General features: G+C 47.0%; 55 protein-coding genes and 1 riboswitch (1 of these 56 running past the window's edge). Of the genes, 38 read left to right on the top strand and 17 right to left on the bottom strand.

The features are described 5' to 3' along the window. The 4 genes in view from N2245_RS02265 to ispF are tightly spaced (at most 38 nt apart) and all read left to right on the top strand, a layout consistent with a single transcriptional unit that may run on beyond the window. On the top strand, window positions 1-804 hold the 3' portion of the coding sequence (locus N2245_RS02265; protein ID WP_494535105.1) for a PHP domain-containing protein. Its footprint begins 24 nt before the window's first position; 804 of the gene's 828 nt are visible here — the last part of the coding sequence; its start codon lies off the left edge, out of view; its stop codon occupies window positions 802-804. A 38-nt stretch (window positions 805-842) separates the two neighbouring features. After that, window positions 843-1,916, top strand: a complete 1,074-nt coding sequence (locus N2245_RS02260; RefSeq protein WP_494535104.1) for a PIN/TRAM domain-containing protein — start codon at window positions 843-845, stop codon at window positions 1,914-1,916. Further along, the gene (ispD, locus tag N2245_RS02255) at window positions 1,913-2,614 is read left to right on the top strand and encodes a 2-C-methyl-D-erythritol 4-phosphate cytidylyltransferase (protein ID WP_494535103.1); all 702 of its coding nucleotides are present in this window, start codon (window positions 1,913-1,915) and stop codon (window positions 2,612-2,614) included. Before N2245_RS02260 ends, ispD begins: the two co-directional genes overlap by 4 nt. 17 nt (window positions 2,615-2,631) lie before the next feature. Further along, entirely contained in the window at window positions 2,632-3,111 is a 480-nt protein-coding gene (gene ispF / locus N2245_RS02250) for a 2-C-methyl-D-erythritol 2,4-cyclodiphosphate synthase (protein WP_494535102.1), read from the top strand. A gap of 65 nt (window positions 3,112-3,176) precedes the next feature. Here ispF and rny read toward each other — a convergent pair whose 3' ends face one another. Continuing rightward, window positions 3,177-4,706 (bottom strand): ribonuclease Y, encoded by a 1,530-nt coding sequence (rny, locus tag N2245_RS02245; RefSeq protein WP_494535101.1) that lies wholly within the window; start codon window positions 4,704-4,706, stop codon window positions 3,177-3,179. 208 nt (window positions 4,707-4,914) lie between these two features. Here rny and N2245_RS02240 point away from each other — a divergent pair, with 208 nt between their 5' ends. Continuing rightward, the gene (locus tag N2245_RS02240) at window positions 4,915-6,534 is read left to right on the top strand and encodes a DHA2 family efflux MFS transporter permease subunit (protein WP_494535100.1); all 1,620 of its coding nucleotides are present in this window, start codon (window positions 4,915-4,917) and stop codon (window positions 6,532-6,534) included. Between the two features lies 1 nt (window position 6,535). On the opposite strand, the gene N2245_RS02235 is transcribed toward N2245_RS02240, so the two are convergent. From N2245_RS02235 to N2245_RS02190, 10 genes are all read right to left on the bottom strand, one after another. Further along, window positions 6,536-7,063, bottom strand: a complete 528-nt coding sequence (locus tag N2245_RS02235; RefSeq protein ID WP_494535224.1) for a MarR family winged helix-turn-helix transcriptional regulator — start codon at window positions 7,061-7,063, stop codon at window positions 6,536-6,538. Window positions 7,064-7,096: 33 nt separating this feature from the next. Then, the gene (locus tag N2245_RS02230) at window positions 7,097-7,918 is read right to left on the bottom strand and encodes an LOG family protein (protein WP_494535099.1); all 822 of its coding nucleotides are present in this window, start codon (window positions 7,916-7,918) and stop codon (window positions 7,097-7,099) included. A 127-nt stretch (window positions 7,919-8,045) separates the two neighbouring features. Then, a complete protein-coding gene (locus N2245_RS02225) occupies window positions 8,046-9,245 on the bottom strand; it encodes an MFS transporter (protein ID WP_494535098.1) in 1,200 nt (399 codons plus the stop codon). Window positions 9,246-9,262: 17 nt separating this feature from the next. Further along, window positions 9,263-9,634, bottom strand: a complete 372-nt coding sequence (gene crcB, locus N2245_RS02220; protein ID WP_494535097.1) for a fluoride efflux transporter CrcB — start codon at window positions 9,632-9,634, stop codon at window positions 9,263-9,265. Window positions 9,635-9,686: 52 nt separating this feature from the next. Continuing rightward, window positions 9,687-9,747: riboswitch (Fluoride riboswitch) on the bottom strand. Between the two features lie 73 nt (window positions 9,748-9,820). Next, window positions 9,821-10,675 (bottom strand): LLM class flavin-dependent oxidoreductase, encoded by an 855-nt coding sequence (locus N2245_RS02215; protein WP_494535096.1) that lies wholly within the window; start codon window positions 10,673-10,675, stop codon window positions 9,821-9,823. A 51-nt stretch (window positions 10,676-10,726) separates the two neighbouring features. After that, window positions 10,727-11,878: a cysteine desulfurase family protein gene (locus N2245_RS02210; protein ID WP_494535095.1), complete on the bottom strand. Its 1,152-nt coding sequence runs from the start codon at window positions 11,876-11,878 to the stop codon at window positions 10,727-10,729. Beyond that, window positions 11,871-13,415, bottom strand: coding sequence for an L-aspartate oxidase (nadB, locus tag N2245_RS02205; protein ID WP_494535094.1), 1,545 nt, complete (start codon window positions 13,413-13,415; stop codon window positions 11,871-11,873). The genes N2245_RS02210 and nadB overlap by 8 nt, the downstream gene beginning before the upstream one ends. A gap of 14 nt (window positions 13,416-13,429) precedes the next feature. Next, the gene (nadC, locus tag N2245_RS02200; RefSeq protein ID WP_494535093.1) at window positions 13,430-14,293 is read right to left on the bottom strand and encodes a carboxylating nicotinate-nucleotide diphosphorylase; all 864 of its coding nucleotides are present in this window, start codon (window positions 14,291-14,293) and stop codon (window positions 13,430-13,432) included. Continuing rightward, the gene (gene nadA / locus N2245_RS02195) at window positions 14,293-15,246 is read right to left on the bottom strand and encodes a quinolinate synthase NadA (RefSeq protein ID WP_494535092.1); all 954 of its coding nucleotides are present in this window, start codon (window positions 15,244-15,246) and stop codon (window positions 14,293-14,295) included. Before nadA ends, nadC begins: the two co-directional genes overlap by 1 nt. After that, entirely contained in the window at window positions 15,243-15,818 is a 576-nt protein-coding gene (locus N2245_RS02190) for a transcription repressor NadR (protein ID WP_494535091.1), read from the bottom strand. Before N2245_RS02190 ends, nadA begins: the two co-directional genes overlap by 4 nt. A gap of 217 nt (window positions 15,819-16,035) precedes the next feature. Here N2245_RS02190 and pabB point away from each other — a divergent pair, with 217 nt between their 5' ends. From pabB to N2245_RS02110, 16 genes are all read left to right on the top strand, one after another. Then, a complete protein-coding gene (gene pabB, locus N2245_RS02185) occupies window positions 16,036-17,316 on the top strand; it encodes an aminodeoxychorismate synthase component I (RefSeq protein ID WP_494535090.1) in 1,281 nt (426 codons plus the stop codon). Then, window positions 17,316-18,215 carry an aminotransferase class IV gene (locus N2245_RS02180; protein ID WP_494535089.1) on the top strand — a complete coding sequence of 300 codons (900 nt, stop codon included), beginning with the start codon at window positions 17,316-17,318 and terminating at the stop codon, window positions 18,213-18,215. Before pabB ends, N2245_RS02180 begins: the two co-directional genes overlap by 1 nt. Window positions 18,216-18,360: 145 nt before the next feature. Next, entirely contained in the window at window positions 18,361-18,717 is a 357-nt protein-coding gene (locus N2245_RS02175) for an NADH-quinone oxidoreductase subunit A (protein WP_494535088.1), read from the top strand. Next, complete coding sequence (locus N2245_RS02170; RefSeq protein ID WP_012875483.1) at window positions 18,708-19,235, top strand: NADH-quinone oxidoreductase subunit B; 528 nt, start codon at window positions 18,708-18,710, stop codon at window positions 19,233-19,235. The genes N2245_RS02175 and N2245_RS02170 overlap by 10 nt, the downstream gene beginning before the upstream one ends. 28 nt (window positions 19,236-19,263) lie before the next feature. Next, the gene (locus N2245_RS02165; RefSeq protein WP_494535223.1) at window positions 19,264-19,740 is read left to right on the top strand and encodes an NADH-quinone oxidoreductase subunit C; all 477 of its coding nucleotides are present in this window, start codon (window positions 19,264-19,266) and stop codon (window positions 19,738-19,740) included. A 14-nt stretch (window positions 19,741-19,754) separates the two neighbouring features. Beyond that, window positions 19,755-20,957: an NADH dehydrogenase (quinone) subunit D gene (nuoD, locus tag N2245_RS02160; RefSeq protein ID WP_494535087.1), complete on the top strand. Its 1,203-nt coding sequence runs from the start codon at window positions 19,755-19,757 to the stop codon at window positions 20,955-20,957. Window positions 20,958-20,986: 29 nt separating this feature from the next. Beyond that, on the top strand, window positions 20,987-21,505 hold the full coding sequence (locus N2245_RS02155; RefSeq protein ID WP_494535222.1) for an NADH-quinone oxidoreductase subunit NuoE family protein: 519 nt from the start codon (window positions 20,987-20,989) through the stop codon (window positions 21,503-21,505). Then, window positions 21,498-23,240 (top strand): NADH-quinone oxidoreductase subunit NuoF, encoded by a 1,743-nt coding sequence (nuoF, locus tag N2245_RS02150; protein WP_494535086.1) that lies wholly within the window; start codon window positions 21,498-21,500, stop codon window positions 23,238-23,240. The genes N2245_RS02155 and nuoF overlap by 8 nt, the downstream gene beginning before the upstream one ends. A gap of 17 nt (window positions 23,241-23,257) precedes the next feature. Continuing rightward, window positions 23,258-25,897: a molybdopterin-dependent oxidoreductase gene (locus tag N2245_RS02145; protein WP_494535085.1), complete on the top strand. Its 2,640-nt coding sequence runs from the start codon at window positions 23,258-23,260 to the stop codon at window positions 25,895-25,897. A 38-nt stretch (window positions 25,898-25,935) separates the two neighbouring features. Then, window positions 25,936-26,937 carry an NADH-quinone oxidoreductase subunit NuoH gene (gene nuoH, locus N2245_RS02140; protein WP_494535221.1) on the top strand — a complete coding sequence of 334 codons (1,002 nt, stop codon included), beginning with the start codon at window positions 25,936-25,938 and terminating at the stop codon, window positions 26,935-26,937. 43 nt (window positions 26,938-26,980) lie between these two features. After that, window positions 26,981-27,493, top strand: coding sequence for a NuoI/complex I 23 kDa subunit family protein (locus tag N2245_RS02135; RefSeq protein WP_012875476.1), 513 nt, complete (start codon window positions 26,981-26,983; stop codon window positions 27,491-27,493). Window positions 27,494-27,495: 2 nt separating this feature from the next. Further along, complete coding sequence (locus N2245_RS02130; RefSeq protein WP_494535084.1) at window positions 27,496-28,017, top strand: NADH-quinone oxidoreductase subunit J; 522 nt, start codon at window positions 27,496-27,498, stop codon at window positions 28,015-28,017. Window positions 28,018-28,019: 2 nt separating this feature from the next. Continuing rightward, window positions 28,020-28,325 (top strand): NADH-quinone oxidoreductase subunit NuoK, encoded by a 306-nt coding sequence (gene nuoK / locus N2245_RS02125; protein WP_494535083.1) that lies wholly within the window; start codon window positions 28,020-28,022, stop codon window positions 28,323-28,325. A 3-nt stretch (window positions 28,326-28,328) separates the two neighbouring features. Beyond that, on the top strand, window positions 28,329-30,215 hold the full coding sequence (gene nuoL / locus N2245_RS02120; RefSeq protein WP_494535082.1) for an NADH-quinone oxidoreductase subunit L: 1,887 nt from the start codon (window positions 28,329-28,331) through the stop codon (window positions 30,213-30,215). A gap of 33 nt (window positions 30,216-30,248) precedes the next feature. Further along, window positions 30,249-31,784, top strand: coding sequence for a complex I subunit 4 family protein (locus N2245_RS02115; RefSeq protein WP_494535081.1), 1,536 nt, complete (start codon window positions 30,249-30,251; stop codon window positions 31,782-31,784). A gap of 45 nt (window positions 31,785-31,829) precedes the next feature. After that, complete coding sequence (locus N2245_RS02110) at window positions 31,830-33,278, top strand: NADH-quinone oxidoreductase subunit N (RefSeq protein ID WP_494535080.1); 1,449 nt, start codon at window positions 31,830-31,832, stop codon at window positions 33,276-33,278. A gap of 69 nt (window positions 33,279-33,347) precedes the next feature. Here N2245_RS02110 and N2245_RS02105 read toward each other — a convergent pair whose 3' ends face one another. Beyond that, entirely contained in the window at window positions 33,348-35,654 is a 2,307-nt protein-coding gene (locus N2245_RS02105; protein WP_494535079.1) for an ABC transporter substrate-binding protein, read from the bottom strand. 269 nt (window positions 35,655-35,923) lie between these two features. On the opposite strand from N2245_RS02105, the gene N2245_RS02100 reads away from it, so the two are divergent. From N2245_RS02100 to N2245_RS02035, 14 genes are all read left to right on the top strand, one after another. Next, window positions 35,924-36,817, top strand: a complete 894-nt coding sequence (locus N2245_RS02100) for a transketolase (RefSeq protein ID WP_494535078.1) — start codon at window positions 35,924-35,926, stop codon at window positions 36,815-36,817. Further along, window positions 36,814-37,773 (top strand): transketolase family protein, encoded by a 960-nt coding sequence (locus tag N2245_RS02095; RefSeq protein ID WP_494535077.1) that lies wholly within the window; start codon window positions 36,814-36,816, stop codon window positions 37,771-37,773. Before N2245_RS02100 ends, N2245_RS02095 begins: the two co-directional genes overlap by 4 nt. After that, on the top strand, window positions 37,766-38,773 hold the full coding sequence (iolG, locus tag N2245_RS02090; RefSeq protein ID WP_494535076.1) for an inositol 2-dehydrogenase: 1,008 nt from the start codon (window positions 37,766-37,768) through the stop codon (window positions 38,771-38,773). The genes N2245_RS02095 and iolG (N2245_RS02090) overlap by 8 nt, the downstream gene beginning before the upstream one ends. A gap of 26 nt (window positions 38,774-38,799) precedes the next feature. Continuing rightward, entirely contained in the window at window positions 38,800-39,636 is an 837-nt protein-coding gene (iolB, locus tag N2245_RS02085) for a 5-deoxy-glucuronate isomerase (protein WP_494535075.1), read from the top strand. A gap of 4 nt (window positions 39,637-39,640) precedes the next feature. Beyond that, on the top strand, window positions 39,641-41,512 hold the full coding sequence (gene iolD / locus N2245_RS02080) for a 3D-(3,5/4)-trihydroxycyclohexane-1,2-dione acylhydrolase (decyclizing) (RefSeq protein WP_494535074.1): 1,872 nt from the start codon (window positions 39,641-39,643) through the stop codon (window positions 41,510-41,512). Continuing rightward, window positions 41,475-42,509 (top strand): inositol 2-dehydrogenase, encoded by a 1,035-nt coding sequence (iolG, locus tag N2245_RS02075; RefSeq protein WP_494535073.1) that lies wholly within the window; start codon window positions 41,475-41,477, stop codon window positions 42,507-42,509. The genes iolD and iolG (N2245_RS02075) overlap by 38 nt, the downstream gene beginning before the upstream one ends. A 16-nt stretch (window positions 42,510-42,525) precedes the next feature. Beyond that, window positions 42,526-42,786, top strand: a complete 261-nt coding sequence (locus N2245_RS02070; RefSeq protein ID WP_494535072.1) for a hypothetical protein — start codon at window positions 42,526-42,528, stop codon at window positions 42,784-42,786. A gap of 22 nt (window positions 42,787-42,808) precedes the next feature. After that, a complete protein-coding gene (locus tag N2245_RS02065; RefSeq protein WP_494535071.1) occupies window positions 42,809-43,693 on the top strand; it encodes a sugar phosphate isomerase/epimerase family protein in 885 nt (294 codons plus the stop codon). A gap of 202 nt (window positions 43,694-43,895) precedes the next feature. Then, complete coding sequence (rpsB, locus tag N2245_RS02060; RefSeq protein ID WP_494535220.1) at window positions 43,896-44,747, top strand: 30S ribosomal protein S2; 852 nt, start codon at window positions 43,896-43,898, stop codon at window positions 44,745-44,747. A 103-nt stretch (window positions 44,748-44,850) separates the two neighbouring features. Then, window positions 44,851-45,309, top strand: coding sequence for a translation elongation factor Ts (gene tsf, locus N2245_RS02055; protein ID WP_494535070.1), 459 nt, complete (start codon window positions 44,851-44,853; stop codon window positions 45,307-45,309). A 99-nt stretch (window positions 45,310-45,408) separates the two neighbouring features. Further along, window positions 45,409-46,119, top strand: coding sequence for a UMP kinase (pyrH, locus tag N2245_RS02050; protein ID WP_012875458.1), 711 nt, complete (start codon window positions 45,409-45,411; stop codon window positions 46,117-46,119). 38 nt (window positions 46,120-46,157) lie between these two features. After that, a complete protein-coding gene (gene frr / locus N2245_RS02045; protein ID WP_494535069.1) occupies window positions 46,158-46,715 on the top strand; it encodes a ribosome recycling factor in 558 nt (185 codons plus the stop codon). After that, window positions 46,712-47,416, top strand: a complete 705-nt coding sequence (uppS, locus tag N2245_RS02040) for an undecaprenyl pyrophosphate synthase (RefSeq protein ID WP_494535068.1) — start codon at window positions 46,712-46,714, stop codon at window positions 47,414-47,416. Before frr ends, uppS begins: the two co-directional genes overlap by 4 nt. 3 nt (window positions 47,417-47,419) lie before the next feature. Next, window positions 47,420-48,235, top strand: coding sequence for a phosphatidate cytidylyltransferase (locus tag N2245_RS02035; RefSeq protein WP_494535067.1), 816 nt, complete (start codon window positions 47,420-47,422; stop codon window positions 48,233-48,235). Here N2245_RS02035 and nagA read toward each other — a convergent pair. After that, on the bottom strand, window positions 48,228-49,403 hold the full coding sequence (gene nagA / locus N2245_RS02030) for an N-acetylglucosamine-6-phosphate deacetylase (protein WP_494535066.1): 1,176 nt from the start codon (window positions 49,401-49,403) through the stop codon (window positions 48,228-48,230). The genes N2245_RS02035 and nagA overlap by 8 nt on opposite strands. A gap of 92 nt (window positions 49,404-49,495) precedes the next feature. Between nagA and N2245_RS02025 the strand changes: the two genes are divergently transcribed. From N2245_RS02025 to N2245_RS02015, 3 genes are read left to right on the top strand one after another with little or no spacing between them, the layout of a single operon-like run. Continuing rightward, window positions 49,496-50,662: an exo-beta-N-acetylmuramidase NamZ family protein gene (locus N2245_RS02025; protein ID WP_494535065.1), complete on the top strand. Its 1,167-nt coding sequence runs from the start codon at window positions 49,496-49,498 to the stop codon at window positions 50,660-50,662. A gap of 18 nt (window positions 50,663-50,680) precedes the next feature. Beyond that, the gene (gene murQ, locus N2245_RS02020; RefSeq protein WP_494535064.1) at window positions 50,681-51,604 is read left to right on the top strand and encodes an N-acetylmuramic acid 6-phosphate etherase; all 924 of its coding nucleotides are present in this window, start codon (window positions 50,681-50,683) and stop codon (window positions 51,602-51,604) included. Beyond that, window positions 51,597-52,496, top strand: coding sequence for an N-acetylglucosamine kinase (locus tag N2245_RS02015; protein ID WP_494535063.1), 900 nt, complete (start codon window positions 51,597-51,599; stop codon window positions 52,494-52,496). The genes murQ and N2245_RS02015 overlap by 8 nt, the downstream gene beginning before the upstream one ends. Window positions 52,497-52,500: 4 nt before the next feature. Here N2245_RS02015 and N2245_RS02010 read toward each other — a convergent pair whose 3' ends face one another. The 4 genes from N2245_RS02010 to N2245_RS01995 all read right to left on the bottom strand — a co-directional run. Next, window positions 52,501-53,682 carry a carboxypeptidase regulatory-like domain-containing protein gene (locus N2245_RS02010; RefSeq protein WP_494535219.1) on the bottom strand — a complete coding sequence of 394 codons (1,182 nt, stop codon included), beginning with the start codon at window positions 53,680-53,682 and terminating at the stop codon, window positions 52,501-52,503. Next, window positions 53,679-55,073 carry a DUF6242 domain-containing protein gene (locus tag N2245_RS02005; protein WP_494535062.1) on the bottom strand — a complete coding sequence of 465 codons (1,395 nt, stop codon included), beginning with the start codon at window positions 55,071-55,073 and terminating at the stop codon, window positions 53,679-53,681. Before N2245_RS02005 ends, N2245_RS02010 begins: the two co-directional genes overlap by 4 nt. Continuing rightward, window positions 55,067-55,591: a cytochrome c-type biogenesis protein gene (locus N2245_RS02000; RefSeq protein WP_494535061.1), complete on the bottom strand. Its 525-nt coding sequence runs from the start codon at window positions 55,589-55,591 to the stop codon at window positions 55,067-55,069. Before N2245_RS02000 ends, N2245_RS02005 begins: the two co-directional genes overlap by 7 nt. Further along, window positions 55,578-57,671 (bottom strand): heme lyase CcmF/NrfE family subunit (locus N2245_RS01995; protein WP_494535060.1); only part of this gene is annotated, 2,094 nt, incomplete at its 5' end. The genes N2245_RS01995 and N2245_RS02000, both read right to left, overlap by 14 nt.

Below are 57,671 nucleotides of genomic sequence, written 5' to 3'. Positions count from 1 at the left end.
CGTTATCCGCCGCGCGAGCTGGTGCAACTTGCAAGAGATGTCGGGCTTAAGACGATCGCAATAACCGATCATGACACCGTGGCTGGAGTAGATGAGGCCGTGGCCGCAGGAGAGGAGCTCGGTGTTGAAGTTATTCCCGGTATTGAGCTTAGTACTACCGTGGAAAAGGGCGAGATCCATATGGTCGGCCTTTGGATTGATCCCAATAACCAAGAGCTTCTTGAACTAACAGAGAAGCTTAGAGGTGGAAGGGAATGGGCTGCTAAGAAGATGGTAGAGAATCTTCGCAGCATGGGCATGGACAGGCTTACCTTTGAGAGGGTGAAAGAGCTAGCGGGTACGGCTAGCATAGGAAGACCTGCCATAGCTCAGGCGATGCTTGAACAAGGGTATATAGAGAAGTTTGAGGATGCTTTCACCGATGAGTACATAGGCCCTGGTGGTAAGGCTTACGTACCCAGACATAAATTACTTCCTGAGGATGCCGTAAGAGTGGTGCATAGGGCTGGGGGAGTTGCTATCTTAGCACATCCTACTTTTACTTATGACCTGGAGAAATCGCTTGCTAAGCTTGTTAGGGCAGGGCTCGATGGTATGGAAGTATACTACACTGGATATACGCCATCTGTGCGTGCCTATCTGAGGTCCTTAGCAAGGAAATTTGGGCTGTTGATAAGTGGAGGCAGCGACTTTCATGGTGTACCTTCTATGGAGGAGCCTCCGCTGGGTAGTATCTATGTACCACCGATTGTTTTAGAGTCTCTAAGAGATAGGCATCGTAGAATGCACGCACTGGCATTATAGCTGTATATCGTCCTAGTTAGGTACGAGGTGTACGATAAATGAACGTCAGGCTCGTGATCAGGCTGTTCGTTGCTATTCTGTTGGGCCTGCTCGGGTGGCAATTGGGTTATTCGGCAGCGGCAGCCTTAGATCCTTTATTTAGATGGGCTTGGATAGTAGGACTATCTGGAGTCTTTATAGGCGCTCTGCTCGGTTTATTGTTCGCTCCTTATATGACTATAGTTCCTTTCAATGCGGTCAGAAAATGGATAGCTTCAGTTGCTGTTAGCGACTTAGTTGCTGCAGGTGTGGGACTGATATTAGGACTTGTAATTTCTGCTCTGGTTACCTTCCCGTTGAGAGCGCTTCCCGGTTTCTTAGGTAACCTAATGCCTCTGCTTGCTGCTATAGCTATTACCTATGTCTGCATAATGGTAGTAGTTATGCGACATAGAGAAATCGCAGAATACGTAACCGATCGTAAGTTCCTAACTGGTGTCCCCAGGAAAGGGTTTGTAGCGGGCAACAGGTACATATTGGATACTAGCTCCATCGTTGATGGCCGTATCGCAGACATAGTTTCTACGGGCTTCCTATCCGGTGATCTGATAGTCCCTCAGTTTATACTTAGGGAGTTACAAGCAATTGCCGACTCACAGGATTCTCTAAAGCGTGCTCGCGGTAGGAGGGGGTTAGATGTCTTGGCTGCTCTTCAAGAAAGCAGCAACGTTAGAGTTGAGATATTTGAGGGTCATATCGAGGCTGGTGAGGATGTAGATAGCAAGCTGTTATACCTAGCTAAGGACCTGTCAGCACCGATAATTACCAATGATTACAACCTCAACAAGATAGCTACCCTGCAAGGTGTGAAGATACTCAATGTGAATGAGTTAGCACATGCACTTCGTCCAGTATTGCTTCCCGGTGAGGATCTAACTGTGAAGATCATACAAGAAGGAAAGGAATATAACCAAGGAGTTGGCTACCTTGATGACGGCACTATGGTGGTCGTTGAAGGTGGTAAATCCAAGATGAACTGTGAGGTGGATGTGGTAGTCACACGCGTTCTGCAGACTGTGGCAGGCAGGATGGTGTTTGCTCAACTTGCAGATGTGGAGCGTGACGCAAGGTGAAGAATGGTTGTGTTGTTGGTGCTGTTATAGTTGCAGCTGGTGCGAGCTCACGCATGTCCGGGATAGATAAGCTTTGGATAGACTTAGGTGGTAAACCTGTAATTTACCATTCTATATACGCCTTCCAGCGGCTGGATGATATAGATGTGATCGTGGTTGTTACATCTGCCACGAATCAAGAGAAGATTAGAGAGCTATGCCGTAGGGAGTCGCTGGATAAGGTTGTAAGCGTCTGTCTGGGTGGCAATACACGCCAACAGAGCGTGCTTTGTGGGCTGAGGGAGATGCCTAACGCTAGTTTGGTAGCCATACATGATGGGGCTCGTCCCTTGGTTACCCCTGAAGTTATAAAGAGAGGGATAATTACAGCTGTCGAGAAGGGAGCAGCTATTGCTGCTGTGCCTGCTAAGAGCACATACAAGGTGGTCGACAGCCAGGGCAAAATATTGTCCACTCCTGATAGAGATAGCCTTTGGGAAGCCCAGACTCCTCAAGTCTTCAACTATATAGACATCCTAAGTGCACACGAGAGGGTGGCCCATCAGGATGAGGTTTTTACGGACGATGCTTCACTAATGGAGTCCATAGGTCGCGATGTATGGGTCTACGAAGGAGATTATAGAAACATCAAGATAACTACATTTGAAGATGTCCTTATAGCAAGGACTCTAATGGATAGCCAGCTTGCAAATGGCTAATGTAATGGAGGATTTGGTTGCGAAGCGGGATAGGATTTGACGCTCACAAGCTAGTAGTAGGACGGAAATTGGTGATCGGAGGGGTAACTATACCTCACCATATGGGACTTGAGGGGCATTCTGATGCCGATGTCCTAACACACGCGATCATAGATGCCCTTCTGGGGGCAGCTTCTATGGGGGATATTGGTACTTTGTTCTCTTCGGATGATCCTAACCTCTCGGGAGTGGATAGTACAAAACTTTTGGCAAAAGTGTGTGAGTATGTTAGAGGAGCTGGCTGGAATATAGATCATGTAGATTCCACGATAATCGCACAAGCACCAAGGATGTCTCCTTATATTGGTGCTATGAGAGATAAGATCTCCAAAGTTATGGAGATACCATTGACTAACGTTAGTGTCAAAGCTACTACGACGGATGGTCTGGGACCTTGGGGGAGAGAAGAGGGTATTGCTGCTCTAGCTGTGTGTAATATAAGTCGCAAAGACGAATAAAAATAGGGCGGGATTTTATCCCGCCCTATTTTTATTGCTTACTAGCTTATAGAAGAATCCGACCGTTATCTAGCATATTCAACGTTGCGGGTTTCTCTTATTACCGTTACCTTTATCTGGCCTGGGTAGCTTAGGCTTTCCTCGATCTTGCGGACAACGTTTCGGGCAAGCTTCGCAGCTTCTAGATCATCTACGTGATCTGGTTTGACAATTATCCTGATCTCTCTCCCTGCCTGTATGGCGTAGGATTTCTCAACACCCTCAAAGGAATTAGCTACTTCCTCCAGCGCTTGTAATCGCTTGATATATTGCTCGACGCTTTCACGCCTAGCACCAGGGCGACTACCTGAAATGGCATCCGCAGCAGCCACTATAACAGCTTCAACAGTTTGTGGCTCTTCTTCTTCGTGGTGTGCAGCTATGGCATGCACGATCTTGGGGGATCTACCAAGTCTACGAGCTATCTCAGCGCCTATGAGAGCATGAGGACCTTCTACCTCGTGGCTCACAGCCTTACCTATGTCATGCAGCAGGCCGGCTGTCTTGGCGACATTCACGTCGGCTCCGAGTTCAGCCGCTAAAGCTGCGGCTATTAGAGAGGTCTCTACCGCATGTCTTAGTTGGTTTTGGCCATAACTGGTACGATACTTGAGCCTTCCTAGAAGCCTAATCAGTTCGGGGTGTAGTCCTTGCACCCCTGCCTCCATTGCTGCCTGTTCACCAGCTTCTTTGATTTCAGCTTCTACCTCCTGCTGAGCTTTGCTTACCAATTCCTCTATACGAGCTGGATGTATCCTGCCGTCGCTGATTAGCTTGGTAAGAGCTCTTCTGGCTACCTCACGTCTTATAGGATCAAAGGCAGAAAGAGTAACTACTTCTGGTGTATCGTCTATAATGACGTCGACACCAGTGGCTTCTTCGAAGGCTCGTATGTTGCGCCCTTCCTTACCGATGATCCTTCCCTTCATATCCTCATTGGGAAGCGGTACAGTAGATACACTGACCTCACTAGCGTACTCGGTGCCTATACGTTGGATAGCGTATGCCACTATCATCTGGGCCCTGCGCTCTGCCTCTTCCTTGGCTTCTGATTCTATCTGTCTGATGATCCGAGCTGCATCTTCTCGGGCTTCTGCCTCCACCTGTCTGAGAAGTTCGGCTTTGGCTTCTTCTTTTGTCATCTCAGCCCTCTGCTGGAGGACTAACATCTGCTCCTGCTTGATCTTTTCAAGCTCATTGCGTATTCTCTCTGACTCTTGATCACGAGCCTGTATCTTCTGCTCTCGTCTTTCAAGGGCCTCTATCTTACGGTCAAGATTCTCTTCCTTCTGCTGAAGCCGGCGCTCAGCGCGGGCTAGGTCTGCTCGGCGTTCTTTAACCTCTGCCTCTGCTTCATTCCTGATTCGAATAGCTTCTGCCTGAGCTTCCAGTAGAATTTGCTTCTGCTTTGTGGCAGCTTCCTCGGATATTCTGTCGCGCAATCTCTCAGCTTCGCGTACCTGATTGTTGGAAATGAAGCGAAGGTAGAGGTAAGAGGCGCCTGCGCCTACCACCAGCGCTATGCCAGCGATCACGAAAGTTAGCGCGTCTGGCATACCCTTACCTCCTATTCAGTTTTCAAGGTTCTTTTCTAAGTCAGGCTTAATACCTGACTTGCCGAATTTCAACCTTCTGAAGCAAGCATAGCCTTGATATGTGGACAGTGTCAAGCTTGTAAGGGAGTAATTTGACATAAAATATTACTTGATGAAATTAGTAAATATCTCTAAAATAGAGATAAACTAAAATATAAGGAGTTGGCCCATGGATAGCAATCCAGTGTCGATAGATGCTCCTACTAAAACGGGTCGTTACTATAAGTTCCGTTGGCTGGGAATGGCTCTTTTGAGTCTGGGGGTTTCCCTAATAATCGTGGATGCTACCATTGTCAATGTGGCTGTGCCTTACATAATTAGGGATCTCAAAATAAATTTGAATGATGCTGAATGGATAAATAGCATCTATTCTCTAGTGTTCGCTGCACTTCTAGTAAGCGTAGGCAGACTTGGAGATAGGATAGGCCGAAGACTAATCTTTCTGCTGGGATTGATACTCTTTGTTGGGTCTAGTGCCCTGGCCGGTCTTGCTCCTAGTGGTTCTTTACTAATACTTGCGAGGTTGTTTCAAGGTGTTGGAGGAGCAATGATATTGCCTTCCACACTATCTATAGTTAATGCTACCTTCAGGGGAAGGGAGAGAGCTATTGCCTTTGGTATATGGGGTGGAATTATAGGGGGGATGGCTGCTCTGGGACCTCTGCTTGGTGGGTGGTTGACAACCAACCTCTCATGGCGATGGGCTTTCTATATTAATCTTCCACTAGGTGCTATAGCTTTCATAGGTGGTCTTCTATTCATAGCTGAAAGTAGGGATGAGGACTTAAGACCAGGTTGGGACTTTTCTGGATTTGTATTGCTCACCTTTGGTCTTATGTCACTGGTATTTGGGCTCATTGAAGGTCAGAGGTACGGATGGTGGACTCCCCAGCAGAAGTTTGAACTTCTAGGATTTTCTTGGCCATATGATGCTATATCACCAATACCTATAGCTGCATTGATAGCAGCTTTATGTATAATACTTTTCTTATTGGTTGAGCGAGCTAAGATCCGTAGGGGAGATGTAGTTCTCGCCGACCTAAGACTATTTAGAATTCCGAGCTTTGCTTATGGTAATGCTACTGCACTGATTGTAAGTTTGGGTGAATTTGGGATTATATTTGTGCTGTCGCTGTTTTTGCAGGGAGCTCTGGGATACACAGCATTTAGGGCAGGACTATTGCTTCTGGGGGTTGCTGGTGGATCTTTTGTGGCCAGCGGACTTGTACCTAGGGTAGCGTCTAGGTTGGGTGCTAGAAGGGCTGTTAATCTGGGAATGGCTCTAGAGGCTCTGGGGATATTTACTTTGGCACCTCTAATATTCTCTCAGGTAAGTGGAATTAGGCTTCTGCCATCGTTAATCATTTATGGCATGGGGGTAGGATTTGCTACCTCTCAACTTACTAGTGTGATTCTCTCCGACGTACCTACCGCCCAATCAGGACAGGCCTCGGGCTTGCAGAGTACCAGCAGGCAGATAGGTTCTGCTATAGGCATAGCCTTGATCGGAACCACTCTGGCTTCAAGGCTAGGTCATGAAACTGCTCAACAGTTGTCACAGATCCCTGGGTTACCTCCTGCTACCAAGGATCGATTCGTTGATTTGATAAGTAGCACTGCTGGTCAAGCGTTAACTACTCTTAGGGGTACTCCTGGATATGGAGCTATCGTCAAGGCTGGAGAATCAGCCCTATCTGATGCTACTGGTACGGCGGCGATTGTAGCTGGTGTATTTGTCCTTCTGGGGTTTATACTCAGCCTAAGGCTGCCAGCCTCTAATGAGAGTTAAGCTAGTCGTTATGCTTAACTAGCCTTCTATAGTGAGAATGCTTGACAAGTACCGGTATTAAGTTGTTCAGGAAGTCTTCTATTATTCGGAGTTCGTCTTCTGAGTATTTGTTCAGTATCTGGTGTATCTCAGAGACGAACTCTGATTGCACATGTCTTATATCTTCTATTGCGTGGTCTGTAACGTGAAGTATCAGACTTCTCCGATCATGAGGATGGGGGGCTCTGCGCAGGTAACCTGCCTCCTCGAGCCTGTCCAGCAAGGCAGTTATTGATCCGGTACTCATTTTCAGATTATTGGCTAGCTGCTTAGGGGTTAAGTCCCCGTAAGTATGTATGTGTTCCACGGCTGCCAAATCTGATAGCGTCATATCTAGCCTCTCTGCAAGACTTATTGCGTAGGCTAGGTTAGCTACTCCAAAAGACCTCAAGAGGGATGATATCCTGGCTATTTCCCTCGCCTTTATATTTTCCCCCTTGCCTAATGAATTGTTTTTTTCTCTTATATCGGATTCTGTTTTATTACTCATTATTGACAATATAACACTGCATGAGCATATAAACTACTGTGCATCAGCCTTTTGAGGGTTTGCTATGTTCTTACGTTGCTGTTCGGGAGGTAAATCTTCAGGTCTTCTCCAACATTCGTTTATTATCTGTACTACCTCTTCGGCGGTGTCAGCTATCCTTATTAGGTCCATGTCTTCTGGAGATATCTTCCCTTCAGCTAGCATTGGCTCCTTAAGCCATTCTATTAGCCCTTGCCAATAGCGACTGTTTACCAGTACCAAGGGAAAGTTCTGGATCTTACCAGTTTGGATCAATGTAAGTGCTTCGAATAGCTCATCTAGGGTTCCGAACCCTCCAGGAAAGACCACAAAGGCTTCGGAGTATTTGACGAACATCATCTTACGAACGAAGAAGTAGTGAAAGTTTATAGATATATCTATATAAGGATTGGTGCCTTGCTCAAATGGCAACTCTATGTTAAGGCCGATGGAAGGTGACCCTCCTTCTTGTGCTCCTCTATTAGCTGCCTCCATTATTCCGGGCCCGCCGCCTGTTATGATGGAAAAACCTTCGCTTGAAAGCCTTCTAGCTACATCCCTTGCCATTTGGTACATTGGGTCTTCTCTTGTGACCCTTGCAGAGCCAAAAATTGCTACTGCAGGATATATGTGAGCCAAGGTATCAAAACCTTCTACGAACTCTCCCATGATGCGGAAGACCCTCCATGGGTCTGTATCGGTGAAGTCCGGCATCTTCTCTCTGGTTTCAAGCAATCGCTCGTCTTCCGTTGGTTTGCCTAGGCGGGTCCCCCTATTCAACTCTTGATCTCTTCTTGTGGGGGTGGAAGGTTTTTGATAGGAGTTTGAGCTAGACATACAGATACCTCCAAGAGGGGGAAAGAGATAATTACACAATAGCATTCATAATGCCAAAAAACTGATTCACCTATATTTTAGACCCAATTCTCCACCCCCTGAGTTTCTGTAGGTAGTTTTCAGTTACTCATGCCCGTTGTAACTTTCCACGCAACGACAAGATTATTATCACTGATACGATTTGTACCAGTACCGAGAACAATACCAGTAGCGGTATAGAGATATCATACAAAACTCCCATAAGTAGACTACCGCCGAACCAGAATAGCCCATAGCCAGTGTTAAATACACCAAAGGCTGCGCCTCTTCTATCTGTTGGTACCATCCTAGAGACTGCCGCTCTCATAATAGATTCTTGTGCCCCCATACCTATACCCCACATTATTACCCCTATAACTGCCAGATAGGTGCTACCAAGAAAAGATAGTGGTGCAAAAAGTGCTGATAGAATAGCACCAATCGCCAAAGACAACATCCCTATGCGATCGAAAAGTGTTCCTAGGAATAACGCAGCTAGAGCGTCTGTGCCCATTGCTACTGTGTATAAGATTGGTATGGCGTCCTGTGAGAAGAGGTTAGCTTTTTGGAAGTGATAGGCTATAAGCGGGAAATCTGCATAACCAGCAGCTATCAGCCCTATAGCTAACATGTAAATCCAGAAAAGCCCTCTTAGTCCTTGAGTTTCGAGCTCTATTTGCTTAATCTCTAGCTCGTGTGGGGTGGGGTACATAATTCTGGCTGTTATTAATGTTGCTATGGACAAAAGTGCTGGTATAGCCAATACAGCAAATCCCATCCTATAACTGCCGGATGTAAAAAACAGCGTAGCAGCAACTATTAGAGGTCCTACTACAGCCCCGATCTGATCCAGAGCTTCATGTATGCCAAAGCCCTTGCCAGTTCCTATTTGCGATGCTGCGTGCGAGAGCATTGCATCGCGTGCTGGTACCCTTAGTGCCTTTCCCATTCTTTCAGCAATTACCAATATGGCTGCAAGTTGCCAGTTGCCTGTGAGGGCAAGTAGGGGCACAGCTCCCAGGTTGATTACGTATCCAAGTATCGTGATTAGCCAGTATTGCCTTGTGCGATCGCTGATATATCCACTGACTAATCTAAAAGCGTAACCAAGTAATTCGCCAAAACCTGCCACGAATCCTACTACCGCTCCACTGGCTCCCAGAACAGCTAGATAAGGACCTATAATTCCCCTTGCTCCCTCATAGGTCATGTCTGCGAATAGGCTTACAATCCCTACAAGTACAATGAACCGAAACGCATGAGAGCGAATTGTAGTGGTAGTACCTCTTTGGGTTTTTATATCTTCCATAATTTAACCCTCGATAATTATATAGCTCTGCCTGATATTACTCCTAGATAGCCTGCAAGTAATCCTAACACTCCGCTACCTATGATATTAAGTAGCGCGTACACCACTCTCCCTTGTTGGAGGAGCTCTATGGTTTCGAAAGTTAGCGTAGAGAAAGTGGTGTAAGCTCCAAGAAAGCCTATGGCAAAGAACTGTCGATACTCTATAGGTATCTCAAACCTTTCCAAGGCTAGAGTCATGAATAAGCACAACACATAGCTACCGCTTATGTTGATTATTAATGTTTCGAATGGAAAGGTAGTGGACCACTTGGAAGCTAGCCACCCTCCAAGTATGTATCTAGCATTGGCACCTAGAAACCCTCCTATCCCAACTATTAGATAGTTCAAGCTAGTAAAACCTCCTGATAAAGGCTCTCGATTAAAATTGATGGCCTCTACCCTTTGGGTAGAGGCCATCAGCACAACGGCGGTTCAAGGCGAGCCTCATCGCCTTATGTTCTTTTCTGAAAGAATGATAAGGTTGAGAAAAGCACATAGTCAAGCTATTGGGTTTCCCTCGTGCTTCTGTGCTGTTCAGATCCTTGGGGGGCCTGCAAGGATACGGGCCTCTATTTCCGTTATCTCTTCAGGTTTGATTTCCCAACTTGTACCGAATCTAGTGGGACCTAGATCCTCTATCCACCAAGTAGCTCCTACTTCGTTGTATGGCCTAACTATGTCTGCAGCTTTGGTATGATCATCGTGAGGTGTTATCCCACTAACTGCTAGGTCGAAAGATGTGCTATCGTCTCGATTACTAGCTATGAAATCTCGGATTTCTGCTGCCTCCTGTGGGGACAAAATTTGCTCCCATTTACCAGGTATGGCGCCGTCCCATCTAGCAGCTCTTCTCATGGGGCCTTTATTAGGCCACCAGCCGCCGATCCATATAGGTATTCTGGGTTTTTGGATTGGTACTGGTGTAAATCTTACTCCATCTACCTTTAGATATTCCCCTTTGAAGTTAGTTTCTTCACCTCTCCACAAAAGATCTATTACCCTTAGAGCTTCATCTGTCCATTTGGCACGGTATTTTATATCTCCGATTTGCCCTAATCTTTCATAGGATTCTGGAGGATCTCCTAGACCTATACCTAGTATTAGTCTGCCATCACTTAGGATATCGAGTGCCACTGCTTCTCTCGCTACCTTCCACGGATGTCTTCTAGGGAGCGCTATCACCATTGGCCCGAAACTTATTTTGGTAGTGCTCATTGCGATCGCGGCGAGACAAACCGTGGTATCTCCACATGGCCCGTTGTCTCTAATCAGATCGTCCCATATGAAGAAACCATCCCATCCTGAATCCTCAGCCATCCTTGCTAATCTGGCTATTTCTTTGGGATTGGACAACCGATCAAAAGCAGGTATATTGACTCCAAATCTCATATCTTTATCTCCAGATATCATTGTATTTGAGAAATTTGGGGTTAGGGTTCTTTACGCTGTCCTCTTGTACTGCTTGATACGGTCTACAGTCAATATTATCTGTTGAGCTGCTTCTTCTATCTCTCTCTCGGTGTTGAATCTACCAAGGCTGAATCTTATGGACGACTTTGCCTCCTCTTTCTCAATTCCCATCGCTAACAAGACGTGCGAGGGCTCTGGATGGGCTGATGTGCATGCTGATCCAGAAGAGGCTGCTACGCCTGAAAGTTCAGCCAGTAGTTCTGAGGCACTAATGCCTCTGAAGGTTACGTTCAGCGTGTTGGGGAGCCTATATATTGGGTGGCCATTCATCTTTATATCCGTTAGAGATTGGCTAATCCGCTCCCAGAGAAGATCTCGCATCTTCTGTATCCTAAATTTCTCTTCTAGGATGTTGTCGGAAGCTATTTCAGCTGCCTTGCCAAAACCGACTATACCAGGCACGTTCAGAGTCCCGCTCCTTAATCCGTTCTCATGTCCGCCACCTCGTATGATGGGTTGTAGCTTGTGTCTTATGGACTTCCTGACATACAAGGCACCTATGCCTTTTGGTCCATAACACTTGTGTGCTGAAAGACTCATCAGATCTACTCCGAGCTCCTGCACACTGACAGGTATTTTGCCTAGGGCTTGAGCAGCATCTGTGTGCACGACTATGTTATGCGCGTGAGCTATCTCGGAGATATCACGGATAGGGTTTATGGTGCCTACTTCATTATTAGCTAGCATTACAGAGATCAATTTGGTGTTGCGCTTAATCGCTTGATCCACATCATGTGGATCCACCTGACCGTATTGATCCACTCCTAAGAAAGTTACCTCCACCCCGCACGCCTGCAGGAACCTTGCGGGATCCAACACTGCTTTGTGTTCCACTGAGCTCACTATCAGATGATCCCCAGGTCTGATCATCCCTAATATTGCCAGGTTGTCGGATTCCGTTGCGCCGCTAGTGAATATTATCTCCTCTGGATTCGCTCCTATGGAGAGCGCTATCCTCTCTCTTGCTAAGTTAACCGCCTCTTCAGCTACCCACCCATAAGCATGTGTGGTGGAAGCTGGATTGCCAAAGTGCTCTTGAAGAAAAGGCAGCATCTCCTGTAAGACTCTTGGGTCCAGTGGAGTTGTGGCGTTGTTATCTAGATATATCGGCATGCTAAGCATTTTGGGCCTCTACTTTCGCGAGCTCCGCATCCAATCTATAGTGGCACCCACGATTGACCGTGTCCGCAAGTGCTGAGGAGATCAGCCTCTCGGCAACCAGTAAGATGCTTTTGATGTTATGTGCACGGAAGCCTTTTCTTGGCTCGATAAGATTGGCGAGCACTTGTACTCGCTCGAGCCCTGCTCGAAGGGATTCGCCATCTCTAACAATGCCAGCATTATTCCAGAGGATATCCTTCACTTCCCTCAGTATGCTTTGAGCTTCAGCTTCTGATATCTGTTCAGAATGCGATATCTCTGCAGAATTCAGGGTATAAGGTGTTGCATAATTAGATAGTGGCTCTTGTAAGGCTGTGTCCTGCCCTGCTCTCCAGCCAAACACTAGTCCTTCCAACAACGATGTCGAGGCCAGGCGATTGGCTCCATGCAAACCTGTATGTGCTACTTCTCCCGCTGCCCAGAGCCTAGATAAACTAGTCCTGCCTAGACTATCTGTGACGACACCTCCACAGGTGTAATGAGCTGCTGGTACTATTGGTATGGGATCGTTCGGGACGTTTATCCCCAGACTTCGACACTTTTGAAAGATAGTGGGGAACCTGGTCCGCATCTTTATTTCATTAATTCCAGACACATCCAGATAGACGTATTTCTCACCAGATTCCTTCATTCGTGTCCATATCTCGCGAGCTACTATGTCCCTTGGAGCTAATGACCCAAGAGGATGTCTTATGAATTCATTCCCTGTGGAATCTACGATTACTCCTCCCTCGCCTCTGACCGCTTCTGATATGAGGAATTTGCTATCTTCATCTGAATACAGGGCTGTGGGGTGAAATTGGATGTAATGTAGGTCTCTGACGTCTACTCCAGCTCTCAAAGCCATGGCGATGCCATCACCGGTAGCATAAGCTGGGTTAGTAGTATGCTTAAACAGAGCTCCAAGACCCCCTGTAGCTAGTATTACACCTTTATTTGCTAGCGCTAAATTCAAACTGCCGCTTTGGATGAAGTAGATACCAATACAGACCCCTTCGGTAACAAGTAGCTCTATAGCATTTGCTTCCCAAAGGATCTTTATACAATCATACTTTTTTATTGAATTTATAAGAGCTCTTTGTATGGCCCATCCTGTTCTATCTTTGTGGTGAAGTATTCTAGGTACAGAATGGGCACCTTCTCGTGTGAGGTGAAGTACACCGTTTGAATCCTTGTCGAAGGGAACTTTCAGGTCCTCGATCAGAAGCTTTCGAACTAGTATGGGACCTTCCCTGGCTATGATCTCAGCAGCTGATCTCGAGCCAGCTCCTGCAGCTGCTGTTAATATGTCGTTTACCAGCAATTCTTCGGAATCATCCTGTCCTACATACACTATGCCGCCCTGTGCATAGCTGGTATTGGTATCCTCAGGACTTCTTCCCTTGGCCAACACAACTACTCGCTGCCCGTGGGTCGCGGCTGCTAAGGCTGCAGCACATCCAGCTATGCCGCTGCCTACAACCAGGACATCGCAAGTTATTATTTCTACGGGCAACATGTTGCATCCTCACTTTATTGGTTTGTCACTGGAGTTATGTCGAAAGATATATCCATAGCCCTTGCGGAGTGGGTCAGCGCACCTACGGATATAATATCTACGCCAGCTTCTGCGTAGTCCCTCACATTGCTTAGATTGATGCCCCCAGATACCTCCACGATTACTCTGTTATCAAAGCTTTTTATAAGCTGTGTTGCCTTTTTGACCTGTAGGGGTGACATGTTGTCAAGGAGGATAACATCAGCCCCAGCTCTTAATGCCTCATGAAGTTGATCCATATCCTCTACTTCCACCTCGATCCGGAACGTGTGGGTGGCTCTGGACCTAGCAGCTCTAATGGCTTGCTCTACACCGCCAGCTAGAGATATGTGGTTATCTTTGATTAGTATGCCATCGTAAAGCCCGAACCTATGGTTGTTTCCACCTCCTGCTATTACCGCTGCTTTTTCGAGAGTTCTTAGTCCTGGAGTTGTTTTGCGGGTATCCACAATCTTAGCTTTAGTGCCCTTTACAGCTTCTACGTATTGTCTAGTCAGTGTAGCTATGCCACACAACCGCATGAGAAAATTCAGAGCTACTCTTTCTGCTGCAAGCAGACCTCTAGCAGATCCCCTTACATATCCAATGCAGGTGTCGGCGCTAACAGCACACCCATTGTTAGTAAACGACTCGAATATCAGGTTGTTTCCTAGTACTTCCTCAAATGTTGCCCTAGCTACTTCTAAGCCAGCGACTACCAAGTCTTCCCTAGCTATAATTTTTCCACAGGCTTCTAGATCTTCTGGTATGGTCGCTTCGGACGTCGGATCTCCATAACCTAAATCTTCGTGTAGAGCGTTTTTTACTATTTCCCTTACCAAGCTCTGGTAGTAAGCCATCAGCTAATCTCCAGCATTCTCTCTATGGGCCTAAGAGCTCTAACTCTTAGCTCTTCTTCCATTTGGATTTCTGGGTATCCGTTGAGCATACACTGGTATACCTTTTCAAGGGTGTTTAGCCTCATGTGCGGACATTCACTGCAAGCCTCACAAGCGGCGCCCTCTGTTGGGGCTCGAATGTAAGTCTTCTCAGGAGCTAGGATCTGCATCTGGTGAATGATCCCAGGCTCAGTAGCTACTATGAACCTTTGAGCAGGGCTTTCCTTTACTCTGGCGAGCAGTTTGGCTGTGCTACCTATATAATCAGCCAGTTGTAATACTCTCTCCTCACATTCTGGATGAGCCAGCACCTCGGCATCTGGATACCTTATTTTTAGCTGTCTAATCTTCCGTTCGGAAAACAGGGTATGCACCATACAGGTACCAGGCCAGAGTACCATGTCACGTCCAGTTTTTCTTATAAGGTAACTGCCTAGGTGTCGATCTGGAGCAAATATGATAGGTTGATCCTCAGGAATACTCCGTATTATTTTCTCCGCATTGCTGGAGGTGCATATTATGTCCGAGAGGGCCTTTACAGCTGCTGTAGTGTTTATGTAGGAGACAACCACATGTCCTGGATGCCTCTCTATGAATTCTTTGAATTCATCAGCTGGACAACTATCCGCCAATGAGCATCCAGCTTGTAGATCGGGTAAAAGAACCTTTTTATCAGGATTCAAAATCTTCGCGGTCTCTGCCATGAAGTGGACACCGCAAAAGACGATCACATCAGCATCCGTACCCTTAGCCTTCTGTGCTAGCTGAAGAGAATCACCTATGAAGTCGGCTACGTCCTGTATCTCAGGCTCCTGATAGTAGTGAGCTAAGATTACGGCATTTAGCTCCTTCTTGAGATGCTCGATCTTATCTGCAAGCTCTATACGAGGAGTGGGGCTAATGATAATGCTCATCTGCTTCTAGCCTCCGCCAAAGCTTCTAATTCAGTCTCATCTTGTGAATCATCCTTGATAAGGAATCCTAGTTGTTCCAGTACCTTTAGCGCTTCATCTAAGTATTTACGATCTCGAGCTGCCAGAGTGTGCATGTGCAGACCATCCGTAAGCTCTGATAGAAGATGTGCCTTGCAGGAGCTAACCTTCTCAAGGAATTCTTCAACATCTGCTCGGGAGTCCAACTCTAACCTTCCTCTCAGTTCGCCATATATAGGGTGAAGTACTGCTACGTCTACTATGCGTACGCCTACATCCACCAGACTATAGAGTTCCTTGGGAGTGTCCTCGGGTCTATGCTTTACAACGACCTCTATTTTCTGCATACCCGGCGCTAGAGCAGTAGCTAGCATGTACCCTCTACTGGTAGCTACTATCGGCTCGCCTGCTGATCTGAGTAGAGCTATATCGTGAACTATAGCTTGCCTACTTGTCCGCAGCTCCTCCGCAAGCTTGAAACCTGGAACTGGATCGGCCCCGGCTTGACGTAATATATCTAATAACCTGGATCTTCTCTCTTCGCCTTTGTTCATAGTTACCCCCTATCTCACGATAGTATACTGTTGTTACACATGTAATATCAACTGTAATTACAGTATTTATGCTCTTGTCACGCTAAACTTGACTTGTATGGGCGACAAGTATACCCCTGTTGTAATCAAGCTGAATATAAGCCCTATTGAGGCTGCACTAAGGTTAAGAGGTTTACCTGGCTTTGTATTTCTTGACAGTAGTCTTGCAAACCAGCGTATGGGTAGGTATTCCTATGTTGCTGCCGATCCTTTCATCCAAATGAGATCCGATGGGAGAAAGATCCTAGTTGAGTCCGAATCCCAAAGCTCTTTAGAAGATGATCCTTGGGACGTGCTCAGTTCTATGATTGCGAGCTTAAGGCTCGAGCGTCTGAATGGATTACCTCCCTTTCAAGGTGGGGTAGCTGGATACTGGGGTTATGATCTGGGACGTCATCTAGTCCATTTACCTAACTTGGCGAAGAGGGATGTATTTCTTCCCGATATGTGGGTGGGTTTTTATGATTGGGTTATAGCCTTCGACCATATCTCTAATGAAGCGTGGCTCATTTCCACAGGCTTGCCTCTTTGGGATGGAGCCTATGCTAACGAGAGGGCAAAACAAGTCTTGGCAAGGCTAGAGAGGTCTCCATCCGATCAGGGCAGTATATACCGTCCTGATTCACACATCAGGTTTTGGTGTGAGACTTCACATAAAGAGTACATTCAAATGATACTCAAGGCAAAGGATTACATAAGAAGAGGTGACATATATCAAGTCAACCTTTCGCACAGGCTACAAGCCAACTATCTAGAAGATCCCTGGGGACTATATCTTTACCTGCGGAGCCGAGCTCCAGCGCCCTATTCTGCGTACCTGGAGCTAGATCCCCAGCAGGCTATTCTAAGTTTCTCGCCCGAAAGGTTTCTTAGTATTCGTGAAGGGATGATAGAGACTAGGCCTATAAAGGGTACCAGACCACGGGGTATCACTATTGGTGAGGATCAAGCGATGGCTTTGGAGCTAGGCAATAGCAACAAAGACAAGGCTGAGAATTTGATGATAGTGGATTTGCTTAGGAATGATCTTGGGAAAGTGGCTGAGATAGGCTCTGTAAGGGTTACTGATCTGTTTGCTATTGAGGGATACTCGCATGTATGGCAGATGGTAAGCACGGTAAGAGCAAGGATCAGAAATGGCTTGGATTCACTCGACGTCCTTTATGCAGCTTTTCCCGGTGGATCTGTTACTGGATGTCCGAAGATAAGGGCAATGGAGATAATCGAAGAGCTTGAACCGTTCAGGAGGGGGGTGTACTGCGGAAGCATTGGATACCTAAGCTTTACTGGAGATATGGATACTAGCATAGTGATAAGAACTATGATTTATGATGCCGGTAAACTCTTGCTACAAGTTGGTGGGGGTATAGTTGCTGATTCTGATCCAGAGGCAGAATATCACGAGACTATGGCTAAAGCCAACACGATAATCGCATCCATGGGGGCAACTATCAACTGATGAGCGCTGTGATCTGGATCAATGGATTCTTGCTTAGTGAGGAATCCTATGTGGGGATAAGCCCGAGCGATCGAGGTTTTACTCTAGGTGATGGAGTATTTGAAACTATAAGAGTTTCTAACGGTATACCACTCTACGTAGAGCACCACTTGGGAAGATTAAGGGTCGGGTGCAGCGTCCTGCGGATACCTTTTAATTACACGGATCATGAACTACTAGTTTACATAGGGGATACTATTGCCGCTAACGGACTAAGTAATGCGGTAGTAAGAATTACAGTTACTCGCGGGATGGGTAGACGAGGAGTCCTGCCACCTCCAAATCCCGAACCAACTATGGTTATAAATGCCTCCCCGCACGAAGATCGTTTATCCGGAGAAGATACAAGTAGAGTAAGTCTCATAGTCTCATCGATAGCGCGCAATAACCTCTCTCCTACCTCTCGTATCAAGTCTTGTAACTACCTTGACAACATCTTGGCTAGAATAGAGGCTTCTGAGGCGGGGGCTTACGATGCAGTCATGCTTAATATCAACGGCGAGGTTGCTTGTACTACCAGTGCGAATGTCTTCATAGTGCACGAAGGAAAACTAATAACTCCTCCGCTTAGTGCTGGTGCTCTGAATGGAACTGTGAGGAGGATACTGTTGGATAGACTGAGTCATCGCCTTGATATACCTGTTGTGGAAAGAAAAGTGTACTTACAGGATCTTCTATCTGCTGATGAAGTGTTCATAACCAATTCGGTAATAGGCGTGTTGGGTGTTGATAGTATAAACGGCAATCGCATCGGTGAGGGGGAGTCAGGAGAGATCACTCTAGATATTAGGAGAGAACTTGAGAAAGATATAGACTTGTACAAGACACTCTTCCGTTGGGAGGGGTCTGTAAGCTTGTGATAAAAGATCCCCTTGCGAGGTTTTAACCTGACTAACTGGAAAAGCTAGTTCTGTAGTGGTATAACTGCCATGGACCGGTTATCAGCTCAAGAGATTGTGATATAATTCACAAAGTGAACAGTGTTTGCTCTCGAGGGGTACGGGGATGCTAACAGATTATGTGCCTATTGGAGTCCTCTTCCTGTTGGTGGCTGCATTTGCAATAGCTGCCTTAGCTCTTAGCTACGCACTTTCTCCTAAGAGACCAAATCCAGTGAAAGCCGAGACTTACGAAAGCGGCATCAAACCTACTGGTACTGCTCAGCACAGATACGACATAAGATATTACACCGTCGCAATGTTGTTCGTGCTATTTGATATAGAGGCTATCTTTCTATATCCATGGGCAGTGGTCTACGATCGCATAGGTCTGTATGGCTTGGTAGAGATGTTGCTGTTCATAGTATTGCTACTCATAGCCTATGCCTATGCGTGGCGAAAGGGGGCTTTGGAATGGTCGTAAATACTAGGAATGGAAACAAAAGAGGCAACTTGCTGGAGGCCACCCAGAGAGCTATCTTTGGCTGGGCACGCAAGAGCTCGCTTTGGCCTATGACTTTTGGTCTTGCGTGTTGCGCAATAGAGATGATGTCCGCGAGTGCTGCTAACTACGATGTCATGGAAAGATCTGGGATGTTGTTCAGGCCATCTCCAAGGCAGTCGGATTTAATGATAGTAGCAGGCTCTGTTACCCTAAAGATGGCCCCGGTTTTGCGTAGGCTTTATGATCAGATGCCTGATCCTAAGTGGGTAATATCTATGGGTAGTTGTGCAAGTGCTGGTGGCCCATATCCTACCTATAGTCATTTGCAGGGTGTGGATAAGGTAGTCCCCGTAGATGTTTATGTCCCAGGTTGCCCACCAGTGCCTGAGGCTTTGTTCTACGGTATACTCCAGCTTCAAGGTATGATCCAGCGTGGTGACAGACAGGTGAAGGAGGCTCCCATTGACCCAGAACCCAAGCTCCAACCCACAAGGTAATCAAAGTAATAATGAGCAGCCTCTACCGATAATCAATACGCTTCAGGAACTGTTTCCTGGAGCTATAGAAGAAGTTACCGTCTTTCGAGGAGAAACTACTATAGTTGTCCCTGTGGATAGGCTCATAGATATAGCTCGTGTACTTCGTGATAACCCAACCATGCAGTTCAACTACTTGGTTGATGTGACAGCGGTGGACTGGCTGGGCAGAACACCGAGATTCGACGTTGTATACCACCTATATAGTATCCCTCTCAATCATGCTCTACGTATGAAGGTGCGAGTGGACGATGGTCAACATGTGCCTTCTCTAACTGGGCTGTGGGAGTTGGCTAACTGGGGGGAAAGAGAAACCTACGACATGTTTGGTATAGTTTTTGATGGCCATCCTGATCTACGTAGGATCTTGCTTCCTGAGGACTGGCAGGATGGTTTCCCTCTTAGAAAAGATTTCCCCATAGGCGGCTATGGCATCTGGGCGGCCGAGAATGTGCCTTTTAGGTAATCGAGGGGGCGGCGATGAACACTAGATACGAGATCCATCAGCTTCAAGAAGAGGAAATGGAGCTCAATATGGGGCCTCAGCATCCGAGCACGCATGGGGTGCTGAGAGTAGTGCTCAAGCTTGATGGTGAAACTGTCAAGAAAGCCACACCGTACGTAGGTTACCTACATCGTGGTACTGAGAAGCTAGGAGAGGTTCATAAGTATTATCAGAACGTTCCTCATACGGATAGAATGGATTACCTAGCCGCTCCTTCTAATAATCTGGCATACGTTCAAGCTGTAGAAAAGCTCTTAGGTATAGAAGACGAGATCCCAGATCGCGCTAAATACATGCGCGTCATAATGGCAGAACTGGCACGTATTGCAAGCCACCTAGTCTGGCTGGGCACACACGCAATGGATGTGGGGGCTATATCTGTTTTCCTCTATTGCTTCCGTGAGCGGGAGATGATAATGAGTCTCTTCGAAGAGTACTGTGGTGCCCGACTCACTACCAGCATGATGAAGATAGGTGGTATGCCTGCAGACTTACCTGACAACTGGTTGGATCATTTGGAAGATTTCTTGCGAGTAATGCCTCGTAGGATTGGCGAATATGAGGCATTATTGACCGAAAACCCTATCTGGATAGAGAGAACTAGAGGTGTCGGAGTTATCAGTGCTGAGGATGCAGTGAGCTTCGGTCTTACAGGGGCGTGCCTTAGGGGTTCAGGTGTCAATTATGATGTGCGCAAAGCACAACCTTATCAGGTGTATGACAGGATAGACTTTGATGTGCCTTTGGGCTCTAACGGGGATGTTTACGATCGATACCTCGTCCGTGTAGAGGAGATGAAGCAGGCTCTTAGGATAATAAGGCAAGCGGTTGATCAGATGCCTGATGGCCCCTACGTCGCTGATCTTCCGGAATATGTACTACCGCGTAAGGTTGATGCGATGACTACCATAGAGGGTCAGACAAGGCACTTCGTGCTAACAATCCATGGGTTCAATGCTCCGCCGGGCGAGATATATAAAGCCGTCGAAGCTCCGAAGGGGGAGCTCGGATATTACATAGTGAGTGATGGTAGCAATAAACCTTACAGGATGCATGTCAGAGCTCCAAGCTATTACAATCTAGCATCTTTGCCTAGGATGTCTGAGGGAGGCTCTGTGCAAGACGTGGTGGCTGTTATAGGTAGTATAGACATAGTTCTTGGCGAGGTAGATAGATAACTCGCCTGGGAGGTGTGACTTCCTTGAGGATGGTAAGAGATACTTGGACAGGATCAGAAGAGGATCGAGCCCGTGTAAACAGCATCCTGGATGAGTTTGAAGGGCAGGATCCCATGGAATCCCTTATACCAGCCCTACACAAGATTCAGGCTGCTTACAGGTATATACCAGAAGATGCGGGGCGCATAATCTCAGAGAGGTGGCACATCCCCGAAACAGATATATTCAATGTGGTGTCCTTCTACTCCGACTTTAGTACAGAGCCCAGAGGGAAGAGGATGCTATGGATCTGTGAGGGAGCAGCTTGCTATTTCATGGGGGGGCCTCAGCTAGGAGAGGTTGCTCAGAGCGTATTAGGAATACCATACAACGAGACTACACCGGATGGTGAATGGACCCTGAGAAGGGCTGATTTCTGCTTTGGAGTCTGTCATAGAGCTCCACTAGTTGAGTTGGATCATCATATCTATGGTCCATTATCTCCGGAAGAGCTCAGAGCCCTTATAGCTAATCCACCGGAGCATGGTGCGGAGGAAGAGCATGAATAGGGAGGAATTCATCCGCTTTCGAAAACAATGTGAGGAAAATTGGAATCGAGAAGTTGTTTCCGCTGACAAGCCAGTCATATGGGTCAGTCTTGACTCCGGTGGTATCTATTGTGGATCTCTGGATACGTATCGTGCTATCGAGCAGGAAGCAAAAAAACTAGGTGTTGAGATACTCTTGAAACCAACTGGTGCCTTCGGTACTACTTGGCTTGAGCCTGTAGTAGATATTCAGCTGCCCGGACAACCAAGGGTGCTTTATAAGCACGTAACTGTCGACAAAGTGCCAGAGCTTCTGGAGTCAACCCTTAAGAGGGGTAAGCATCGCGCGGATATGGCTTACGCAAATTTCTCCGATGAATACTTTCAAGGCATACAACCTCTGTCCGCTACCGATTGGTGGAGGCTACAGCATAGGATACTTCTTGCCAATTGTGGTTGGCAGGACCCTGAAAGCCTAGAGGATTATTTGGCTCTCGGTGGCTTCTCAGCTCTGGAGAAAGCCCTATTTGAGATGTCTCAAGATGAGATAATCGCAGAGGTCAAGGCCTCGAACTTACGCGGTAGGGGAGGCGCGGGATTCCCTGCTGGTATCAAGTGGGAGAGTGCTCGCTCTGAGCGCAATAGACCCAAGTATGTCATAGTAAACGCGCACGAGGGAGAGCCTAATGTATTCAAGGATAGGAGGCTTATTGAGGGAGATCCCTATGCCGTAATTGAAGGCCTGATGATTGCCGCCTGGGCAGTAGGTGTAAATGATGGATACATATATGTGGGGTCCGAATATCCTCTTGCTATGGAAAGACTAAACAAGGCTATCAGACGGATGCACCAGGTAGGACTCCTGGGGAAGGACATACTCGGTAGTGGTTTTGACTTTGATATCAAGGTAGTACCTGGTGCAGGGGCCTACATTAGTGGAGAGGCTTCCGCAGCTATATATGGTATTCAAGGTCAGAAGGGCTTTCCTAGGACCAAGCCGCCAAGATCAGCTGAGGCAGGTCTATGGGGCAAGCCGACTGTTGTGAACAACGTGGAAACGCTCGCTAACGTACCTCACATAATTACCAAAGGTGCTCAGTGGTTTGCATCAATAGGCACTGAAAACAGTACCGGCACTAAGGTGTTTTCGCTAGCTGGAGACATAAACCATGTTGGTCTAGTTGAGGCCGATATGGGTATTACTATGCGTGATCTGCTGTTCGTTGCTGGTGGGGGCATGCGTAATGGAGCTAAGTTCAAAGCCGTCTTAGCTGGTGGTATCTCTGGAGGTGCCCTTCCTGAAAGCACCCTAGATCTGACTAATGAGTTTGGGACTCTTGAAGTTGAAGGCTCTATGATGGGCTCAGGTGGTTACATCATCTACGATGAAAAAACCTGCATGGTGGATCTTGCCTTCTATTGCACACGCTTTAACAGAGATGAGTCCTGTGGTAAGTGTGTACCTTGTAGGATAGGTACCAGTGCCCAGCTAGCTATGCTAGACCGTATAATGAAAGGCCTCGGAGAAGAAATAGATATTGATAGACTTACACAATCTAGTGAGGATATTATTGCTTACTCTCTCTGTGGTTTAGGCCAGGCAGCACCCATTCCGGTCTTGAGCGTGTTGAGACATTTCCGTGATGAGGTCGAGGCTCACATACGTGAGAAGCGTTGCCCTGCAGGTGTTTGCAGGATGACTCCGGTGCGCGAGAGAAGAGTGCTGGAATTAATACCCGCTGAAGCAACAGCCTAGAGTTGGAAGGGAATATCATGTCTCAGCAGGATAACATCGAGCAAGTCACACTTACTATAGACGGAAAGCAGGTTACCGTTCCGAAAGGTACGTTTATCCTTCATGCTGCCCGCAAAGCAGGGATTCATATCCCTACCTTCTGCGAGTATCCTGATCTGCGGCCTTTCGGTGCCTGCCGTATGTGCATGGTGGAGATTACGACCCGTAGGGGTACAAGTATAGACATCTCTTGTTCTACGCCGGTTAGCGAGGGGATGGTTGTACAGACCCGATCTCCCAAGGTTAGGGAGGCACAAAGATTCGTAGTTGAAGCTCTACTGGTTGATCATCCTCTTGACTGCCCAGTATGCGATAAGTCTGGAGAATGCGATCTTCAAAACCATGCTTACCTTTCGCAGGTGAGGGTGAATAATCCTTTGCGTAGGCCTAAGATAAGCTGGGAGCTAGAAATGCTCTCAGAGTCTGTGTCCATAAAGCGTGATAGGTGTGTCCTTTGTGGCCGATGTGTCAGGGTGTGTGATGAGTTGGTAGGGGCCACAGCCCTGTCTTGGGCCCAGAGAGGATTCAGATCCTATATAGATGCTGCTTTTGGTGAGGACCTTAAGAAGTCACCTTGTGTCTCCTGTGGGCTTTGTATTCAAGTTTGTCCGGTGGGGGCTCTGCTAAATACCTCCTACCACGATACAGCTCGAGCCTGGTTCCTTACCCACGTGCCTTCAGTTTGTTCCTTCTGCTCTGTAGGATGCTCGATGGACATAAACGTCGAGCAGGAAACCGGTCGGGTAAAGAGGATTACGAGTAATCAAGACACAGGCTTTAATAATCAACTGCTATGTGCGCGAGGATTCTTCGGATTCGAGTTCATAGAAAGTAAAGAGAGATTGAGTACACCTCTTATCAGGAGAGATGGAGAATTAGTTGAGGCCTCCTGGGATGAGGCTATCAAAGAGATTGCTTCTAGACTGCCTGTGTATAAGGGGTCCTTTGGGGCTATTGCCGGAGCCCATTGCACTAACGAAGAGAACTACCTGTTCGGCAAGTTCGTGCGCGGCGTCATGCAGACTAACAATATCGATTACGACACCGGAGGTGGACACGGAGTCTCTGAGAAGGGTCTGAGAGATGTGTTTGGATCTGATGCGGCGACCAATAGCTTCCTAGATGTGATGGAAAATGCTGGTTCTGTGTTGGTGATAGGAAGCAACCTTGATGTAACCCACCCAGTGCTAGCATACAAGCTGCAAACCGCTGTCAGGCGACATCAGATTAAATTGATCGTAGCTTCTCCCAGGCAGGTTCCCCTTGAACAGTTTGCCTCCAAGGTAATTCGATACCGAGAGGGTTCTGAAGCTGAGCTTCTCCAGGGAATCGCAGCCATCATAGCCTCTAGAGGTCAGGTTGACGACATTTATGTCTCGGAGAGGGTAGAGGGCTACGAGGCGTGGCTCAACTCGGTCATCAATATAAATCCATCAAATGTTTCTAGGATAACTGGCGTCTCCGAGGTCGACTTGCTAGAAGTAGCAGATATCTATGCAACTGGCGGTACAGGTGATCTAACCAATAAAAGGCCTTCAGCTATATTCTATTCCACCTCCCTTACTCACCAGCCAAATGGAGAGTTGGTAGATTACGGGGCAGCTGCTTTGGCACTGCTAACCGGAAATATAGGTATTCCTGGTGGTGGAGTACTGGCCTTGAAGATGGCCAACAATTCTCAGGGAGCTGTAGATATGGGTTGTGCTCCATTCTTGCTGCCAGGTGAGTTTAGGGTGGATGACGATGAGGCTCGTTCCCGTCTTGAATCTATGTGGGGGGTAGAGATAGACCCTAATCCTGGCATGGGTCTAGAGCAGATGATTGATGCTGCTCTAGCAGGTGACCTCAAGGCCATGTATATAATGGGTGCCAATCCTGTCGAATCTAGTTACGATTCAGATAAAGTGAGAGCCGCGCTTAGCAACCTAAGCTTCTTAGTCGTGCAAGATATATTCCTTACCGAGACGGCTAAGCTAGCAGACGTCGTACTTCCGGCTTGTAGTTGGGCAGAAAAGGAAGGAACTTATACCAGCGCTGAACGCAGGATACAGTACCTACACAAAGCTATCCCTGCGAGAGGACTATCTGCTGCAGATTGGGGAGTAATTACCCAAATCATGCAGGAGATGGGGTACGAAGTCGGCTACAGGAGTCCTAGGGATATATTTGCCGAGATAACCCGCGTTGTGCCTAGGTATTCTGGTATAACTCTTGAGGATTTGGAGTCTGAACGGAAAGAGATATCTAGGCGACCTGGTAAGGCCTATCGCAGCCTAGCCGTGGACAACATCAAGCGCCATGGGGTTATATGGACTGATGATCCAGATGGCAATCCTATTCTGTATACTCAAACATTCCCTATAGGCAAAGCTAAGCTTATGCCTGTAGTTATGAGAACCGATTTGCCAGATGCAGCGCAGGTATACAAAGAGACTTTGGAACCGTCTCTGTATGTGCAGGGAACCGGTACGATTACGCGTCGATGCCCCACTCTAAAGAGTCTACATGATAATAAGGCTGCTGACAGCTCGCTGGAAAGAGGTAGAGGTGTAGGCGTAGTCAGGGGGCCGCATCTGGAGATGAGTGGATATTCTACTGGACAGCTAACTGAGATCTAGGAGTGGTCTAAGGCGTGGATGTATTAGATGCAGCTATAATGCTAGCCAAAATACTTGTGGTCTTTGTGGTAGTGCTTACTACCATGGCCTACTTGACATATTTCGAGAGAAAGGTATTGGCCCGTATGCAGTCGCGCTTGGGACCTAATAGAACTGGCCCCTATGGCTTGTTGCAGCCTCTGGCAGATGGCCTCAAGCTGTTGACCAAGGAGCCTAATTTACCTGCAAGCGCCGATAAGTTTGTGTTCTTTCTTGCCCCTGTATTGGTCCTGATACCGGCACTAATGGTTTGGGCTGTTATTCCTTTTGGCCCTGCCTTTACGGCCTTTGGTAGGCAGATAGTGCTATCGATCACAGATATTAATGTTGGTCTGTTATATGTACTTGCAATGGGTTCGCTTGGTGTCTATGGGATAGTAATGGCTGGATGGTCATCCAACAACAAGTATGCTGCTCTAGGTGGACTACGCTCTTCGGCTCAGCTCATCAGTTACGAGGCTACGCTTGGAATATCTCTAGTTGGGGCTTTATTGATGGCTGGTAGTCTGAACCTGAGGGATATAGTTGAAGCTCAACAAGGTACTATACTGGGTTTCATACCTAAGTGGTTTATATTGCCTCAAATCCTAGGTTTCACACTATATCTAACGAGTGCCATCGCAGAGACTAACAGGGCGCCATTTGACCTACCCGAGGCTGAGACTGAGCTTGTAGCTGGTTTCCATACTGAGTACTCTGGGTTTCAGTTCGCTATGTTCTTCTTGGGCGAATATATCAATATGTTGGCTGTGTCAGCTATAGCCTCAACGGTGTTTCTAGGTGGTTGGCTTGGCCCCAATATTCCATTCTTGCCCACAGCTATAGAGGGACCAATATGGTTTGCTGTAAAGATGGCTATATTCATTTTCTTCTATGTCTGGCTAAGAGCCACATTACCCAGGTTCAAATATGACCAGCTGATGAGGCTATGCTGGAAAGTTATGTTGCCGTTGGCCTTAGCTAACATACTGATTACTGCCGCGATCAAGCTGGCGTTTTGATGATACTTGAGCTTTCGTTGGTTGACCATAAGGAGGTCGAAAAATGGCTTTACTAGATAGGTTCAAGGGATTCTATGTAGTACTGTCTCAAATGTTGCAGCCACCGGTGACTAGGCAATACCCTAAAGAGCCACGTAAGATGACTCATCGCTTTCGCGGGATCCCAGTACTGGTTACCGACCCTGAGACAGGTGAGGAGAAGTGTACTGCTTGTGGCCTGTGTGCTACAGCGTGTCCTAACAATGTCATCACTATGACAAGTGAGCCTCATGCTACTAAGGGAAGGCACCCAGTAACCTATAATATCCAGGCTCTCAGGTGCCTATTTTGTGGTTTGTGTGTTGAGGCATGTCCTGTAAAAGCTATACAGATGTCTCATCATTTTGAACTTGCATCTACTAGCCGAGATAATCTGCTCTACGATAAGCAGAGACTGCTGGAGTTGGGGCGAGGGATCTACGACGAAGTAGAACAGACGGAGTCTGGTGAGTGGATAGAAGTTACGCGGTTCCCGGAGGAAGTGGAATCACCACAACCTAAGAGAGAGGTGGCTTAGAATTGGATCTGGTTTCCTGGCTCTTTATATTATTTGCTGTTATAGGGCTTTTGGGTGCCGTCATGGTGGTTGTAGCCCGTAACCCTGTGCACTGCGTACTCTTTATGCTGCTGACTTTTGTGAATATTGCTGCGATGTTTGTGCTCCTTGAAGCGCAATTCATCGCTATACTCCAGGTCCTGGTGTACTCAGGCGCTATACTGGTGCTTTTCCTGTTTGTGGTGATGCTTTTACAGCAGGCTGAGAGACCTATCCCTATGCTGGCTGCAAGAGTCCAATTACCTGTGGCTTTGGTTGTAGGTGGTTTGTTTCTACTTGAGATAATAGTTGTAATTTTCGGTAACATTGTTACCGCAGGGCGTAGAGGAGGGGATACTCCTCAAGCAATAGCTCAAGCTGGTGGTAACGTACAGGCTCTTGGGGAGCAGCTCTTTACTAGATGGCTGCTTCCTTTTGAGATTGCTTCGGTCTTGCTCCTTGTAGCAGCTATAGGGGCTTTGTACCTGGCTAAGGAGGATCTGTAGAGATGCATCCACCACTCGAGTGGTATCTACTGTTCAGCGGCGCGCTCTTCACGGTAGGACTAATAGGCGTACTCGTGCGTAGGCATGTTCTCGTGATCTTCATGAGCGTTGAGCTAATGCTCAACGCATGTAACGTCGCTTTGGCTGCTTTTGGTCGCTACTTGAACATAATTGATGCTCAGGTGTTTGTGGTATTTGTGGTGACGGTGGCGGCAGCCGAGGCAGCTATTGGTCTAGCCATCATCCTTGCTTTTGCAAGACATAAAAATACAATCGATGTTGGTGAGATGAATATTCTGAAGGAGTAGGAGTTGGAGGGCTATATTTGGCTTATACCTTTACTGCCATTAGCTGCTTTTGGTTTCAACTTTTTCTTTGGTAAGGGAAGATCAGAACCCCTTATTACTATAATTGCGGCTGGTTCTGTGGCTCTATCCTTCTTGCTCTCCATACTGGTATTCCTGCAAGTGGGTTCGGGTACACATCTTGATTGGAATCTTTATACATGGATAGATTCTGGAAACTTTGATATTAGTATTGGCTTCTATGTAGATGAGCTTGCGGCTATTATGCTCCTAGTAGTTACGGGAGTAAGCTTGCTCGTTCATATATACAGCCGGGGATATATGCATGGTGATCCAGGCTACTATCGATTCTTTGCATATCTTCCACTTTTCACTTTCAGCATGTTGATGCTGGTTCTGGCAAATAATTTCCTGCAGCTGTATTTCTTTTGGGAAGCTGTAGGTTTGTGTTCGTACTTGCTTATAGGTTTCTGGTATGAAAGGCCTTCGGCTTCATTTGCAGCCTTGAAGGCTTTCATTGTAAATAGGGTGGGAGATTTCGGTTTTGGGCTTGGAGTTATATTCACCTTTGTCACTTTTGGTACCTTGTCTTATGCCTCAGTATTTGAGAGGGCTGATACAGCGTCTACGTCGGTGCTTACCGTTATTACTTTGTTATTGTTCATGGGAGCAATGGGCAAGTCTGCTCAATGGCCCTTGCATGTGTGGTTGCCAGATGCGATGGAAGGTCCAACACCAGTAAGTGCACTGATTCATGCAGCGACGATGGTTACGGCAGGCGTCTATATGGTGGCTCGAGCTAATCCTCTATTTGAGGCTGCACAAGGCACACTTACCGTTGTAGCTGTGGTAGGGCTTGTAACAGCTTTGCTTGGAGCTACCATAGGTATAGTTCAGAACGATATTAAGCGTGTTATGGCTTATTCAACTATAAGCCAGCTGGGTTATATGTTCTTTGCCTTAGGTATAGGGGCCTATGTGTCAGCTATCTTTCACTTGTTTACGCATGCTTTCTTCAAAGCGTTGCTGTTCCTTGGAGCTGGTAGTGTCATGCATGCTATGAACGGCGAGACGGACATGCAGAAGATGGGAGGACTTAGAAAGTACATGCCCCATACATTTGCTACTCTGACTATTGGAGGGCTTGCTCTTGCCGGCGTACCTCCCCTCGCAGGCTTCTGGAGTAAAGACGAGATTCTGGGAACTGCTTTCGTTGATCACAAATATTGGATCTATGCTCTGGGCACCTTAGCCTCGTTCTTTACCGCATTTTATATAACTCGACTTATAGCTCTTACTTTTCTGGGTAGTCCGAGATTTGATGAACATGAGATACACCCTCATGAATCTCCTCTGGTTATGACCATACCTCTATGGGTGCTTGCAGTGCTGTCAGTAGTAGCAGGATTTGTTGGAGTTCCTCCAGAGAATGGTTTTATACACAGTTTTCTTTCTGGAGTTTTTGAGCATGGTGAGGAAGCTGCTCACGCTGGTGGTTTCTCTGCCGAAGTCCTAGTTCTGATGGCAGTAGCCACCCTGGTTGCTATAGCTGGGATCTTGTTGGCATTGGGTGTGTATTACTGGCAACTACCGTCTTTGAACCCCAAGGTTTGGGGAGAAAGATTGTCATTTGTCTATAGGTTACTCTGGAACAAGTACTACTTTGATGATCTATATGATGTCTGGTTCGTTAGATCCACCAAGGCACTGGGCAATGTTTTGTGGTTTATAGACTCCGAGGGAGTAGATGGTGCTGTCAACGGAGTCGCTAAGGGGGTATCTACCTCCAGCACTTTGCTGCGTAAGCTACAAACGGGCTTCGTAGGAAACTATGCCTTGATGATCTGTATAGGCATGGTGCTGGTAGTAGCTTACTTGTTCTTCCAAAGGTAATTTAGTTCAGAGACTTACCTGAGGGGTGATGCTTTGACTTACGGAACTAACCAGTTGGGAATACCAATACTCACGTTGACTCTCCTGGTACCTTTGGCTAGTGCTATTCTAGCGGCTTTGGTGCCGGGGAATCGTAAGCACACTATCCGTTGGATAGCCGTCATAGGCTCCGGCATAAACTTGATACTAGCAGCTATTGCTTTGGCCTCTTTCCGTTTTGGCACAGATCAGATCCAGTTGGTCGAAAGGTGGATCTGGGCTCCTTCCTTAAACTTACAATACTACCTTGGTATAGATGGGATATCTGTGCTCTTGTACGGACTAACCGCTTTGCTTTCATTTATAGCCATAGTTTATAGCTTTGGTGTCATAGATCACAGAGTAAAAGAATATTACGTAGCTCTATTGGTACTTGAGACCGGTATGCTTGGGGTATTCGTTACCCTTGATTTACTGCTCTTCTATGTTTTCTTTGAACTAACGTTGATTCCCATGGCTTTGCTTATAGGTATATGGGGGCATGGTAGAAAACTGTATTCTGCGGTTAAGTTCTTTCTGTATACGCTTGCCGGCAGCCTTATCATGTTGGCTGCAATTGCATCGATCTACGTACACACATCATCCACCCCAAACGGTCCTACTCTGAACTACGTTGATCTGCTGAGGACAGCGCCTAATTGGAGCTATACTTGGCAAGTATGGATGTTTTGGGGATTCTTCTTCGCTTTCGCAATCAAGGTGCCTTTGTTTCCTTTCCACACTTGGTTGCCCGATGCTCATGTAGATGCACCAACTGCTGGGAGCATCTTGCTGGCTGGTGTACTGCTAAAGATGGGTGGTTATGGTTTCCTAAGATGGCTTCTCCCCCTAGCTCCTGAGGCGAGTCACGACTTAGCAGTAATACCTATAACCTTGGCAGTTATAGCTATTCTCTATGGAGCTCTGGTGACTCTAGTGCAAAGGGATCTGAAGAAGCTGGTAGCGTATTCTTCAGTAGCTTCTATGGGCTTTGTGGTTCTGGGTATATTTATTTTCAACCTTCACGGGGCCCAGGGAGCTATAGTTCAGATGGTAAGCCATGGCTTCATATCGGGGGCATTGTTCCTAGGTGTTGGGGTCATATACGAGAGATTGCATACTCGGGAGATAGCGAAGCTTGGCGGGCTAGCTACACTAATGGGGCCTTTCGCTTCCCTGTGGGTAATGCTATCCCTGGCCAACTTAGGACTTCCTGGATTCAGTGCGTTTGTAGGGGAGGTCTTAGTGACCTTAGGCACTTGGCTTTATAAACCTTGGCTGGCTTTCCCAGTATATGCTTACATCATACTGTCTGCAGCTTACATGCTTTGGATGGTGGCCAGAGTTTTTTATCTTGGAAAGCCTGAATCAAAGGTTTCTCTTCCGCCAATGAATGTATATCAGGAGGCTATACCTTTGGCTATATTGGTTGGATTGAGCTTCGTACTTGGCGTATGGGCAACGCCTTTCCTTCGGGCTATGGAGCCCTCCCTTGTGACCCTTTTGGGGCATTTAGGGGTTTCCACAGCTGCATCTATTGGAATAAGGTAGTATATTTGTTAGGGTTATCTTATGAGATGAGTGGGGTGTTAGCAAGTGAATGCAAGCCTTCCTAACGTGGACTTTTGGGCGCTTACTCCCATAATCATAGTCTCTATTACTGCTTGTGCTGTATTACTAATCGATATCTTTACTCCAATAAGTAGGGGGAAGGTTTATCCTACTGTTGCTGTCCTGGGGCAAGCTCTTGCATTGATAGTAACACTAGTCCAGCTCGGCGATGCACCTGTAACTACTTTTGGTGGTAGTTGGCGAACAGACAGATTCTCCTTATTCTTTACTATAACCGTGCTGATATCGGGTATCCTGGGGGTGCTTATCTGTGATTCTTGGCTTAGAATAAGAAACCTCGGACGATCTGAGTTCTACACCCTACTGTTATGTTCCGTAGCAGGAGTAATAGTAGCAGCGTCTGCTCATGATCTTATAACTCTGTTCATAGGCATAGAGCTTACCAGCATTCCTACTTACATGCTTACTGGGTTTGCAAAGCATGATCAGAGGTCAAATGAAGCCTCACTTAAATACTTCTTGCTTGGAGCTTTCTCGACTGCTATCCTGCTGTATGGCTTGACTTGGCTATTTGGCATCACAGGTGGCATTACTTATCCGGAGATCGCATCCTTTGGTTTAGGTCCTGGAGAAGCAAGTAAGGTACCTCTACTTTTCGCGGTTCTACTGATTATTGTGGGGCTTGGATTCAAGTCTGCTGCTGTACCGTTCCATATGTGGACCCCAGATGCCTATCAAGGGGCACCTACAGTGGTAACAGCCTTCATGTCTGTGAGTGTAAAGGCTGGTGCTTTTGCTGCTCTGACTCGTTTGATGGTAGAGGCTGTACCTGATCTCTATGGTAGTTGGGGGCCGGTACTAGCTGTGATAGCCGTGTTGACAATGTTTATAGGCAACATAGTTGCAATAGTTCAAGAAGATGTCAAGCGTATGCTTGCTTACTCTAGTGTGGGACACACAGGTTTCATACTAGCTGGTCTTGCAGGATGGGTGCCTAATAATGATATGGCTGTGGCCAGTGTGCTATTCTACTCTTTCGTGTATGTTTTCATGAACTTGGGAGCCTTTGGCATCCTTGCATGGTTGGAGAATCACGGGGGTAATACCCTTTTGGATACGATGGATGGACTCTTCCTTCGATTCCCACAAGCAGCTGGTGCATTGGCAATATTTCTTCTAGCCCTAATGGGGTTTCCTCTGACCGCTGGATTACCAGCTAAGGTGTTCGTCTTCTTGGGTGCCGCGGATGGTGGTTATACTTGGCTGGGTGTATTAGTGTTTGTGGCTAGCATAATTTCCGCTGTGTTTTACTTAAAAGTGATGGTGAGAATGTTCATGTACGAGCCTAAGGTCGCGCTGGCTTCTCCTAGACAGCCAGATATGGCTGTAGCTTTAGGTATATGTGCTATTGCTACTGTACTACTAGGCATAATTTTTATGCCCATTCTTAACTTAGCGTTGTCGGCTGCCTAAGAAAAGTACTTAAAATAAAGACCCCGGGGATTCCAAATCCCCGGGGTCTTTATTTTAACCTATTTTGTCTTACATCATGGTATGCTCCTCGGGATTATCCCAGTACCACGCCTCGGGATCATATACAGCCGGTGTGGGATGTATCCAAGGATCAGTAAAACCTCCCTGTCCCCAGGCTTTCAGGTCCTCATGTGTGGGTACATTCATCAGCCCATCTTTTACTAGTACGGCTCTTGGGAAGTTGGCAACCGTTCCCTGAACAAACGGGCCATTGTCTACATGTACTTTGATCATGTCCCAAACTAGTTGAGTTCTCTTCATGAAGTCGGGTTCTGTCTTGCTTTGATCAAGCAGCTTCCACAGCTGCTTGATTGCAGGTTCACATTCCTTATCGAAAGGACCTATTCTTGGTGGAGTCCTTTGCCATGGGTTAACGTTCTTCTGTTGGTTCTCTTTAGGTGTACCTCTGAGGTCGTACCATTGCCCATGTAATGGTGCCCATCGAGAGTACTCCATGGGTACTAGCCACTGTGGATATACCAGGTGATTGGGACCATCACCTATACCCCAGTCGGCATTAGACATAAGCTTACCAGCTTTCCAACGATCATCGCGGCCAGTAGGAGGTACCGGGTTGAGCCTTGCGTTTATGCCTATTGCTTTCCAGTCGCGAACTAAGAGTTCATCATTTCTTACGGCTTCTCCGTCCTGCGGCTGATCTGCTCCAAAGTCCAACGTAAGTAGCAGCTTTTTACCATTAGGTAGCTCTCTAAATCCATCCCCGTCCTTATCCACGACGCCTATTTCATCCAATAACTGTTTGGCCTTATCGGGGTTGTACTCTACGGCGCTGTCTCGCCAGGACTTGTAGACCTGCTTACCCTGGTCATTAATTACGTACTCGATAGCCTTCGGACTGAATGTTCCTGTGGTTAGCTCCCCTTGATTTAGGTAAAGCAAAGCTTGTACTTGCTTCCTGTTAGCAGCATGTGATAGGGCTTTTCTGAACTTAGGATTGCGGATAAGTTCTCGCAGGTCATCTTCAATGAAGTCTTGACTGAAGAATATGGCTGCCCCTGACCCCGATCCTGAGTCCCATAGTCTGACTCTAAATTTGCTTCTAGGCTCGGCTTGCTTGAATATAGATATCTGTGATAGCGGTACTGGTATAAAGTGTGGAGCCCAATCAGCTTCACCCTGGGTGTACTTTAGTTTTAGGACCTCCTTATCCTGTATGTACTGAGAGGTCATAGTGTCGATGTAAGGCAGCTGGTTGCCCCACTTGTCCACACACCAGTAGTAGGGGTTGCGCTCCCATACGCAGTTCTGCCCCTTCTTGTAGGACTTGAGCTTCCAACCTGTGAGGGTCGGACACTCTGGGTTGGTTGCAAAGTCCACAGCCTTGCCTTCAGGGTAGTTGAAGTCGTTGGCCCAATCCTTCTTGACATTCGGGTTGTACTTCTTGTGGAACTTCTGCGCATAGTGCTTGGGTACTGCCCAGCTAGGTCCTATACCTCTATTGACCCACATCGCCATTCTGTCTGCTGTCAGGGGCGACGGAGCATCAAAGATCATCTGGAAGGTGTAGTCATCTACCTTCTTGAACTTGGCCAAAGTCCCTTTGCCAGACCTGGCCTCGTCAGGTGGTCCCTCAGCGACCTCCTCGTTCAGACACATATCCTCCCACCAGAAGAGGACGTCGTCCACGGTGAATGGCTCTCCATCCGACCACTTGATGCCCTCCCTGATGTGGAAGGTCCAGGTGGATAGATCCTCGTTGGCCTCCCAGGACTCCACCCAACCACCACTGATCGCTAGACCATCCTTGTGCCACCTCAGAGGCGAGTTGCCGTACATCGACTCCTGGATGAAATGGGACATTCCCCACTCATCCCAATAAAGGTGCCGCAGGTTTCCGCCGTACTTGCCCTCCTTGAGCCAGGGGTGAGGCACGACGTAGGGGTTCTTGGGTAGCCTCTCCTGCACAGGTGGCAGCTTGCCAGCCTTGACCATCTCAGCCAGCATCGGCGCTTCCTTCAGTGTGGATGGTGCCGCAGGCGGCTTGATGATCTGCACACCCGTGGTACCTTCTGGCTGCCCAGTAGTGGCGGTCACAGTGGCCCCTACCGCTGGCGGAGTCATGCCAGCTGAAGGAGATGGGCTAGCTGCCGAAGGGGATGGACTAGCCGCTGACGGGGAAGGGCTGGCACCAGATGGGGATGGGGATGGACTAGCTGCTGAAGGGGAAGGCGAAGCCCCAGTAGATGCTGTGGGTGTGGTACCAGTGGTACCTCCACCACAGGCCACTAGGATCGCGCTCCCAGCCGCTACAGCCGAGAACTTGAGAAATCTCCTCCTACTTATTCTGTTAGACATTACACACTCCTCCTGCTTTTTGGGCCTCCCCGCATTTTTGAGACCTCTGCAAAATTTATAAAACGATTTCAGAGACGTGTCAATAGTCGACATGAGCTTAATCTCCAACTTTGACGCATTAGTAATAGTTACCCTAGAGATTGCTTCCCATAAGTCTCAAATAGATAACCTATACTGCAAGTTGGTTTGATCCGTTACACATCATTCAAGGTGTGTTAAGATATGAGATCAGAAGATACTTTCTACCTCGTGTGAAGGAGACACGTTTTGTGAGCGCCATATCGATTGATGTCCCTCTATCTCCCACCCGAGATCCTGACAAACTACGCGAGATAGCTCGCAAGATAAGGTCTTTGGTACTCAAAAGTGTTTATCATGCTGGAGCTGGACATATAGGCGGGCCACTATCGGCAGCGGATATACTTGCTACATTATATTTTGCTGTGCTGAACGTCGATCCCTCAAATCCTGAGTGGGATGATCGTGATAGGTTTATTCTTTCTAAAGGGCATTCAGCTGTAGGCTACTATGCAGCTTTAGCCCTGCGTGGTTATTTCCCGGTAGAGGAACTGCAAACTTTTGATGCTATCAATTCCAGGTTACAAGGGCATCCAGATATGACGGCTACTCCTGGAGTAGATATGTCTACCGGAAGCTTAGGTCAAGGACTATCGGTTGGTTTAGGTATGGCTCTAGGAGCTAAGGTGTTAGGGAAGGATTTTCACGTCTGGGTACTAATTGGGGATGGAGAGATGCAGGAAGGCCAGATTTGGGAGGCGATACACACCGCACCAAGATTCCATCTGGATAACCTTATAGCTATTCTTGATTACAATGGACTTTCGCAGTATGGTTGGACTAGTTCACCATCAGGGTATAGGGATGTCCATAGGGAGCCTCCAATAGTGAATCCAGGTGATAAGGTGCGTGCTTTTGGTTGGAATGTTATTGAGATAGACGGTCATGATCCTCAGCAGATACTTAGTGCTTGTGACTTGGCTAAGGCTCATAATGGCGTGCCCACCTTTATTGTCGCTCACACCATAAAGGGTAAAGGGGTGTCGTTTATGGAAGGTCAGTATCCATGGCACTCTAAGCCTCTCACATTAGAGGACTTGAACAAAGCCCTCGGGGAGCTGGGTGAGCCGGAGGTGGCTGAGTGACGAGTGAAACTTTACGCCTTGGAAAAGCCATGCGAGATGTTTGGGGTGATACCCTATGTGAGATCATGGCCAATGACCAAAAGGTAGTGGTACTGGATGGCGATCTGGCGAATTCTACGAAGGCAGATAAGGTTGCTGAGCGATTCCCCGATAGATTCTTCCAGATGGGGATAGCTGAACAGAATATGGCAGGTGTAGCTGCAGGTTTGGCTTCTGTTGGACTGATTCCATGGCTGAGCTCTTTTGCTGTCTTCCTTACTAAAAGAGATTTGGATCAGGTACGTATGACGATAGCTCAGACCAAACTACCTGTAAAACTGGGAGCTGGTTACAGCGGTATTCTTACAGGTTTTACTGGTAAGACTCATCAATCAGTAGAGGATATAACTGTATATCGGGCTATGCCAAATATGACGGTGATAGCGCCAGCAGATGAGATAGAGTGTAGACAGGCTATATATGCTGCTACTTACTATCCTGGTCCTGTCTACTTTAGGTTGACCAGGGATCCAAGTCCTCTAATTTTTGATGACGCATATAAATTCGAACTTGGAAAGGGTGTGGTCCTTCGCCAAGGCAAGGATGTAGCCATCATCTCTACTGGTGTGCAGACTGCGCGCGCTGTTCAGGCTGCTGGTATGCTTGAGGCACAGAATGTATCTGTGTACTTACTACACCTACCAACTATCAAACCATTAGATACAGAGGCTATTCTTGCTGCTGCCGAAGCCACCAACCGAGTTGTTACGGCTGAAGAACACTCGATCCTAGGTGGCCTGGGGGGTGCAGTTGCCGAGGTGTTAGGTGAGAAGAGGCCAACCCGGATGGTTCGCGTCGGCCTAAGAGACGTGTTTGGGGAATCAGGGCCTAATGATGCGCTCCTGGAAAAATATGGTCTTACGCCGCGACACATAGTTGCCGCTGCTATGGGACTATTGGAGGGTCGAGATGCCTAAGCTAAGGATGGCATTGCTAGGTGCTGGCAGGATAGGTAGATTTCATGCTCGAACTATTGCCTATAATGTGCCGAATGCACAGCTATATTTTATAGCTGACGTGGCTGGCTCACTAGCGGAATCTTTAGCTAAGGAACTTGAGGTTGAACGTTGGAGTGATGACCCACTAGAAGCCATCGAACGCCCCGACATTGATGCTGTAGTGATCGCTACACCTGGTAACACTCATGCAGCACTTATTCAGGCCTCAGCATCTGCTGGAAAGCATATTTTTTGTGAGAAACCCATAGCCCTAGAGTTACCAGAGATAGATAATGCTCTTGAAGTGGTTGAAAGGCATGGCGTCAAGCTTCAGATAGGTTTCCAGAGACGTTTTGATCCAGGGTTCTTGAGAGCCCGAGAAATGATCAAGAGGGGCGAGCTAGGTAAGCTCTACATGTTGAGGTCTGTTACAAGGGATCCACAACTGCCGGATGAGAATTACATGAAGACCTGTGGTGGCTTGTTCAGGGACACTATGGTACACGACTTTGATATCATTCGGTTCTTATCCGGGTTAGAAGTTGAGGAGATCTATGCTACCGGATCAGCTCTAGTGGACCCAATAGTTGAGCGTTACCAAGATGTGGATAACGCAGTCGTGGTCATGAAGCTACAAGGGGGAATAATCGCTACTATAGAAAACAGCCGCGAGGCAGTTTACGGATACGATGTACGCGCTGAAGTGCTCGGTTCGGAAGGTGCTATAAGGATAGAACATTCTCATGAAACTCCCGTTACTTATTACGGCCGACAAGGGGTCTGTGAGGATCATGTTTACTGGTTCATAGAGAGGTTTGCTTCCGCCTATCAAGCAGAAATGCTTTCTTTCATCCAGAGCGTGATCGAAGATACCGAACCCGCTGTGACCGGAATAGATGGTAGGAAGGCTACCGCGTTGGGACTAGCCGCTGATCGATCCCTAAGAATAGGTAAACCAGTGAGAGTGGAAGGTTTGTGAGAGCTTGAAATTTCAGGAGGAAGGCTATGAGTGTTAATGCAAAGGGTAGGTTGATCAAGAGGACATCTGCTACTCCTTCAGCTGATGGTACAGTGCTCGAGGTTAGCCAGGAAGAAGCAGGTTGGCAATATGTTAGCTTCAAGGTGTGGAGGCTCCATCAAGGGCAATCTATAGAGGATGGCACACGTAATGAGGAAGTAGGTTTGGTCGTATTGAGTGGCAAAGTGACGGTGGAGACACCATCAGCAACTTGGGATGATATAGGTAAGCGCAGTAGTGTCTTCGAGGGGAAGCCTTATGTGGTATACCTTCCTCCTGGGATGCCGTTTGTTATATCGGCGGTAAGTGACTGTGAGATAGCACGTTGTGGGTCAAGAGCTGAGAAGGGTGCATCGCCAAGGTTAGTAACCCCTGAAGAGATATCCGAAGAGATCAGAGGTGAAGGCAACGCCCAACGAGTCATCAGGCATCTCTACGAGGCAGATCGTCCGGCTCAGCACATATTTCTGGTCGAGGCTATAACACCTAGTGGAAATTGGTCTAGCTATCCACCACATAAGCATGATAGAAACGATCCTCCAAATGAAACCTACCTAGAGGAGACGTATTATCACCGCTTCAGGCCGGAGCAGGGATTTGGCTATCAGAGAGTTTATACAGATGATAGAGATTTGGATGAGGTCCTACTCATCCAGGACGGTGACTTAGTAATGGTCCCAAGAGGGTATCATCCCGTCGTGACTGCCCCGGGGTATGATCTGTATTATCTGAACGTTATGGCTGGCCCGATTAGGCAATGGAGGTTCAAAGACGATCCGGCGCATGCCTGGGTAGCCTCTTCATGGAAGCCTTATGGGGGATGAGGAGATGGCAACCTTTAAACTCACTACAGCACAAGCGATAGTTAAGTTTCTAAGTGCTCAATACACTGAGAGAGATGGTATCGAGCACAAGATGTTTCGTGGGGTGTTTGGGATATTTGGGCACGGCAACGTGACGGGGTTGGGTCAGGCACTGGAGGAAATGGGGCAAGATCTGCCTTACTATAGACCGCAAAATGAGCAAGCAATGGTGCATACTTCTGCTGCCTATGCCAAGATGAAGAACAGGTTAGAGATGTTTGCCTGTACCTCTTCAGTTGGGCCTGGTGCTACTAACATGGTAACTGGAGCTGCTACGGCTACAGTCAATAGGCTACCTGTTCTGCTGCTTCCCGGTGATACCTTTGCCTCAAGGCTTCCTCATCCTGTTCTCCAGCAGCTTGAGCATCCTCTAATGAGAGAGACTACGGTCAATGATGCTTTCAGGCCAGTCTCGAGATTTTGGGATAGGATCACGAGACCAGAACAGGTGCTAGATAGTTTGCCTGAGGCTATGAGGATTCTTACGGATCAGTCAGAAACTGGGGCAGTTACTATTTGTCTTCCTGAAGATGTACAGACGGAAGCTTATGATTATCCAGAGAGTTTCTTTGAGAAGCATGTTCATAGAATTGTACGAACCGTGCCTCCAGAATCACAAATAGTTGAAGCCGCACAGATGATACAGGACTCTAAAAGACCGTTGATAGTTTCGGGTGGAGGAGCTATATATTCTGAAGCATCTGAAGTCCTCGATAAATTCACAAGTACTTTTGGAATCCCTCTCAGCGAGACCCAAGCAGGTAAGGGGGTATTGCCCTGGAATCATGATTGGAATGTGGGGCCTATAGGATCCAATGGGGGATTAGCTGCTAACAGGCTTGCACGCGATGCTGACCTAGTAATATGCGTGGGCACTAGGCTTCAGGACTTTACTACTGCTTCCAAAACTGCTTTTCAGAACCCTGAGGTGCGTTTTATAGGAATCAATATTGCCTCTATGGACGCACATAAGCTGGGGGCTTTGCCGTTGGTAGGTGATGCCCGTAACACTCTTGAAGCTTTATATGGGGCTTTGATCGGCCGGGGGTTCAGTACTTCAGAGGAGTACAGGCATGATGTGGCTAACCTCAAGAGGCTCTGGGATGCTGCTGTGGATGAAGAACGATCTCGTACCATAGCTGGGAAGCTTACAGAGGCTAATGTCATCAAGATAGTCAACGAGTTTAGTAGACCTCAAGATGTGGTGGTATGCGCTGCTGGTGGACTGCCAGGAGATTTGCTTAAGCTCTGGAGAGCTTGTGACCCGAAGGGCTATCATCTTGAGTATGGCTACTCCTGTATGGGTTACGAGATAGCTGGCGGCTTAGGAGTCAAGATGGCAGACCCGTCCAGAGAAGTTTATGTGATGGTCGGGGATGGCAGCTACCTTATGCTTCATACGGAGATCGTGACCTCGTTGCAGGAAGGTTACAAACTGACGATAGTCGTGGTGGATAATTCTGGCTTTCAGTGTATACGGGGCCTACAAATAAGCTCGGGCTCACCTTCGTTCGGTAACGAGCTAAGATATAGGGATAAAAGCACTAACAGGCTTGAGGGTCCGTATATGCAGATAGACTTTGCCAAAAATGCTGAAAGCCTCGGGGCAGTGGGTATGTTTGCTGATAACGCGGCAGATCTCAGATCTGCTTTGGAGCGCGCCTCTAAAGCAGATAGGACTGTGGTTATACATGTACCTGTAGATCCTGATGCCAAAGTCTCGTCCTTTGAAAGCTGGTGGGATGTTCCTGTAGCAGAGGTATCTTCGGAGGAATCGGTAATCAGGGCCAGAAAGGAGTATGAGTCTGCGAGAGAGAAGCAACGCTTCTACTACTAGGGCTCCCATAGGTGTAGGTATCATCGGCCTCGGCAGGATAGGGGCCTTGCATGCTGATCATCTTATGAATGCTGTCCGAGGAGCAAGGTTAGTTAGAGCTGCAGTTGATCCTGCTCATAAGAAGCAGCTTGAGGCTGAGGGTTATCCTATACCACTTACTGATGACCCTGGTGCTTTGGTAAATGATCCTGAGGTGGAGGCGATAGTTATAGCTTCGCCCTCCATCTTTCATTATGAGCACATAGTCCTGGTTACTGAAGCACGTAAGCCACTGTTTTGCGAGAAACCACTTGCCGACAATGTCCCGGATGCTATGAGGGCAGCTGATAAGATAAGAGCATCTGGTATCCCCTTTCAGATTGGTTTTCAACGTAGGTTTGATCCTGGCTACAGAAGAGCTCGTCAGCTGATAGAGCAGGGGTGTATAGGAGTACCAGAGCTATTTAAGGGCGTAACTTGTGATCGCATTCCATCTATAGACTATCTGAAGACCAGCGGAGGGTTGTTCTGGGACTTGGGTGTGCACGATTTCGATGCAGCGCGTTTCTTGACGGGGTTGGAGATAGAGTCTGTGTATGCTCATGGAGCTGTACTCGTGGATAAGCAGCTAGAAGAAATCGATGACGTAGATTATGGACTTGTTATCCTCAGGCTTTCTAATGGGGCTGTGGGTGTCGTACATAACGCTTGGAGGGCTCCCTGGGGTTATGAGATTCGTGCTGAAGTATATGGTTCAGAAGGCAAGGTAGTAACCGAGCTAGATGAGAAGTTTCCTACCAGGTTGTATGATCGAAGAGGGATAGTAATAGACAGGCATACACTATTTACAGAAAGATTTCGCGACGCATACAGGGACGAGATACAAGCTTTTGTTGATGCAATAGTAGCTGGAAAGAACCCTTCTCCAGGAGTAGAGGATGCTGTTAGGGCTCTTTTGGTAGCTGATGCAGCAACTAGAAGTAGAAAAAGCCAAGATTGGGTTCAAATTCCTTTATGAATCTAGGGGTAAGGGGATGAGCAGTTACGTACTTTTACGTAAGGTAAAACTCCGTACTGAGCAGATACCGACTTGGATGGGAGGTGGAGATGCAGTTAGTCACCTGGAGATTATTCGATATAAGGGGGATGTAGGTTGTTATCTCTTTTATCTAAGTAAGGACGGACGCCCGCAAGCAGATATTTACTATGATACTGAAGAAGATGCCATGCTTCAGGCTTGTAGAGAGTTTGGCATTGAGCCCGATGAATGGGAGATAGTTACGCAAGAAGAATAGCAAGCTGAGAGGGTTGGTAGATATGCCTCTTAATGTTAGCGTAGGCACGGCTCCTATAAATTGGAACAACGTTGACGTACCAGGCTACAGGCCTCCCACGCCTTATGAACAGATGCTTGACGAGATGGCACAAGCCGGTTACGAAGGTACAGAGATAGGTCGAGACTTCCCTACAGATCCCAATAAACTGCTAGATGACTTAGCTAGAAGGGGACTTAGGCCGGCTTCTCAATATTGTCCTACTAACCTCAGATCCAGGGCCAATCATGCAGCTGATATTGAATTGGTTACTCGTACAGCCAAGTTTCTTAGCTCCATTGGAGTTGATGTGGTAGTCGTAGCAGATTCGGGTTCTCCTGAACGTTGGGCCATGGCAGGACACGTACCTGAGGATGCTGAGATGGTTGAAGATGAATGGTTGTCAATGGCTGAGGGCCTACATAGGATTGCGGATGTCTGCGCCCAATTGGGAGTTAGGGTTGCTTTTCATAACCATGCGGGCACATACGTGGAAACAGAGAGGGAGTTAGACAAGCTAATGGGTTTGACCGATCCTTATAAGATTGGTCTTTGCTTGGATGTGGGACACCTCCTATATGGTGGGGGCGATGTCCTAGAGGTATGTAAGAAATATGGTGATCGTATCATATACGTGCACCTAAAAGATGTAGATATGGACGTGCTTGATAAGTGTAAACAAGAAGACTTGGGATTTAGAGAAGCCCTCTATATGGGTATTTTTACTGAATTTGGGAAAGGCGGCCTGGACTTCAGAGGCTTTTTCAGTGCCTTGGACGAGCACAATTACTCTGGATGGGTCATTGTCGAGCAAGATACCACTAAGCTATCGCCGCTTGAGTCCGCAAGACATAATCGTCAGTTTCTAAGAGAAAATTTTGGCATATAAGTCAAATTAGCACTGCTCATAAGAAAGGGTAGGATGGGAGTCTAACCTTACTCCGCTGGTTATGGTGTGTTATACTGGTGAGTGTATAAAACGCACGTTCCCGGATGGCTAGGTCCTGCCAGATATGTGTTCTGGTCCCTGGTTGTGGAAGGGAGCGGAGGATTATAAAAAAGGAGGTTGTCATTTGGCAAACGTAATCAATATGAAGGCTTTGTTGGAAGCAGGCGTTCACTTTGGGCATCAGGCAAAGCGCTGGAACCCAAAGATGAAGCCTTATATATTCACCGAGCGCAATGGTATCCATATAATTGATCTGGCTCAGACCGTACGTGCGCTCAACGAAGCTTATGACTTTGTTGCCGATACTGTGGCTAATGGCGGCACAGTCCTTTTTGTTGGTACCAAGAAGCAGGCTCAGGATGCCATAGCAGAAGAAGCAACCCGTGCTGGGCAGTTCTACGTTAACCAGCGTTGGATGGGTGGTATGCTCACCAACTTTGTTACCATCAAGTCCAGGCTCCGTACTATGGAAGAGCTGGAGCGTAGAAAGCTTGAAGGCGACTTTGACCGCCTACCTAAAAAAGAAGCCCTAAAGCTCGAGAGGGAGCTTGAGAGGCTCAATAAGATGCTGGGCGGTCTAAGAGGTATGGATAGTTTGCCTTCCATTGTTTACGTGGTTGATCCACGGAAGGAATACATAGCAGTATCGGAAGCCAATAGATTGGGCATTCCAGTAGTAGCTATGGTAGACACCAACTGCGACCCGGATGTAATAGACTGGGTAATACCAGCGAATGATGATGCCATTAGAGCGGTTAGGCTGATAACCAGCAAGATAGCTGATGCTGCTCTTGAAGGCAGAATGCGTAGAGAGAGCCTAGCTGCTGAAGAAGGTGAAGAGGTCTTTGTCGAAGGGCCAGAGGTGATAGAAGAGCTACAGACGGTCTTTGAGCCAGAGGAATCTGCGCCTGCTGCAACACAGAGTAGTAGTGAGACAAGCGCTGAGAGCTCGGATGAAGCGTCCGAGAGTGAGTCAGATCTAGCCACCGTGTAGGTTTATCCCTAAATATAGGGTGCAAGTCGGAGGGTAGGGGCGGTGCTCCGACCCTCTTTTTTGTGTAAAAACAAACATAGTATTTATTAGGAGGAAAACCGAGGTGACCATATCTAAGGAAGCGATTATTGAACTAAGAGAAAGAACAGGTGCTGGCATAATGGATGCCCGTAGAGCTCTGGAAGAGGCTGGTGGTGATATCGAGCGAGCAGCTGAGATCCTTCGTGAGAAGGGACTATCAGTAGTAGCTAAGAAGGCCGGCAGAGAGGCCAAACAGGGACTTATAGAGTCCTATGTGCATGCTGGTAGGCTTGGGGCTCTCATAGAGCTCAATTGTGAGACCGACTTCGTAGCACGCACTGATGATTTCAAGAATCTTGCCAAGGAAATAGCAATGCAGGCTGCTGCTAATGGGGCGGGCTCTGTGGAGGAACTTCTTTCTCAAGCCTACAATCGTGATTCTAGCAAGACCATTCAGGATCTGATTAACGACACCATTGCTCGGGTTGGTGAAAACATAGTTCTTCGTAGAGTTTGCAGGTTTGCACTTGGTGAAGAGTAGTTTCCAATAAAGGGGGCGCAAAAAGCGCCCCCTTTCGTATATTATCGTATTGGCTCTATTATGTAAGCCTTCTAGACAGGAAATAGGGGGTGATGTCCTGTGGCCAAATATAATCGCGTTCTTCTCAAGTTGAGCGGTGAGGCCTTGATGGGCAAGATGGGGTACGGGATAGATCCTGAGGTAGTGCGAGATATAGCAGGGCAGATAAAGCGTGTGGCATCTCAGGGGGTACAGGTTGCTGTTGTGCTGGGCGGAGGCAATATATGGCGAGGCCTAAGCGCAGCGTCACATGGTATGGATAGGGCAGTGGCCGACTACATGGGTATGCTTGCTACCGTTCTTAATTCTCTGGCTTTACAAGATGCTCTTGAAAAGATGGATTGTGAAACCAGAGTTATGACTGCTATAGAGATGCCACAAGTTGCCGAACCATATATTAGAAGACGTGCAATAAGACATATGGAGAAAGGTCGAGTGGTGATACTCGCAGCTGGCACGGGCAATCCGTACTTCAGTACGGATACAGCTGCTGCACTCCGTGCGCTCGAGCTGCATGCGGAAGTTATTCTGTTTGCTAAAAATAATGTTGATGGTGTTTATTCCTCTGATCCTAATGTCTACCCTGATGCTGTAAAGTACGATGAAATCACCTTTAAGGAGGCTATCCAGCTCGGCCTTAAGGTTATAGATGGCCCAGCCCTTGCTCTCTGTCAGGAGAACTCTCTACCTGTGTTGGTATTTGGGATCCAAGAGCCAGACAGTATAGTAAGAGTGATATCAGGCGATAAGCTTGGAACTGTAGTAAGCTAAACTACGGTCAAAATATTAATTGTTGGGAGGAGTGCGAGATGATAGACGACTTGTTGGCAGATGCCGAAAAGCGTATGCGTCATAGCATTGATGTTCTTAAAAAGGATCTGTCTAACATAAGATCTGGTAGAGCGACTCCAGGGCTTGTCGAGCATATAGAGGTCGAGTACTATGGAGTACCAACACCTCTGATTCAACTTGCTAGTATATCTGTGCCTGAGCCGAGAATGATAGCTATTACTCCTTGGGATCCTAATTCTATAGGACCTATCGAAAAGGCTATACAGAAATCCGAGCTTGGGCTTAATCCCTCAAATGATGGCAAGATTATACGCATACTTGTTCCGCCTCTAACAGAGGAGCGAAGGCGGAGTTTGGTCAAGATGGTTCGTCAGAGAGTTGAGGAAGATAGAGTTGCCATCAGAAACATTCGTCGTGATGTCATGAACGACATCAAGCAGATGCAGCATGAGAAGATGATTAGCGAGGACGAGGCTCGTAGAGCTCAGGAGAAGCTGCAGCAGCTGACTGATAAATATATCAAGGAAGCAGACAACCTTGGTGAGCAAAAAGAGCAGGAGATACTGACAGTTTGAGTAACGGTATACCCAATCACATCGGGATAATCATGGACGGTAATGGTCGATGGGCCGTTAATCAAGGTCTGCCAAGATACGAAGGCCATCGTGCCGGTGTACGTAACATACGCAATGTGGTCGAGGCATGTGTGGAATTGGGCATCAAGTATCTGACCGTCTATGCTTTCTCTACCGAGAATTGGTCTCGACCGCCTGAAGAAGTATCTATGCTCCTCTCTATACTCGAGAACGTCCTTCAGACTGAAACACCTGAGCTTCACAAGAACGGAGTCCAGATACGTCACCTCGGCAGCCTAGACGAACTTCCTGAGCATCTACAGCACGAGATAAGGAAAGCTCTAGAGCTTACAAAGCATAACAACAGGTTGGTTCTAAGCGTCGCTTATAATTACGGTGGCAGGGCCGAGATCATACATGCCGTCAAAAAGATAGTGTCAGATCATGTTCCGCCTGATAAGATCGATGAAAATCTCTTTAGCCAATATCTTTACACCGCAGGACTACCCGATCCTGATCTTATCATCCGGACGGCAGGAGAGATGAGGCTTTCCAATTTTCTCATTTGGCAAGCAGCCTACGCGGAGTATTGGTCAACGCCAGTTTTTTGGCCGGACTTCACTAAAGATCATCTTAGACAGGCGATCGAGGACTATGGTCGTCGTCAACGTAAATTCGGAGGACTTCTTGAAGAGGATTAAACCTTGCCTTCAGGGTTCCTAATCAGGTCTATTAGTAGCGTCCTAGTTATACTTGTTGCAGCAGCGGTTGTCTATAGCCCCAGATCTATACTGATCCTATTGCTAATAGTCCTTGCCTTTATTGGGGCGCTTGAGCTGTATAGGATGATCTCATCTCTTTATCCAGGCATCCCTCTTGGGTTGCTGCTTCTACTTACGGTCTCTATTGTGATAAGCGGGGCTTTGGCTAACATGACTAGTCAGTTATCTTGGGTATTATTTGCGTGCTGTGCTAGTGTGTTATTGCCCGCGGTGTTTTCTGTGCTACGTCTCAAGCCCCAGGAGGGGGTGATTGCGTGGTTATTTACAACAGGCTCCAGCCTGTACGTAGGTTTACCCATGGCTCATATAGAGCTTATTAGGGGGTTGGAATCAGGACGTGAATGGCTTATCTTGGCCATAATCTCTACATGGGTTACAGATACTAGCGCTTATGTAGCGGGTAGTATGTTTGGAAGAAGGAAGCTGGCACCCAAAATCAGCCCAGGAAAGACTGTCGAAGGGGCTATGGCTTCAACAGTATTCACTATCCTGTTAGTTACAATTCTTGTACCCTTGTTTCGACTACCTATAAGCCTTGTTTGGGGACCTATAGTGGGCCTAGCGCTTGCCTTTGCCTGTCAGCTGGGCGATCTCGCAGAGTCGTTCATAAAGAGGGCTGTTGGGGTGAAAGACTCCGGGAACATAATCCCCGGGCATGGCGGCCTGCTAGATCGTATAGATGGTCTTTTATGGGTCGTCTTGATAACTTACTATATAGCCAAGTTGGCAGTTACGTGACCTCCTTAGCTGAAAAGCCTTCTATAGCATAGGCAATCTTGGCTTTACATATTGTAGCCACAAGTTGCAAGTTTTGATTCATTAGCACCAGGTCAGCGTCGTACCCAGGCTCGATCAAGCCCTTTCTAGATTCGACTGATGCAGATATTGCTGGGTTCAAAGTAAGCATTCTTACGGCATCAGGTAATTCTACTTCTATTTTTTCTATCATGTTCCTCAATGCTTGATCCATAGTGAGAACGCTTCCGGTTAATCTGCCATCTTCAAGGCGAGCTGCCCCATCTATTACCTTAGCTTTTTGTCCTCCGAAAGTAAATTCCATACTTGGGCATCCAGCAGCAGATAAAGCATCTGTGATTACAATCGTCCTATCGGATCCTAGCGCTTTGACGAGTATTTTAACGACTGCTGGATGAACATGTACGCCATCTGCTATAACCTCTCCCATTACTTGTGGTGACTCAGCAATTGCTCCCAATGTACCTGGCTCTCTGTGATGTAGTGGAGGCATGGCATTGAAACAATGAGTCGCATGGGTTATTCCCCATCCGATAGCTTCAAGAGCTTGCTCATAGGTTGAGTTGGTATGTCCTATACTTACCCTAACGCCATTATCTATGAGTAGACTTATCATCTCGCGTGCATTTGGTAGTTCTGGTGCTATAGTAACCAGCCGTAGATGCCCCTTGGAAGATTGAAGTATAGATTTTGTTTCATCAATGTCGGGTGTTCGAAGCCATGAGGTATCATGTGCTCCTCGCTTCTCAGGGCTAATATATGGGCCCTCCAGGTGAATCCCCAGAGGCTCTGCTCCTTCCTGATAGCTTTCTATAGCATTTACTGCGGCTTGTATTTGCGCTATCGGTATACCATGTGGTATACCAACTACTCCGATGAGAAATGAAGTTACCCCAGTTGAGGGTGCCCATTTGCAGTATGAAAGTATTTCTTGTGGGTCGGTAGTATGCAGATCAAACCCTCCGCCTCCATGTGTATGCACGTCGATAAAACCTGGGAGGATATAGAAGTCTGATGCATCGATGACTTTGAAGCCGTCTTGTAAGTTGGTGTCTTGATAGCTGATTAGTCCATTTGAGAGTTTCAAGCCTGGGTTTTGCCTTATCCCGCGAGCATCTACTATGTTTCCACCACGAATAAATATCTCCATCTAGATAACCTCAGATCTTTCCTGGAGTTTCATGTTATTATGCTAACATACTTGTTGTCTTTTCATTTTATATCTTGGTACTCACTTAGCTTATGAGAAGACGAATCATTACAGGATTAGAAAGACTTTTATCGCAGGGAAATGAGGCAGTGGAGGGGCGTCCTATCGCTCTTCTGACTAATCATACTGGCGTGGATAGGAATATGCGCCATATCGTTGATTTACTTGCTTCTGATGACCGTTTTGACCTAGTGGCACTACTTGCACCAGAGCATGGTATAAGAGGTGAGGTGCAAGCTGGGGAGAAAGTTTCGAGCTATATTGACCCTAGAACTGGAATTCCAGTACATAGCCTTTATGGGGAATCCTATGAACCAGAGGATCAACTCCTAAGAGATATAGATGCAATAGTTGTTGATTTGCAGGACGTAGGTGTGCGCTATGCTACTTATACGTCTACGCTGTTGAGGGTAATGACTAAGGCTTCACGCTTCGATGTAGATGTAATAATTCTTGATAGACCTAACCCTCTCTCACCAAAGGGTATTCATGGCCCCTTACTACAGAAGGAGTACACTTCTTTTGTTGGATTTCATGATGTGCCTGTCTTGCATGGAATGACGTTGGGTGAGACAGCATGTCTTTTGGCTCATGAATTGGGACTAAGAGCACCTATAGTAATAGAGATGGAAGGTTGGGCAAGGCACTTATGGTATGATGATACAGACTTAGTATGGGTGCAACCTTCTCCCAATCTACCAACTATGGACTCCCTGCTGTTATATCCTGGCACTTGTCTTATAGAGGGAACTAATATATCTGAAGGCAGGGGAACAACTAGACCTTTCGAATATATAGGAGCACCCTGGATAGATCCATATGCATTACTGGAGACACTAAGGAAATTTGAGTTTCCTGGGGTGTTGTTTCGCGCTACATATTTTACGCCTATGTTCTCAAAACATTCTGGCCGGTCGTGTGGAGGCTTACAAGTACATATATTGGATCGATATGCATTGAGGCCGGTGGAATTGGGGGCGTATCTTCTGAGAGCCTTTTATTTGCAGGATGAAGAAAAATTCGAATGGATACAAAACAGTGAAGGTAAGTTCTTTGTGGACCTGCTGATAGGTAGTGACAAGCTGCGTAAAGCTGTTACCTCAAATACCGATAGTGAATTCCTAGATTTGGTAACAGTTTGGAGAGAAGATGCACTATCTTTTATAGATAGATTCCGGGAAGTACAGCTCTATCAGTAATTTTGTAAGGAAGTGGTTATGATAGAGGATCTTGAACAGGTACTTAAGTCTTTGGAGACTGAGAAGATCAATCCAGCAACTACTAATATAGATAAGATGTCTCCATTAGAGATAGTTCAGGTAATGAATTCTGAGGATGCTAAGGTAATTTTGGCTATTCAGAAAGAACTGCCAAAGATAGCACGTGCTATAGAGGAGATAGCTGCAAGGCTACGTAAAGGCGGCAGGCTTATATACATGGGTGCTGGCACCTCTGGAAGATTAGGTGTGTTAGATGCTTCAGAATGTCCTCCTACTTTCAGTACTCCAGAGGGCATGGTAATAGGTTGGGTAGCAGGCGGGCCGGAAGCTTTGGTTAGGTCTATAGAAGAGATAGAAGACAGTGCGGAAGCAGGGCGTGCTGATGCTCAAAAGTTGGGTGTAAGTAATATGGATGCACTGGTGGGTATTGCTGCTAGTGGTAGAACGCCATATGTGCTTGGTGCTGTCGCTTATGCGAAGGAAAAGGGAGCACTGACTATAGGTTTAGCTTGTAACCCCAAGACTCCGTTAGAAAGAATAGTGGATATCATGATAGCCCCTGTGGTTGGTCCCGAAGTTATCGTAGGTTCCACCCGACTAAAAGCAGGTACTGCTGAGAAGATGGTGCTAAACATGCTAAGTACAGGTAGTATGATACTTCTTGGGAAAACATACGGTAACTTGATGGTAGATCTCCAACCCAGAAGCTCCAAGCTAAGGAGAAGAGCTGTATCGATACTTCAAGCAGCTACAGGCGTGAGTGAGCAGGAAGCTGAGAACATCCTTAAAAGATCCAACTACAATCTCAAAGTGGCGATAATAATGGCAAAGACAGGGCTTGACTTTGATGATGCTAGAAGAAGGCTTCAGGCGGCTAACGGTGTTGTAAGAAACGTTCTAGAGGAGTTGGGCCTTGAGTGAGGTTTTTGTAGGCGTTGATTCTGGAGGTAGTAAAACCCTTGCTGTTGTAGTCGATGCTGCCGGCAATGAACTAAGTAGGAAATCTGGTGCAGGCGCTAATTATGCTGTTTCAGGTCTGGACTGGGTAGTGCACACGATAACCTCAGTTGTATCGGAGGCTCTGTCGCTAGCGGGCATTACTGATAAGCCTAAGGCTGCATGGCTAGGTATTGCAGGTACTGATAGACCCGAAGATTATGATGCGCTGTATCCGGCACTCTCCTCGGTTGCCGATAAAATAAAGATCACTAATGATGGTGACCTGGGCTTGTGTGCCCTTAGGGATAACGTTGGTATAGCTATTATAGCTGGTACTGGTGCCATAGCGGTTGGTGTTGATGTGAAAGGTAAGAGGAGCAGGACTGGTGGTTGGGGACATATTATTGGTGATGAAGGCAGCGGCTATGATATAGGTAGGAGAGGATTACAGGCTGCAGTTAGAATGGCAGATGGCAGGGGAGTTAACACCTCCTTGCTGGACAAGATACTGCATAAATGGTCTTTACATGATCCCTCCGAAATAATTCCAAAAGTGTATCATAACTACGATAAGGCTTTGGTTGCTTCTGTGGCTGAGATTGTTTTCGAGGCAGCTGCAGAGGGGGATCAAGCATCAAAGCAGATAATAGCCGATTCTATTCGTGAGATAGCTTTGCTGGCTCTACCTCTTGCACGCCGGCTGGAGTTCCCAAATGGTGAGGTGCCGTTGGCTCTTTGTGGTGGGCTATTGGTCGGTAACACCAGTTTTCGGGAAGGAGTATTAGATATAGTCTCTCAACATTGCAAGTTGGGTCAAGTTGAGGTAGTGCAAGAGCCTGCGTTGGCGGCAGCCCGAGCTGCCAGAAATATCTAGTCAGTTAGGCAGTACTGGATTTAGATTGTAGCATTTTTAGGTTTATAAGGGTTTCCTTAATGGCTGCTCTTTCCCTGTTATAGGTCTCTTGATCTAACTTTCCTTCTGATAACTGATTGTCAAGAGATGCTAGCTCTGCTAGTAATTTATTGTATAAAGCCTGCTCGGAGACCTGCTTGCTTTTTCTACTGATGAGAGCTAGTGTTGAGGCCAGCATCAGGATTATTAGTCCCGCTGTAGCTATCCAAATCTGTGGGTTGTTGGGCCTTATAGTCCATATATTTACTGGTAATCCGCTAAACGTGATATCCAGGGTGGTTCTATTTTGAAATGGGCCACCGACAAGAAGATTATATCTACTGCCCCAAAGAGATACAGGATCACCAGCTTTCAGTTGGGAAGAACTTATGCTTGGGCCGCCCTCTTTCCCGAGCAGCCTGAACTCCTTTGTAGGGTAGGGTAAAGTAAGTTGAAAGTTGTAATTGCTCTGATCTACGCTATACGGGATGCTATAGGTAAAAGTTACCTCATTAGGCCCGGGATATATGGGTAAGTTTGTGCCGAATCCTCTATCGGTCTGAATCATCTGATAGTTGGCCAGTCTGCCCAGACCTGTTAGTTGATCCGCCCCTGATGGTAGCGAGAATCTCAATAGTCCCATAGGCCCTTTGGGTCCGTTGGTGGTAGGCAGAAAAGTCTTATTGGTAGGATTCTGGATCATGAACGTCTCTAGGACGAAAGCCCTCTGCGTAGTTTTATCTGTGTCTAGTAGCACTAAAGAAGCAGATTCAATATGAATTATAGAATCATCAAATGTGGTCTCGTAGACTTTGAGATCATACTTGCGACTGGGGTTTTTGTCAGTTAGCTGTATGTTCTGTGAAGTGTACTCTACGCCTTTGTATTTCGCGTAGACTATATAGTTGTAGTTGTCACCTACTGGCAGACTATTAAACTGGAAATAACCATTGGCATCTGTCTTCGTGGACTTGTTGGGCTGTTCTGTTTGTCCGTTAGTCCAATATAGGTTCACCGAGTACCCACTGAGTGGGCGAGATGTTGTCCCATTTATCAGTCTGCCGCTTATCTTCCCGTTTGCTGCAGCATTTACGTTCGAACTAATCGTACTACTAACTAGTAGGAATGCAATGAGGGTTATTAAGATTTGAAGTCCGTGTACTCTCATTTCCCTGACCAAGAAACTCCTTTATCGCGGCTGACGTAGATGTTGCCAGCGGAGTCTACAGCATACATGACATCATTTCCAACTGCTAAGGCTCTTAGGTCTTTTGATAATCCAATCTTTACCCAGCTTGTACCGTAATCGGTGGACTTGAAGAGCCCTATATCTGTGGCTGCATACAATGTCCCCTGGATGTTCCCACCATTTGGAAGTGTACCTCTCTCCCCGCTAGATCTGTCATATACTACGTATCTAACGTTCTTGGTGGGTAGCGCTCCGTTTACCGTGCCGTTAGCACTACCCCAAGCTCCTTGTGTACCAACAAATACACCTGCCGGACTAGAACCAAATATGACTAGAGGATCGGTAGAGGCTATGGTTGCCGATGAAACGCCTGCTTGTTCTGGGCCAGTAGTTTTAATCCAGCTGGCACCATTGTTTGATCCTATGTATAGGTTGCCCTCTGCATCAAATCCATATATCTTTGAGTTTTCGTTGTCAACTGTGATAGCTACCAGCCTTGGGGCATTTGATATTCTAATCCATGATTTGCCTTGATCCTCTGATGTCCATACTTGGGAGTTGACTAAAGCAAATAAACGGTTATCAGTAGTACTTATGGATGTTACGTTACCTTGTATGCCGGAAAGGGATTCCCAAGTCTTACCACCATCAGTACTCTTCCAGATAGTAGTGCCATCTCCTGCAAACACTAGGTCGCCAGATCCATATGTAGCTATAGTCTGCACATTGTTCGATGGAATGGTACCTACTGCTCTAGCGCTGGCATTTCTAGCTGTCTGTTGGAGGTAAATAACTGCGGTCGCCAGAGCAAATAATAAGCAAGCTATAACTATAGATGTTAGGGCTTTTCCTCGCCTGTCTAGGGAGGGTAATACAACACGCTTTGTAGTCGGAGTTCTAAGTTGTAAATTGGGTGTTGGCTCGATCGATGTAGCCTGGAGTTTGGTTCCACACTTGGAGCAGAACGAATCATCTTTATCTACCCTGGCTGAACACCTTGGACATACTAATTCCTGTGCTTCAGTTACGGATTGATTGGTCTTGATCATCAAAAGATCGTGTTCTATTTGCCTGTCGATGTAGGCTAGATCATTTTCTGCTGAATCTGTACCATATCCTGCCGTAGTGCTGACAAGTTCTCTATATTGGAGACGTAGTTGCCTATAGTCTTCTTCGCTCAGCTTGCCTAACCTGTAATCAGTTTCTATATCTGCAAGAGCTTCCAATGCCATATCATGAATACTGGAATCTCCTTGGTCAATTAGAGCGTTCTGGAGATACACGTAGGAGGGCCTACGTGTAAATAAAGGCTGAAGCACAAAAACTACCACAACCAGGAATATAATCGCTGCAGCTAGAGCTATTACCACAGTTCAGAAACCCTTCGATCCTTGATCTCTTGCAGAATCTCAGCATCCTCTAGCTCGGTATCTGATACATGATTTGAGCTATCTATCATGGAGACAGATTTTCTTCTAACCCACTTATTCATGGCAAAGAGTAGGGCTATTCCACAAATGATTATGGCCAATATAGGCCAGGACCAAACAAGGAGTCCAAAGCCCTCCTTGGGAGGGGTCAGTAATATTTGCTCACCATACTGCTGCACAAAGTATGCTTTTATCTCTTCTGGAGTCTCACCAGCAAGTAGTTTCTCTTTGATGGTTTCTCTCATATCTGCGGCCAAAGGGGATGGAGAGTCAGCAACTGACTCGTTTTCACACACTAAACACTTTAGGTCCTTTGCTATTTGTCTTACCTGATCATCTATGTTAGCAGGCTGTGATTTGGCAAATACCTTGTTATTGATTACAAAGGTGGGAGCTAGTAGTAGGAGTAAAGTTATGATGTTGACTATCAATAGATCTACTAATCTAAGCCTGGACATTCGCGCCTACCTGGTTAACTAATACCTCTGCAGCTGTACTCCTTTGTCTGACCACGCTTCTCCTTGCCTGTGGCCATGCACATATTAGGGTACCAATTACAAATAGTACACCACCCCACCATATAAGAGCCACCATGGGATTTATAAATACCCTAACAGTTGCGTTGCCGTTTTGATCTATATCGCTTATTAGCACGTATATATCATCTAGGTTGGGAAATAGAGTTTTGATAGCCACTCCAGTAACAGGCTGGTCTTCCCAATTCTTATAAATCCTTTTCTCAGGGCGTATGTTACCAAGGTACTCTTGCCCATGTCTGAGGCTTAAATCCGCATAGATTACCTGAACGCTTGGTCTCTGTATAACGTATAGGCCATTGCTTGTTAGGGTATAGCCATCCACACTCATAGACTGGCCCTTCTGCAGCGTGCGCGTGGATTCATACTGATAGAAGCTAGAGGCTGTTATGCCTACTGCTAGTAGCAACATAGCTAAGTGGACTATATATCCGCCGTATCTTCGTCTATTTCTTCTAACTATATTTACCAAAGCAATCACAAAGGGCTCAGAAGTGTTCCTACTTCTAGCAGCTGCAGCCTTATAGAATTCTATACAGGTGGCTATGAAAACAAACGTTATAGCAGAGAAAGATAGCAGCGCGGGGAATTTTCTTACGCCCAGCAGGAATAGAAGTGATCCTACTATTACTCCAGATACTGCTGGGAGTGCTAGGTTGCGTATAAATCTGTGACCCGAGCTACGGCGCCATGCTAACAACGTTCCAATGCCAATTAGGAGTATCAATAGCAGGAATAAAGGCCCATTCACTTGCTTGAAGAATGGCGGCCCTACCGATACCTTTGCCCCTCTAACCACCTCTGATATGAGCGGGAATATGGTACCCCAGAAGGTGGCGAAAGTAATTCCAAGTATCAATAGATTGTTCATTAGGAAACTGGCCTCTTTAGACAGCAGGGAATCAAAACTTCCCTCTGTCTTCAGCTTGGGCAACCTGAAGAATATTAGTCCCAATGAGAATATAGTTGCTATACCCAGGAAGGTGAAGAAGAACGGCCCTAGACTGGAAAGTGCGAAAGCATGTACAGAGGAGATTACACCGCTACGTACAATGAAAGTGCCGAATATGGCTAGAAGGAAGGTCAAAACCACGAGTCCCAGGTTCCATACCTTGAGCATTCCGCGACGCTCTTGAACCATGGTTGAGTGAATGAATGCTGTCGCGGTTAACCATGGCATGAGCGCAGCATTCTCAACAGGGTCCCAACCCCAGTACCCCCCCCAGCCAAGCACATGATAGGCCCACCATGCGCCTATAAGCAACCCTATACCTTGTATTAGCCATCCGATAAGCATCCATCTTCGGATAGCCAGCAACCATTCCTTGCCGAGCCTTCCAGTTAGTAAGGCTGCTATGGCATAAGCAAAGGGTATAGAGAAACTCATGTAACCAGTAAGTAGGAATGGGGGATGAAATCTCATCCCTGGGTCCATGAGGAGTGGGTTGAGTCCTTGCCCATCAACCGCTTCGACCGCTAGCCTCTCAAACGGATTGGAGACGAAGCTTAGAAGCAATAGGAAGAATACTTCTATACCAAGAAGTACTGACCCGACATAAGGAGCTAGTTCTGGATAATTCTTCCTAGCATGCCAAACTGCGATGGCCGAGAAGATAGTCAACATCCAAGCCCAGAACAAAAGCGACCCTGCTTGCCCGCCCCAGAAGCTCGTGAATAGATAACTGGGACTCATATCTCTACTAGATGTCTGGGCTACGTAGGCGATCCTAAAGTCATGGGTAAAAAGTGCCCAGAACATGAATCCGCTTGCCAGAGTAACCAGAAAGGCGTTTGCGAATATTGCATGCTGAGAGCTTCTAACAAGCAGATTGCCTCTCAGCTTGCTATACAACCTGCTCTCGCTGTTAGACAGCAACCAGGAGCCATAAGCTCCTGTTATCAATCCATATACTGCTAATGCAAAAGCTACGATTAGAGCAAGGAAAGCTATATCAGAAGGTATCACTGTGTATTTCCTTGAGATGATTTGGACTGGAACTTG

Source organism: Thermobaculum sp. T2p (genome assembly GCF_059335935.1).
This window is presented reverse-complemented; position numbering and strand designations above follow the sequence as displayed.

Excerpts from the sequence above, each read along its gene's own strand:
- N2245_RS02010 (WP_494535219.1), bottom strand. The coding sequence starts at position 53,682 with ATGAGAGTACACGGACTTCAAATCTTAATAACCCTCATTGCATTCCTA.
- N2245_RS02240 (WP_494535100.1), top strand. The coding sequence starts at position 4,915 with ATGGATAGCAATCCAGTGTCGATAGATGCTCCTACTAAAACGGGTCGT.
- N2245_RS02215 (WP_494535096.1), bottom strand. The coding sequence starts at position 10,675 with ATGAGATTTGGAGTCAATATACCTGCTTTTGATCGGTTGTCCAATCCC.
- N2245_RS02155 (WP_494535222.1), top strand. The coding sequence starts at position 20,987 with ATGGTAAGAGATACTTGGACAGGATCAGAAGAGGATCGAGCCCGTGTA.
- nadA (WP_494535092.1), bottom strand. The coding sequence starts at position 15,246 with ATGAGCATTATCATTAGCCCCACTCCTCGTATAGAGCTTGCAGATAAG.
- rpsB (WP_494535220.1), top strand. The coding sequence starts at position 43,896 with ATGAAGGCTTTGTTGGAAGCAGGCGTTCACTTTGGGCATCAGGCAAAG.
- N2245_RS02175 (WP_494535088.1), top strand. The coding sequence starts at position 18,361 with ATGCTAACAGATTATGTGCCTATTGGAGTCCTCTTCCTGTTGGTGGCT.
- iolB (WP_494535075.1), top strand. The coding sequence starts at position 38,800 with ATGAGTGTTAATGCAAAGGGTAGGTTGATCAAGAGGACATCTGCTACT.
- N2245_RS02210 (WP_494535095.1), bottom strand. The coding sequence starts at position 11,878 with ATGCTTAGCATGCCGATATATCTAGATAACAACGCCACAACTCCACTG.
- frr (WP_494535069.1), top strand. The coding sequence starts at position 46,158 with ATGATAGACGACTTGTTGGCAGATGCCGAAAAGCGTATGCGTCATAGC.
- iolD (WP_494535074.1), top strand. The coding sequence starts at position 39,641 with ATGGCAACCTTTAAACTCACTACAGCACAAGCGATAGTTAAGTTTCTA.
- N2245_RS02260 (WP_494535104.1), top strand. The coding sequence starts at position 843 with ATGAACGTCAGGCTCGTGATCAGGCTGTTCGTTGCTATTCTGTTGGGC.
- N2245_RS02135 (WP_012875476.1), top strand. The coding sequence starts at position 26,981 with ATGGCTTTACTAGATAGGTTCAAGGGATTCTATGTAGTACTGTCTCAA.
- pabB (WP_494535090.1), top strand. The coding sequence starts at position 16,036 with ATGGGTAGGTATTCCTATGTTGCTGCCGATCCTTTCATCCAAATGAGA.
- nadB (WP_494535094.1), bottom strand. The coding sequence starts at position 13,415 with ATGTTGCCCGTAGAAATAATAACTTGCGATGTCCTGGTTGTAGGCAGC.
- N2245_RS02025 (WP_494535065.1), top strand. The coding sequence starts at position 49,496 with ATGAGAAGACGAATCATTACAGGATTAGAAAGACTTTTATCGCAGGGA.
- nuoK (WP_494535083.1), top strand. The coding sequence starts at position 28,020 with ATGCATCCACCACTCGAGTGGTATCTACTGTTCAGCGGCGCGCTCTTC.
- N2245_RS02000 (WP_494535061.1), bottom strand. The coding sequence starts at position 55,591 with ATGTCCAGGCTTAGATTAGTAGATCTATTGATAGTCAACATCATAACT.
- nadC (WP_494535093.1), bottom strand. The coding sequence starts at position 14,293 with ATGGCTTACTACCAGAGCTTGGTAAGGGAAATAGTAAAAAACGCTCTA.
- N2245_RS02225 (WP_494535098.1), bottom strand. The coding sequence starts at position 9,245 with ATGGAAGATATAAAAACCCAAAGAGGTACTACCACTACAATTCGCTCT.
- N2245_RS02235 (WP_494535224.1), bottom strand. The coding sequence starts at position 7,063 with ATGAGTAATAAAACAGAATCCGATATAAGAGAAAAAAACAATTCATTA.
- N2245_RS02145 (WP_494535085.1), top strand. The coding sequence starts at position 23,258 with ATGTCTCAGCAGGATAACATCGAGCAAGTCACACTTACTATAGACGGA.
- iolG (WP_494535076.1), top strand. The coding sequence starts at position 37,766 with ATGCCTAAGCTAAGGATGGCATTGCTAGGTGCTGGCAGGATAGGTAGA.
- N2245_RS02230 (WP_494535099.1), bottom strand. The coding sequence starts at position 7,918 with ATGTCTAGCTCAAACTCCTATCAAAAACCTTCCACCCCCACAAGAAGA.
- N2245_RS02065 (WP_494535071.1), top strand. The coding sequence starts at position 42,809 with ATGCCTCTTAATGTTAGCGTAGGCACGGCTCCTATAAATTGGAACAAC.
- rny (WP_494535101.1), bottom strand. The coding sequence starts at position 4,706 with ATGCCAGACGCGCTAACTTTCGTGATCGCTGGCATAGCGCTGGTGGTA.
- N2245_RS02170 (WP_012875483.1), top strand. The coding sequence starts at position 18,708 with ATGGTCGTAAATACTAGGAATGGAAACAAAAGAGGCAACTTGCTGGAG.
- N2245_RS02180 (WP_494535089.1), top strand. The coding sequence starts at position 17,316 with ATGAGCGCTGTGATCTGGATCAATGGATTCTTGCTTAGTGAGGAATCC.
- nuoD (WP_494535087.1), top strand. The coding sequence starts at position 19,755 with ATGAACACTAGATACGAGATCCATCAGCTTCAAGAAGAGGAAATGGAG.
- murQ (WP_494535064.1), top strand. The coding sequence starts at position 50,681 with ATGATAGAGGATCTTGAACAGGTACTTAAGTCTTTGGAGACTGAGAAG.
- N2245_RS02105 (WP_494535079.1), bottom strand. The coding sequence starts at position 35,654 with ATGTCTAACAGAATAAGTAGGAGGAGATTTCTCAAGTTCTCGGCTGTA.
- iolG (WP_494535073.1), top strand. The coding sequence starts at position 41,475 with ATGAGTCTGCGAGAGAGAAGCAACGCTTCTACTACTAGGGCTCCCATA.
- N2245_RS02070 (WP_494535072.1), top strand. The coding sequence starts at position 42,526 with ATGAGCAGTTACGTACTTTTACGTAAGGTAAAACTCCGTACTGAGCAG.
- nuoH (WP_494535221.1), top strand. The coding sequence starts at position 25,936 with ATGCTAGCCAAAATACTTGTGGTCTTTGTGGTAGTGCTTACTACCATG.
- N2245_RS02190 (WP_494535091.1), bottom strand. The coding sequence starts at position 15,818 with ATGAACAAAGGCGAAGAGAGAAGATCCAGGTTATTAGATATATTACGT.
- nuoF (WP_494535086.1), top strand. The coding sequence starts at position 21,498 with ATGAATAGGGAGGAATTCATCCGCTTTCGAAAACAATGTGAGGAAAAT.
- nagA (WP_494535066.1), bottom strand. The coding sequence starts at position 49,403 with ATGGAGATATTTATTCGTGGTGGAAACATAGTAGATGCTCGCGGGATA.